Here is a 57,671-nt window from a genome sequence, read left to right on the forward strand (position 1 = left end):
GGAGTCGATGCGGAGCATCGACGACCGACGACAACGCGGCAAGGCGCGGTGCCAGGCGGCGCGGGCCCGGCCCTGATCCGCCGGACACCCCCTAGGCCCTGCGGGCCTGGGGAGGCCCCATGCACCGGACACCGCGACCCGGCAAACCTTTCCGGCCACAGCACTAGGGGGTGTCCGGCCATGATCCGCCGGACACCCCCTGGCCCGCGGCGCGGACGGCCGCCAGGGCCGCGGCCACGCTCGCCTCGATGTCCGTGATCGGGTAGAACACCTCGCGGACCACCCGCTCACGGTCCAGCACCAGTGTCAGCCGCTTGAGCCGGCTCAGCCCGCCCGCCCGCAGCGTCGGCAGCCGCAGCGCCGCCGTCAGGCCGAGCTCCGCGTCCGAGAGCAGCGGGAACCGCAGCCCCTCGTGCTCCGCGAACTCCCGCTGCTCGTCCGGCCGCTGGGTGGAGACGCCGTGCACGGTGGCGCCCGCCGCGGTGAACTCCGCGAGCTGGTCGCGGTACGTGCACGACTCGAACGTACAACCCTTCGCGCCCGGTACCCCGGCCCAGCCGGGCGGGTAGGACTCGGCGCGCGCGTACGCGCCCGGGAAGCAGTACAGGACCGTGAACGGGGTGTCCGCCACCGGGTCGCGCAGCTCGCCGAAACGGTCCGGCAGCAGCAGCTCCGGCACGCGCGTGCCGAGCAGCGCGTGGACCCGGCCCGCCTCCTTCGAGGCCTCCTGCGTCGTCGCCGTCATCTCTCCCTCTCCCAGGATCCAGGTGTCCCCCCAGTCCTGGAGGGCGACCAGGACCGGCAGGAGCCCCCGCCCGCGCGGGGTCAGCCGGTATTCGTGCCGTACCGGGCGTTCCTGGTACGGCTCGCGCGTCAGCACCCCGGCCTCGACCAGCAGCTTCAGCCGCTCCGCGAGGACCTTGCGGGACATCCCCAGCTCGCGCTGGAGCTCGTCGAAGCGGTGCAGGCCGCGCGCCGTGTCGCGCACGATCAGCAGCGTCCACCAGTCGCCCACGACGTCGAGGGCCTGGGCGATGGAGCACTCCGCGTCGCCGAGGTGCGTGCGCTGGGCCATGGGCACTCCTTTGTCCGTTGACCCCAGGCTGTCATGCTGACATAGTCCGTTCCCAAAAGAAACTTACTCATGGATCGAGGGGGGCACGGGTGTGCTGCAGGGGTTCAAGGACGTACCGCGGGTCGTGTGGCTGCTGGCTGCGGGGATCTTCGTCAACGCCGTCGTCAGCTTCACGTTCGTCTTCGTCTTCCTCTACCTGACCGGCCCGCGCGGCCTCGGGGCCGCCCAGGCGGGCCTGATCGTCGGCATCGGCGGCGTCGGCCTGGTCGCCGGGAACTTCACCGGCGGCTGGTACGGAGACCGCTTCGGCCACCGCCGGGTGCTGCTCACCGCCTCCGCGCTCGGCGGTGCCGCGCTCGTCGTCCTGTCGACGGTCCCCACCGCCCTGCTGGTGCTCGTACTGCCGCTCGCCCAGTACGCCTCCGGGGTGATCCGCGCCGCCAACTCCGCGCTGGTCGCCGTCACCGTCCCCGAGGGCGCCCGGCGCCAGGCCTTCGCCGTCACCCGCTGCCTGTCCAACGCCGGCTTCACGGTGGGCGCACCGCTCGGCGCCCTCGTCGCGACCGGGCTCTCCTACGACTGGCTCTTCGTCGCGGACGGCCTCGGCACCCTCTTCTTCGCCCTGTGGACCGCCCGCGTCGTCCCGGCCCGGGCGGGCACCGCCTCCTCCGCGGCCCCGGACGGGGGTCCGGGCCGCGGAGGGCTGTGGCGGGAGCTGCGCGCCCGGCCCCCGGTGCTCGTCCTGCTCGGCGCGATCGTCGTCATCGACGTCGTCTACCGGCAGCACTACACGACCTTCCCGGTCTTCCTCGCCGACCACGGCCTGGACACCCGCGCGTACGGACTGCTCATCGCGATCAACGGCGGAGTGATCATGCTCCTGGAGATCCCCGCGGCCCTCGCCCTGCGCCGGCGCTCCCCGCTGCACATCATCGGCACCGGGCTGGTGCTCGTGGGCGGCGGCTACGCGATGCTGCTGCTCGGGGTGGGCGCCGCGACCGCCGCAGCCATGATGGTGCTCCTCACCCTCGGCGAGATCCTCTACAAGACCACCGCCACCGCCTACGTCGCCGACGAATCGCCCGAGCACGCCATCGGCCGGTTCCAGAGCCTGTACGCGGGCGTGTCCGTCAGCGGCGTCGTCCTCGCCGGCCCCCTCGGCGGGGCCCTGTACACCGCCGCGCCCGGGCTGCTGTGGCCCCTGTGCGCGGTGCTCGGCACGGTCGCGGGGGGAACCGTGCTGGCCATGGGCGCGCGCGGGGTGCGGCGACGCGGGCGACCGGCACATGAGACCGGTTCGCCCAGGGCGGCCGTCGCCGGTTAGGTTTCGGACATGACTGCTACGCGTACCACCGGCGCCGTCGCCGCCGGACTTGCCACCATCACCGCCGACGGCACCGTCCTCGACACCTGGTTCCCCGCCCCCGAGCTGGTCGCCGAGCCCGGCCCGGCCGGCACCGAGCGCCTCACCGCCGAGCAGGCCGTGGAGCTCCTCGGCGCCGCCGCGGCCAAGGCGATCCGCCAGGACGCGGTCCGCGGGGTCGAGGTCGTAGCCGTCCGCACGGTCATCGCCTCCCTGGAGGACAAGCCGCTGGACGCGCACGACGCGTACCTGCGCCTGCACCTGCTCAGCCACCGCCTGGTCAAGCCGCACGGCCAGAACCTGGACGGCGTCTTCGGCCTGCTGACCAACGTCGCCTGGACCTCGCTGGGCCCGGTCGCCGTCGACCAGGTCGAGACCGTCCGCCTCAACGCGCGCGCCGAGGGCCTGCACCTCCAGGTCACCTCGATCGACAAGTTCCCGCGGATGACGGACTACGTCGCCCCCAAGGGCGTGCGCATCGCCGACGCCGACCGCGTCCGCCTCGGCGCGCACCTCGCCGAGGGCACCACCGTCATGCACGAGGGCTTCGTCAACTTCAACGCCGGCACCCTCGGCACCTCCATGGTCGAGGGCCGCATCTCCGCCGGCGTCGTGGTCGGCGACGGCTCCGACATCGGCGGCGGCGCCTCCACCATGGGCACCCTCTCGGGCGGCGGCAAGCAGATCATCTCGATCGGCGAGCGCACCCTGATCGGCGCCGAGGCGGGCATCGGCATCGCGCTGGGCAACGAGTGCGTCGTCGAGGCCGGCCTCTACGTCACGGCGGGCACCCGGGTGACCCTGCCGGACGGCCAGATCGTCAAGGCCCTGGAGCTCTCCGGCGCCGACAACATCCTCTTCCGCCGCAACTCGGTCACCGGCGCCGTCGAGGCCCGCCCGTACAAGGCGAACTGGGGCGGCCTGAACGAGGTCCTGCACAGCCACAACTGACGACCACGGGTCGTCTCACCGAGCGCCCTCCGGCCGCACCGCGGCCGGAGGGCGCTCGGTCGTGTGACGGGCCGCCGCGTACGCCCGCTCGATCTCGCCCAGGTACTGATCCAGGCGGAAGCGGACCTCCGCGATCACCCCGCCATCGGGGCCCGGGTACATCAGGTCCGACCAGATGACCGCCTCGCCCCGCAGCCGGACCCGCAGGGACAGTCTCGCCGGCCCCGGCTCGGGGCGTTCCTCGGCCGCGACGTCCACCGTGCGCGGCGAATCCGTCGGATAGAGCGGTCCGCCCGGGCGGAGGAGTCGCCCCGGACCGATGCCCGCCATCCTGCTGTCGCTGCGTGCCACTATGTCGAGGCCGTCGACGAAGAGGTAGGTGTGCACGGCGGTACACACGGGCGCCCCGGGGCACGTGTCGACGAGCAGCCTGCTCGCCGCACCGCTCTGCCCGCGGGGAACGGCGGCCCGCAGGCCGCGAGGGGATCTACGAGGCATCCGCCCGATGTGAGGTCATGGGCGGATCCTAGCGGCGACGCCCGGACGCAACGCGTCGCGCGAGGCGTCAGCGCAGCGGGATCCGGCGGACCAGGCCGGCGAAGGCCTCCTGTTCGGCCTCGGTCAGCTCCACGGCCTCCATCGGGTGCGCGGCGACGCCGCGCTGGGCCGGGATCACCGCCAGGCCCTCGAAGGCGCCTGGCTCGGGGTGGTGGAAACGGCTGTCCCACAGCATGTGGCCGAGGCCGACGAGCCAGACGAGCGCGGCCACGAGCAGGACGGCGAGGCCGATTTCCTGGGCGAGGGAGATGGAGGGGAACACGCGGTCCTCCAAAAACGAGGGTGCAAGATCGGGCGTGGGGACACTCAACACCACAAAAGGCCGATTCGGTAGCGATGTGGCGAGCGTCACGCCAGGGCCGAAAGGCCCTACTTCGGGACGCGTCAGTCCGCCAGCGGCAGCTTGAAGCCCTCGTGGCTGCGCGCGAAGCCCAGCCGCTCGTAGAACCGGTGCGCAGCCGTGCGCCGCTTGCCGCTGGTCAGCTGGACCAGGCCGCAGCCGCGCTCCCGGGCCCGCTCCACGGCCAGCCGCATGAGCTCCGCGCCGAGCCCTGCGCCACGGCGGTCCGCGCGGACCCGTACCGCCTCCACCAGCGCCCGCTCCCGGCCGTTCTGGCCCAGGCCCGGGATGTACGTCAGCTGGAGGCAGCCGAGGACGACCTCGTCCGAGTCCGAGGCGTCCGTCAGGACCAGCATCTCGTTGCGGGCGTCCGCCCCGATGGCGGCGAAGGCCCGCTCGCTCGCCTCGTCGACCACGACCGAAGCCGGCTCCACGACCCGCTCCTCATCGGCGAGCAGGGCGAGTACGGCGGGCAGGTCCTGGCGGGTGGCCTCACGGAAGTTCATGCCGGGATTGTGGCAGGGGGCCGGCCGGGACGGCGGCCGGACCCCTGCGGTTCCGGGGCTACGGGCGGAAGCGCAGCACCTGCGGGTCGTGGTCGCTGTTCTGGGCCGAGAACTCCGCGTTGATGTGCACGCTGTCGTAACTGAAGTTCCTGATCGACGGGCTGGTCAGGATCTGGTCCAGCACCTGCGCGTTGCCCTGGAAGACGTACGAGTACCGCTCCGACTTCGGCAGCGACTTGATCGCCGGGTACAGGGCCCCGCCGTCCGCCAGCGCCTCGGTGGTCGCCGAGAACTCGAAGTCGTTGATGTCACCGAGGACGACGACGTTCGCCTGCTTCTCGGCCGCCAGGATCTCCTTCACGAAGCCGTTCACGGCCTGCGCCTGGAGCAGCCGCTTCTCCTCCGACTTGCGCACCGGCGGCTGGTGGTGCGAGGTCAGGCCCTCGTCGCCGCCCTTGGAGCCGAAGTGGTTGGCGATCACGAAGACGGTCCGGCCGCGGAAGACGAACTCGCCGGCCAGCGGCTTGCGGCTGTCCGCCCACGCCGGGTTCGCCGGGTCGATCCGGCCGGGGGAGTGGGTGAGGGCCGCGTGGCCGTTCTCCCGCACCACGCCGTTCGCGGTCGTCGCGTCGCCGGCGGCACGGTCGGTGAAGGAGACCCGGGCGGGGTTGAAGAGGAACACCTGGCGGATGTTGCCGCCGGGCTCACCGCCGTCCTTCTTGTCCTCCGGGTTGATGGTGCGCCACTGGTACGCCGGGCCGCCCGCCGCGGCGATCGCCTCGGTGAACTTGGTCAGCGTCTGCTCCGCCGAGACGGTGCCGTCGTTCTTGGCGCCGTTGTCGTCCTGGATCTCCTCCAGGGCGAGGATGTCGGGGGAGGCGAGGTTCTCGACGACCGCCTTGGCGAGGTTGTCGAACTTCTCCTGCGGGTCGGTCGGGTCGAGGTTCTCGACGTTGTACGTCGCCACCGCGAGCTCGCCCGGGCTCTGCGCCTTGGTCTTCTCGGGGGCGAGGGTGCCCGCCTTGACGGTGCCGAGGGTGCGGGCCACCAGCGTGTAGCCGCCGAACTGGTTGAAGTCCAGCGGGCCTTCGGTGGTGCCGGTCAGCTTGTCGCCGACGTTGGCCACCGGGAAGGGCTGCTGCGCGAGCGGCGCGAGCTGCTGGATCTGGAGGCGGCCGGTGTTCTGGGACTCGTAGGAGCCGTAGACCGTGCCACCGCGCCGGGCGGCGTTCTCCCAGCCCTTCACCGTGACCCACAGCTCCGCGTACGGGTCGGTGGCGCCGACCACGCGGGAGGTGCCGATCGCCACGTTCATGCCCTCGAGGGCCTCGTAGAAGTCCAGGGCGTAGCGCCCGGGTTCCAGGGCCAGGCCGTTGATGCTGCCGCCGGCGGCCGGGTCGCCGGCCGGGGCGTACTCGGCGGGCACGGTGTACTCGTTGATCGCGGCGGCCGCGGGCAGTGCGTTGCCCGAGGAGACCACCTTGACGGTGGGCTTGGAGATCTGGGTCACGGACTGGTTGCCGGAGGCGACCCCGCCGGGGATGTACTCGCCGACCGTGCCGGAGACCGTGACCGCGTCGCCCACGGCGACGGTCGGGACCGAGCTGGTGAAGACGAACACGCCCTCGCTGGTGGCGTCGTTGTCGTCGGCGTCCGGGTCCTGGATCCAGAAACCGCGCGAGCCGTACGTGCGTACGCCCGTCACGATGCCCGCGACGTCGGCGACCTGCTTGCCGGCCAGCGGGGATATCCGGGTGGTGCCCTGGATGTCGTGGATGCGTATCGGATCGGCGGACACGGCGCCTTCGGCCGCGTCGGCGGAGCCCGCGAGCAGGCCGGTGGCCAGTGCGGTGGCGACGAGGGCCGCGACGGCGGCGGAACGGGGATGCGAAGAGCGCATGGGCGGGAACTCCGGTGTGGGATGAGGGAAATCGCAGAAGGGGGGTGTGCAGCGGGATCCGCGAGGGCTGCCGCCCCGGGTCCCCGACATGTCTACGCGCGTCAATTTCCTGTGTGACCAGCAAAGTTGTCAAGCCCTCCAGGGAGTACGCCGGTTGACTGTGGGATGAACCAAAGGTGATGGGTCGCCAGGCACGCCCGAAATGCGTCTACGCTGGGTCCGCGTGGCCGAACGGCCGACAGGCCGGGAGCTCCGGTCGCTGCGGTCACTCCGGCCCGCCCCACAGCGTTCGCTTCGCGAGGAGAACCGCCCCATGTCCGCAGAGCCGCACCCCACGCTGCCGCCGGTACGGCTGCCCGCCGATGCGGAACTGGCCCGCGACGCGCTCGCCGCCCCGCTGTTCGCCCGGGCCGTGCGGCTGGCCCGCTGGGCCGGACCGGACACCCGCGTCGAGATCGGCGGCGAACTCGTGGCCGGCCAGCTGCCCGAGGCCGCCCGGGCGCTCGGACTCGACGCCTCCGACGCGGACTCCGTCGTGTACGCGAGCCAGGCGTGGCGGGTGGCCGTGGACACCGGACTGGTCGACGTGACCGAGCCGGAAGAGGACGGGGAAGCCGGTGCGGAGCAGCACGGCGCCGCCGTGCCCGGCGAGGACCTCCCGCTGGTGACGGGCGGCGCGCCCGGCGACGTACTCGACCTGTGGCTGGCGGCCCTCGACACGGTCCTCGCCGACGCGGCCGTGCCCGACCTGGACGACCTCGTCGACGCGCTCGACGCGGGCGGCGAGATCGACTTCGACCAGCTGGACTGGAACCCGCGCCGCGAGGCGGACTTCCTCGACGGGGTCCTCGCCAACCTCTACCTGCTCAACGTCGCCGAGGGCGGAGCGGCAAACGGCCCGGTCCCGCTGCCCGTGCTCGCCGCGTCGATGGTCGTCCCCGACGGCATGGGCGAACCGACCGACGCGGTGCTGGAGCAGGTCTCGGACGCGATGATGCGGCTCGACGACCAGTTCCGGCAGCTGGAGCCGATCGGTCTGGTGGAGTACCAGCCCGTCGACGAGGCGCTGATGGCGGAGGCCGAAGGGGGCGACGAGGGCGGGTACGGCGGGGACGAGGAGGACGTGTCCCGTTACGGGATGGTCCGCCTGACCCCGCTCGGCCGGTACGGGATCCGCGCGCGGCTGCTGGAGGCCGGGGTCGAGGCCCCCGCCGTCGGCGACCTGGCCGACAAGGGTGCCGACGCGCTGCTCGACGGGGTCTCCCGCTATCCGGAGAGCGCCGCGCAGGCCGAGATCGAGCAGTGGCTGACCGGCCGCGCACTGCCCGCCGCCGTGGCCGAACTGCTGGCCGCGGCCCGCGGTGACGACGAGGGCGCGCCGCTGCGCCGGCTGCGCTGCCAGCAGGCCCTCGCACCCGCCGGGCCGGAGGCCGAGCCCGCGGTCCGCGCCGTGCTCGGCGACCCCGAGCTCGGCGGGCTCGCCCGGGTCTGGCTGGCCGAGCGCGGGGCGGCCGACGTGCCCGCGCCCGATGGGGCCATGGTGTTCTGGCTGACCGTCGACACGATCGCGGCGCAGCTCGCCGCCGACGGGGAGACGGAGGAGCTGCCGCTGCTGATGGAGACCCTGACCGCCCATCACGCGGGGTTCTTCGACCAGGTGTGGCGGGTGGAGCACCCGGCGACGGCGTACGTCCTGGAGGCCATGGGCCGGCTGCACCCGGACAAGAAGGCGGCCAAGGAGGCCCGGAAGGCGGCATTCAAGGCGCGCTCCCGGCACAACTGACCGGAGCGCGCGGAACGAGCCCTTCCTGGGGCGGAGTTGGCCATTCCGCCCAGTGGAAAGGGGTCGACTCCTCTTCGTGGGTAATTCAGCCGCCGTTCACGTGTGGGCGGGAGCGTGTGCGCCGACGACCGCACACAGGCGCACCACCTCCCCACCCCTGGAGACCCGATGCCGCTCAGCCGTAGAGACTTCACCGCCCGCACCGTGATCGCCGGTGCCGGAGTCGCCCTCACCGGGACCGTCGGCGCCCTTGCTACCGCCCCGGGCGCACTCGCGGCCGAGGACAGCACGCCCCGCGACGAGCACGGGCGGCCCTGTGAGCCCGGCTACGGCCCCCTCGTCCCCGACCCGGCCGGCATCCTCGCGCTCCCCGCCGGTTTCAAGTACCGCGTGATCACCCACAGCGGGGTCACCACGCTGGAGTCCGGCGAGACCACCCCGTCCAACCACGACGGCACCGCCGCCTTCGCGGGCCACCGCGGGGTCACCCTCCTCGTCAACAACCACGAGCTCAAGGGCCCCCGATCGAAGTGGGCCCGCCCCGTCCCGCTCACCGAGGGCCTGGTCTACGACCCGGCCGCGGCCGGCGGCTGCACGGTCGTCGAGGTCCGCCGCGGCGGCGAGGTCGCCGAATGGGTGGGCATCGCCGGTACGTCGACCAACTGCGCGGGCGGCTCCACCCCCTGGAACACCTGGCTGACCTGCGAGGAGAACTCCGACCTCGCGGGCAAGAACGGCATGACGAAGGACCACGGCTACGTCTTCGAGGTCGACCCGCACGACCGCCGCGCCAACCAGGACCCGCAGCCCGTCAAGGCGTTCGGGCGCTACGACCACGAGGCCGTCGTCATCGACCCGCGCACGGGTCACGCCTACCTGACCGAGGACGCCTCCGGCCCCAACGGGCTGCTCTACCGCTGGACCCCGCCCGCCGGCTTCCGGCACGGGCGCGGCAAGCTCCGTACGCTCGCCGCCGACGCGGGTGTGCTCCAGGCCGCCAAGTGCATCGACAGCTCCGGCCTGTTCGTCGACGACCTCTCGCGCGCCACGAAGATCGGCACCGTCTACGGGGTCGACTGGGTGGACGTCGCGGACCGCGACGCGCGGACCGTGCCGGTGCGCAAGCAGTTCGCGGACAGTGCCGTGACGCGCGCCCGCAAGCTGGAGGGCATGTGGTGGGCCGACGGCGGCGCGTACTTCGTCTCCTCCTACGCCCGTGAGGAGAGCCCGGGCGCGGCCCACGACGGCCAGGTGTGGTTCTACGACCCCAAGCGGCGGACCGTCCGGCTGACCGTGCTGATCGGGGTCAACGCGGACCCGTCGGCGGACGGCGGCTACGACGGCCCCGACAACATCACCGTGTCCCCGTACGGCGGCCTCGTCATCGCGGAGGACGGCTCGGGCCTGCAGCACCTGTTCGGCGCGACCGAAACGGGCCGCACGTACCCCCTCGCCCGCAACGAGCTGAACATCGGGACGGCCGAGGAGCCGGAGTACTCCGAGTTCACCGGTGTGTGCTTCGCACCGGACGGGCGCACCCTGTACGCCAACATCCAGGACCCGGGCATCATGCTGGCCATCACCGGCCCGTGGCGGCGCGCGCACTGACGCCCGGCAGTGCTACCGGGGGGTCACTGGGAGGCGGAAAGCTCCGCGCGGGAGGCCTCGGCCCACTCGGCGAGCAGGAACTCGTACGCCTCCGAGGGCCACTCGCCGTCCTCCCGCGTCTCTACGAGGTGCCGGATCGCCTCGTTCGCCTCGGCGGCGGACGGGCGGGCGGGCCCCGCGGGGGTGAGTGACTCCTTCATGCCTTCAAGGCTACGGGCGGGCACTGACAGCCACCTCCGAATTCAGGGTGGAATCGATCACCCGGAACGGCCTTTGGTGGCTCCATGTGCCCGCCCACCTGCTCAGAGTGCCTGTGCGGCGGGTTTGACCATGCCGCGCACTGTGCGCGACTTCACAAACTCGCCCATGGCCGTCATCTCCCACTCGCCGGAGAACTGGCGGATCAGCTTCGCCATCATCACCCCGGTCTGCGGCTCGGCACTGGTGAGGTCGAAGCGCACCAGTTCCTCGCCGCTGGACGCGTCGATCAGACGGCAGTAGGCCTTGGCGACGTCGGTGAACTTCTGGCCGGAGAAGGAGTTGACCGTGAAGACCAGGCCCGTGGCGTCGGCGGGGAGCCGGCCCAGGTCCACGACGATCACCTCGTCGTCGCCCGCGCCCTCGCCGGTGAGGTTGTCACCCGAGTGCTTGATGGCGCCGCCCAGGATGGACAGCTTGCCGAAGTAGCAGCTGTCGATGTGGTTGCGCTGCGGGCCGTACGCGATGACCGAGGCGTCGAGGTCGATGTTCCCGCCGCGGAAGGCGGGCTCCCAGCCGAGGCCCATCTTGACCTGGGTGAGCAGCGGGCGGCCGCCCTTGACCAGGGAGACCGTCTGGTTCTTCTGGAGGCTGACCCGACCCTTGTCCAGGTTGATCTTCCCGCCGGCGGGCGGGGCGGCCGCGGGGACCGGCGCGGGCGGCGCGGGTGGCGCGGCCGGCGGGGGCTGCGTGGCGCCGCCGAGCCAGGGGGAGGCCGGGTAGGACGCGGGCTGCGCCGGGGGTGCCGGGGGAGCGGGCGGGGCGGCGGCCGCGGCCGGAGCCGGCTCCTCCTCCACGGAGACCCCGAAGTCGGTGGCGATGCCGGCGAGGCCGTTCGCGTACCCCTGGCCGACCGCGCGCACCTTCCACGCGCCGCCGCGCTGGTAGACCTCGACGACGACGAGCGCGGTCTCCGTGCCCAGCTGCGGCGGGGTGAAGGTGGCGATCACCGTGCCGCCGACCGCATCGCGCACGGTGGCGGTGGGCTCGATGCCCCGGAAGGTCTGACCGGCCGCGTCGGGGCTGGCCGTGACCACGATCCGCTCGATGCCCGGGGGGAGCGCGCCGGTGTCCACCGTGACAGAGTCCGGAGCCGCACCGCCGCCGGAGCGGTAGCTGACACCGGGCCCGGTGGGCTGGTTGAAGAAGATGAAGTCGGCGTCGGAGCGCACCTTGCCGTCCGCCGAGAGGAGCAGGGCCGACACGTCGAGACGTACCGGCGCGGCCACGTCCACCGTCACGCGGACGGTGTTCAGCGGCAGGTTGGAACCTGGGGTCATAGCGGTCATGCCCGGAGAACGACCGGAGGTGCTTTGCCGTTCCCTTACCCTCGCGCGAGATTTCAGCGCCGGTTGCGGGGGTGGTTGCGGGCGGTGCGCTCGTTGCCGAACTTGTACGAGCCGGTCCAGCGGGCCATCACGAGCTGCGGGTCGCCCGACTCCACCTCGGCCAGGAACTTCCCGGCCCGGCTCCCGCGCAGGGTGGCCGCGGTGCGACCCCGGTGGGTGATGACGACGGAGTCGTCGCGGTGGCGTTCGTACGTGAACCCGTGCGGCTGAGGCATGCCCCGGAGCCTGCCCCGCCGGGGCGGGGCGGGCAACGGGTTTACGGGTGCACGGGCCTGCGGGGCTTGCGGGGCTTACAGGGCCTGCGGGTCAGGCCCCCGTCACCCGGCGCGGCAGGCCCAGCGGGTTGGCCTCGCGCAGCTCCGCCGGGAGGAGGGCGTCGGGGACCGACTGGTACGCCACCGGGCGCAGCCACCGCTCGATCGCGGTTCCGCCGACCGAGGTGGAGTGGGAGGTAGCCGCCGGGTACGGGCCGCCGTGGTGCTGGGCCGGGGCCACCGCGACCCCGGTCGGCCAGCCGTTGACCACGATCCGCCCCGCCAGGCCCGTGACCTGCTCGATCAGCTCCCCGGCCGGGCCCGGAGCCCCCTCGGTCTCGGCGGCCGACAACTGGAGGGTGGCGCTCAGGTTCCCGGGGAGCAGCCCGAGCACCGCGCCGGCCTCGCGCTGGTCGGCGTACCGTACGACCACGGTGACCGGGCCGAAGCACTCCTCCAGCAGGACCTCGTACGACCCGCCCTCGAGCAGGCGCCGCGCCGGCACGGTCAGGTATCCCGCCCCGACGGTGTGCTCCCCGCCCGAGCCCGGGGTGACGGGCGCGTCGACCCCGGACAGCGCGGTCCGCTCGCGCACCCCCGCGATGAAGTTCTCCCGCATCCGGTGGTCGAGCAGCACCCCCGGCTCGGTCTCCCCGAGCGCCTTGGTCAGCGCTCCGGTGAGCCGGTCGCCGGCCGCGCCCTCGGGGACCAGCACCAGGCCGGGCTTCACGCAGAACTGGCCGACCCCGAGGGTGACCGACCCCGCGAGCCCGCCGCCGATCTCCTCGGCGCGCTCGGCGGCCGCGGCCGGGGTGACCACGACGGGGTTGAGGGAGCCGAGTTCGCCGTGGAAGGGGATCGGCACGGGCCGCGCGGCGGCCGCGTCGAACAGGGCCCGCCCGCCCCGGATGGAGCCGGTGAACCCGGCGGCCGCCACCAGCGGGTGGCGGATCAGCGCCAGCCCGGCGTCGAACCCGTGGACCACGCCCACCACATCGGCCGGGAGCCCGGATTCGACCGCAGCCCGGCGCAGCAGCGAGGCGCACAGCTCGGAGGTGGCCGGGTGGTCGGGGTGCGCCTTGACGACCACCGGGCAGCCTGCGGCCAGGGCGCTCGCGGTGTCCCCGCCGGGCACGGAGAAGGCCAGCGGGAAGTTGGAGGCGGCGTACACGGCGACCACGCCGAGCGGCACCTTGTAGCGGCGCAGTTCGGGGCGGGGCGGGCTGAGGGAGGGGTCGGCGCGGTCGATGCGGATGTCGAGGTACGCCCCCTCGTCCACGGCGTCGGCGAAGGCGCGCAGCTGGCCGGTGGTGCGGGCGAGCTCTCCGGTGAGCCGGCCGGGGCCGAGCGCGGTCTCGGCGTCGGCGGCCTCGATGACGTGGGCGGCCGACTCGTCGAGCAGCGCGGCGGCGGCGCGCAGGAACGCGGCGCGGGCGGTGGCGTCGGCGAGGGCTGCACGGGCCGCGTGGGCGGCCCGTACGGATTCGTCCACCTCCTGGGGTGTGGCCTCCACCGCAACCTGCTCGCGCTGCTTCCCGGTGCGGGGGTCCACACTCCAGACTGGTGTCGTTGTCATGGCCCGCTGCCTCCTGGATCGTTCAGTATTCTGAACGCCGTTCCGGTGGATGAATGATCACATCTGCTGCGGACTCTATTTCCGCGTCCTGCGCGTGACAAGAGGCGACCAGGGGCGACCAGAAGCGACCAGAGGCGACAGAGGGGAAGCGCGCCCATGACGACGACCGAGGCGGGCCCGCCGGCCCAGGCGGCGGCGGTCAAATCCGCGGTCCGGACCGTCCTGCTCCTGGAGCACTTCGCGGCCCGGCCCGGACTGCACAGCCTGGCCGACATCCAGAACGACCTCTCCCTGCCCAAGTCCAGCCTGTACATGCTGCTGCGCACCCTGGTGAACCTGGGCTGGGTGGAGACGGACGCCACGGGCACGCGGTACGGCATCGGCGTGCGGGCCCTGCTCGTGGGCAGTTCGTACATCGACGGCGACGAGGTCGTCGCCGCCGCCCGGCCCGCCCTGGACCGGCTCTCCGACGACACGACGGAGACCATCCACCTGGCCCGGATGGACGGGACGAGCGTGGTGTACCTGGCCACCCGCCAGTCCCAGCACCACCTGCGGCCCTTCACCCGGGTCGGGCGGCGGCTGCCCGTGCACTCGACGGCGCTCGGCAAGGCGCTGCTGGCCACCTGCACGGACGAAGAGGTACGAGACCTGCTGCCGCGGCGGCTGGAGGCGGTCACCGAGCACACCATCACCGACCGGGAGCGGCTCATCGAGGAGCTGGAGCTGGTGCGCGAGCAGGGGTACGCGCTGGACCGGGAGGAGAACACGCTCGGGCTGCGCTGCTTCGGGGTGGCGGTTCCGTACCGGACCCCGGCGCGGGACGCGGTGAGCTGCTCGGTGCCGGTGGCCCGGCTGACGCCGGCGCACGAGCAGGTCATCAAGGCGGCGCTGTTCGAGGCGCGGGACCGGCTGTCGGTGGTGACGCGGCGCATGTGAGGTGGCGGAGGGGGCGGTTCCTCCCCCGCCCGGGGGAGGAGGTTCCCCTTGGCGGGGGAGGTGGCGGGGCGGCGCGCACGGGACCGTTGAGTCATGACCACACGAGCGGTTCACCCGACGCGCGCGGCGCAGCAGCCGCAGCAGCAGCCCGGCACGCGACAGCCCCCCGGCCCGGGGAGCGGGCAGCGGATCCTGCGGGCGGTGGCCCTGGCCGCCACCGTGCCCTACCTGGCGCTCAAGACCGCCTGGCTGGCGGGGAGTCGGATCGGGATACCGGACGGCAGCGTGCTGCTGGATCCGGAGCCCTTCCTCATGGCGGCGAACGCCGTCACGGTGGCCATGGACGCCTGCGTGATCCTGCTCGTGCTGCTGCTCACCCGGCCCTGGGGCATGCGGGTGCCGGCCTGGCTGCTGACCGTCCCGGTGTTCGTGGCGACCGGACTGCTGACCCCGATCGCCACCGGGTTCCCGGGCCAACTCCTCATACGCCTGCTCGGCTTCGGGGCGGACCCCGCAGTGAAGGCGGCGCGCGAGCCCTTCCTGGACCCCTGGGTGTTCAACGTCGTCTACACCGGGTTCGCGATCCAAGGACTCGCCCTGGCCGGGCTGTTCGTGCCCTATGCGCGGGAGCGCTGGGGGCGGCGCTGGCAGGGCGTGCTGGGAGCGCGGCTGCCGTCGTCCACGGGGGTGGTGGCGGCAGCCGCGGCAGCGGCCGGCCTGGTGGTGGCGGCCGTGTACTTCTACTGGGCCCTCGGGGGCACGGCCGGGCTGGGAGCCGAGCGGGCGGGCGCGTACTGGCCGGAGACGGCCGTGGTGTCCGCGGTGCACGGGATGTGCGCGCTCGCCGCCGCAGCGGGGGCGCTGCTCCTGGCCCGGGGCGGGGCGTTGCGGGCGCGGTGGCCGCTCGGCCTCACCTGGATCGGCGCGGGGGCGGCCCTCACCTGGGGCACGTGGATGCTGGCCGTCTCGGCGGGCCCGCAGCTGGACGGCGGTGAAGGGCCCACGGCGGCCGCCCTGTTGATCTACGCTGGCCAGATGATCACCGGATCGCTCGCCGCCGCTGTCCTCACCCGGTTCCTCATATCCCGCCGCGAGGGGTGATGCGCGAAGGCACGGCCAGGCTGCTGGGGGCGCGGGCCCGGCTGCGGTGGGTGCACCTGATCCTCGGCGGGGCCCTGCTGATGCCGTACTTCCTCCTCGCCCAGGTGGGGGTCGGCATGGCGGCCGGCGGGGGCAACGCCCTCAACTCCTTCCCGCTGGCCCTCGCCGCCTACGCGGCCGCCCTGCCGCTCGCCGCGGCCACCGCCGTTTTCGGGCTGGTGCGGCCGCTGTCGGTGACGGCTGTCAGGTCCATGTGCGGGGTGCCTGGGGACCGGCTGGCCGACGGGCCGGCCCGGTCCTGGGCCGCCCGGGGCCGGACCTCCGCCTGGTGGACCCTGCACCTGGGGGTCGGCGCCCTGATCAGCGGGGTGACCCTGGCGGTGCCGCCGATGGGGGTCGCGCTGATCGTGCAGCCGTTCGTGATCGGGCTGCGGGACGCCCGGCTCGGGCTCGGCTGGTTCGCCACGGACATGGACCCGTACGTGGCACCGCTGCTCGGGATCGGCCTGCTGGCCGGGGTCGTCCTGTGCGCCGCGGGTGCCGGGGCGCTGCTCGCCCGGCTGGCGCCGGTGCTGCTCGGGCCGACCGCGGCGGACCGGTTGGCGGCGGCCGAGGAGCGGGCGTCGGACCTGGCCGTGCGCAACCGGCTGGCCCGGGAGCTGCACGACGCGGTCGGGCACGCGCTGAGCGCCGTCACCCTCCAGGCGGTCGCCGCCCGGCGGGTGCTGGACCGGGACCCCGACTTCGTCCGGGAGGCGCTGGCCGCCATCGAGGACACCACCCGGCGGACGGTGGGGGAGCTGGACGCCGTACTGGGCCTGCTGCGCGACGGGGACCCGGCCCGGCCGGACGCCGCGCCCGCGCCGACCCTGGCCTCGGACCTCGACGGGCTGCTGGCCCGCACCCGGGCGGGCGGGACGACCGTCACCGCCCACGAGGACCCCGGGCCCGCCCGGGAGTGGGCGCAGCTCCCGGCGATCGCCTCCCGCGAGGCGTACCGGATCGTCCAGGAGGGCCTCAGCAACGCAATGCGCCACGGCGCGGACCCGGTGGAGCTGTCGATCCGTGTACAGGCGGGCGGGCGACGGCCGGGACAGGAAGGCGTACACCGTGAACTGGAGATCACCATGACCAATCCGATAGCCGCCCCCGACGGCCGGGAGCCCCGCACGACCGGGGGCCGGGGCCTGCGCGGCGCGGCCGAACGGGCCGCGCTGCTCGGCGGCCGCATCGAGTCGGGCCTGCACGAGGGCGGCTGGCGGCTGGCGGCCGTCCTGCCGCTGGGGGAGGAGCCCCGATGAGCACGCCCAGCCGGCCCCCGCTGCGCATCGTGCTCTGCGACGACGAGCGGATGGTCCGCACCGCCCTGCGCGTCATCCTCGAAGCCGAGCCCGACCTGGAGGTCGTCGGCGAGGCGGCCACCGGGGCCGAGGCCGTCCCGCTGGTCCGCTCGCTGGCACCGGACGTGGTGCTCATGGACGTCCGGATGCCCGAGATAGACGGCATCCGGGCCACCGAGAAGATCCTCGCCACCATGCCCGAGCCGCCCCGGATCGTGGTCGTCACCACCTTCGAGAACGACGCCTACGTCTATGACGCGCTGCGGGCGGGCGCCTCCGGGTTCCTCCTCAAGCGGGCCGACCCCGACGAGCTGGTCGGCGCGGTCCGCCTGGTGGCCCGCGGCGACTCGCTGCTCTTCCCCGCCGCCGTCCGCTCCCTCGCCGCTGCCCACTCCGCCGGAGCCCCGCCCGGCGCCGCGCCCTGGGTGTCCCGGCTCACCGAGCGGGAGGCCGACGTACTGCGCCTGATGGCCACCGGACTGTCCAACCACGAGATGAGCGAGCGCCTCGGGGTCGGTCCGCAGACGGTCAAGACCCACGTCGCGGCGGTCCTCACCAAGACGGGTTCCCGCGACCGCACGCAGGCGGTCATCGCGGCCTACGAGGGGGGCTTCATCATGAAGAAAAGCTGAGAACCCGGCCACAATCGGGGCAGAGCGGAACGGCCGGGGCGGCTGGGACGTCCTTCTGGGGGATGAACAAGACGATCAGGCGTGCGTCGGTCTTCTGCCTGCTCCTGGTGCTGGCCCTGCTGGTCCGCGTCACCTGGGTGCAGGCATACCAAGGCCAGGCCCTCGCAGACGACAAGAACAACCGGCGGAACCTCATCGGGCAGTACGAGAACCCGCTGGGCAACATCATCGTGGGAGGGGAGGCGATCACCGGCTCGACGAAGACGGGCGGCAAGGACTTCGGGTACAAGCGGACCTACACCGACGGCCCCCTCTACGCGCCGATCACCGGCTACAGCTCCCAGGCCTACGGCACGAGCATGCTGGAGGGCATCTACAAGAACGTCCTCAACGGCTCCGACAACCGGCTGAAGACGATGATGGACACGCTCACCAACAAGCGTGCCGCCCCCGGCAACGTCCTGACCACCATCGACAAGGACGTGCAGAAGACCGCCTACGACGCGCTCCAGGGCAAGCAGGGCGCCGCCGTGGCCATCGTCCCGGCGACGGGCGAGATCCTCGCCGTGGTCAACAACCCCTCCTTCGACCCCGGCCTCATCACCGGAGCCAATGACCAGAAGGCCTGGGATGAGCTCTCCGCCGACAAGGGCAAGGCCATGGAGAACGTGGCGCTGCGCAAGCCGCAGGCACCCGGCTCCACCTTCAAGCTGGTCACCCTCGCGGCGGCGATCGAGAACGGCCTCGTCACCAACCTGGACCAGCCGACCGGCATCCCCGACCCGTACACGATCCCGGGCACCCGCACCCTGCTGCCCAGCGAGGCGGGCTCCGCGGCGTGCAACAACGTCTCGGCGCGCACCGCGCTGCGGCTGTCGTGCAACAACGTGTTCGCGGAGCTCGCGCACAAGCTCGGCCAGGACAAGATGCGCGCCATGGCCGAGAAGCTCGGCTTCAACATGCAGATCGACACGCCGGTCCGCACCAACCCGCCGAGCAAGTACCCGTCGAAGAAGATGTCCGTCGACCAGGTCGCGCAGACCGGTATCGGCCAGTTCGACGTGCAGGCCACCCCGCTGCAGATGGCGATGGTGACGGCCGCGATCGAGAACGGCGGCAAGCTCGTCGCCCCGCACATGGTCTCCGAGGTCACCGACGCCGGCGGCAACGTGCTGGAGAGCTTCAAGGACCCCAAGTCCCAGCAGGTCATGAGCGAGAAGACCGCCTCGATGATCCGTGACGCCATGAGGACGGTCGCCACCGAGGGCGGTGGCAAGCCGGCCCAGGTGCCGGGCGCCGAGGTGGGCGGCAAGACGGGTACCGCCCAGCGCGGTGTCAACAACAGCCTGGCCCCGCTCGCCTGGTTCACCTCGTACGGCAAGGCCGGCGGCAAGCAGATCGCCGTGGCCGTCGTGATCGAGAACTCGGACACCGACCGCTCCGAGATCGGCGGCGGCAAGCTGGCCGCGCCCATCGCCCAGAAGATGATGGCGGCCTGGCTGAAGAAGTAGCCGTCCGCGCCGCACGCGCCGTCCGCGCCGCACGCGCCGGGAACCGAGACGGTTCCCGGCGCGTTTCCCTTCCCATGATCAGGACCGCGCGACCCGCAGACCTCGACGCCATCGCCGCCCTGCACACCAGGGCCCGGGCCACCTACTACCAGGGCCACATCCCGGAGCAGGCCTACGCCGGCGACGCCGAGATCGCGCGGACCCGCGAGGGCTGGTCCCGGGCCGTCGCCCGCCCCGCCGCCGTCGGCAGGGTGCTCTGCGCGGAGCAGGACGGGCAGGTCACCGGGGTCGCCGCCTACCTCACCGCGGACGGCGGGACCACCCTCACCCAGCTCCACGTCGACCCGGTCCACTGGCGCCGGGGCACCGGCGCCGCCCTGCACGCCGCCTGCCTCGACGCCTGGCGCAGCGCCGGAATCAGCCGGGTCCGCCTGGAGGTCTACGAACACAACCTCCGCGCCCAGGCCTTCTACGCCCGCCACGGCTGGCTCCCGGACCCGGCCGCCGTCCGGTCCGGCTCCCACCGCACCCTCTGGCTGCACGTGGGCCCGCCGTCCGGGGAATGAGACGCCCCGACGGATGGTTGAAGCAGAAACCGATTGAGTCCGTATCCCCGAACCCGGAGAGAAGAAGGAACATGCGCGTCGAGATCTGGAGCGACATCGCCTGCCCGTGGTGCTACATCGGCAAGGCCCGGTTCGCCGAGGGGCTGGCCGGCTTCGCCCACCGCGACCAGGTGGAGGTCGTCTTCCGCTCGTTCGAGCTGGACCCCTCCGGTGCCAAGGGGGTCACCGCCCCCGTCGTGGAGATGCTCGCCAAGAAGTACGGCCGCACCCTGGACGAGGCGCGCGGCATGGAGGAGCACGTCGCGGCCACCGCGCGCTCCGAGGGGCTGGAGTACCGGACCGACGGCCGCGACCACGGCAACACCTTCGACATCCACCGCCTGCTGCACCTGGCCGCCGCGCGCGGCCGCCAGGAGGAACTGCTCGACCTCGCCTTCCGGGCCAACTTCGCCGAGGAGCGTTCCGTCTTCGACCCCGAGGTGCTGATCTCCCTCGCCGTCGAGGCCGGGCTGGACGGGGCCGAGGCCCGCGCCGTCCTCGCCGACGAATCCGCCTACGCGGACGAGGTCCGTGCCGATGAGCGCGAGGCGGCCGAACTGGGCGCGAACGCCGTGCCGTTCTTCGTGCTCGACCGCCGTTACGGGATCTCCGGCGGCCAGCCGGCCGAGGTGTTCACGCGCGCCCTGGAGCAGGCGTGGGCCGGGCGCGAGGTCGAGGAGCCGGTCGCCGCCGCCGAGGCGTGCGAGCCCGACGGGGCCTGCGCGGTCCCCCAGGTATAAGGACTGCTTGGAGTGGGCGCGTAAAACTCGGCAATGGACTTTGGGTCGGTCCTGTCGCAGAGTTGAAGGCATGGATCTTTCGATCGCCGAAGCGACCCGTGCCGAGTTCGCCCACTCCACCACCTACCTCAACACCGCCAGCTGCGGGGTGCTCCCGCGTTCCGCCGTCGCGGCCGTACGGGAGCTGGCCGAGGCGGCGGGGGCCGGAATCCCCGCCGGATTCGGCGACTTCGACCGCGTCGACCGGGTCCGGGCCGCCTTCGCCCGGCTGGTCGGGGTGGACGTCGGGCGCGTCGCGCTCGGCTCGGCCGTCTCCACCCACGGCGGCCTCGTCGCGGCCTCGCTCCCGCCGGGCGCCGAAGTCCTCTGCGCGGAGGGCGACTTCGCCTCCGTGATCAACCCCTTCGTGGTCCGGGGCGACCTCAAGGTGCGCTTCGCGCCCCTCGAAGCCCTCGCCGAGGCCGTCGGCCCGGACACCGCCCTGGTCTCGGTCAGCGCCGTACAGTCCGCGGACGGGCGGATGGCCGACCTGGCCGCCGTGCGGGCGGCGACGACGGCGCACGGCGCCCGGATGCTCGTGGACGCGACCCAGGCGGCCGGCTGGCTCCCCTTCGACGCGTCGCCGTACGAGTACACGGTCACCGGCGGCTACAAATGGCTGCTCGGCGGCCGCGGGGCCTCGTACCTCACCGTGTCGGAGGAGGCCCAGCACACCCTGACCCCGATCAACGCGGGCTGGGTGGCGGCGGAATCCATGTGGGACGCCATCTACGGCCCCATGCCGCAACTGGCCGAAGGGGCCCGCCGGTTCGACGAGACCCCGGCCTTCCTCGCCTACCACGCGGCCGAGCCCTCGCTGGCCCTGCTGGAGCGGATCGGCATCGAGGCCGTGCACGCCCACGACACCGCGCTGGCCGCCCGCTACCGGGCCGGCCTCGCCCGCCTCGGCCACGAGCCCGTGCCCGGCGAGGCCGCCATCGTCTCGGTGCCGGGCCTCGGCGACCGCCAGCCCGCCCTGCTGGCGGCCGGCATCGCCACTTCCGCCCGCGCGGGCTCCCTGCGGGCCTCGTTCCACCTCTACGCCACCGAGGCGGACGTGGACCGGCTCCTCGACGCCCTGTCCTGACCGCTACCGGGCCCCTCCCGCCTCCCAGGCCGACTCCGCCGCGGCCAGCGCCGCCTCGGGCGGGGCGCCCAGGGCGGCCGCCAGCGCCGTCAGGGAGGCCCTCACCACCGGTAGCGAAGCCGCCGGACCGTAGTGGTTGACCCGGATCATCTCCCGCGCGAGCGCCCCGCCGCCCGCGGCGAGCGGAGCCGCCGGGTCAGCCGCGAGGGCCTTGGCCACCACCAGCGACGCCTCCTCGGCCCGCAGGGTGGTGGCCACCGGCGCGGCCTCCGCCGCCCGGCCCACGTAGGGGGCCAGGCCCAGGGCGACCGCGCCCGCACGGGTCGCCGCCGCGGCCGCCGCGTGCCGGGCCGTCACCGAGGGCAGGCCCTCCTCCGCGATCCGGTCCAGGCAGGCCTCCAGCGCCAGCATCTCCAACTGCGCCGGCGCGTGCGGCAGCGCCGCCCGACCGGCGTCGATCCAGCGCTCCTTCCAGTCCAGGAGGGAGAGGTAGGAGCGGCGCGGAGCCGCCGGGTTCCCGGCGAACCGGGCCCACGCGCGGTCCGAGACCGACACCGCCGACACGCCGGCCGGCCCGCCCATCGCCTTCTGCGCGCCGATCACGCACAGGTCCACGCCCCACGCGTCCACGAGGAGGGGTTCCGCGCCGACCGAGGCCACCGCGTCCAGCATGAACAGCGCTCCGTGCTCCCGTACGGCCTCGCCGATCTCCGCGACCGGGTTCGTGTTCCCGGTCGCCGCCTCCGCGTGGACCAGCGAGACGAAGTCGATCTCCGGGTGCGCGGCCAGCGTCCCCGCGACCCGCTCCGCCGTCACCGCGGTGTCGAACGGGACCTCCAGGTCCACCACGCTCGCCCCGCAGTCGCGCAGCCAGTTGCCGAACGTGGTCCCGTACGGCCCGGTGACGACGTTCAGCGCAGTCGATCCCGGCCGTGCGCCCGACCGGATGCACGCCTCCAGCGGCAGCAGCGCCTCGCCCTGGGTGATCACCACGTCCTGCCGGGTGGAGAGCAGCTCCGCGACCCCCCGTTCGATCGACGCGAAACGCCCGGCGGTCAGCGGCGGGAGGTCCAGGAGGGGGTGGGGCACGGGGATGCTTCTCTCTTCGTCCGGGGTCGTCCGGATACGTCCGGGGTTGCCTCCAGAGCCTACCGAGCTCGCCGTTACAGTGCCGCCATGAGCGATGTGCTGCACGTGAAGGGGCGGGTGCTCGTCGGTCCCGACGAGGTCCGCGACGAGCTCTGGGTGGTCGGCGGGAAGGTCTCGTACGAGCGCCCGCGCGCGGCCCGCGAGGTCACCACCGTGACCGGCTGGGTCCTGCCCGGGCTGGTCGACGCGCACTGCCACGTGGGGCTCGACTCCCACGGCGCGGTGGACGCCGAGACCGCCGAGCGCCAGGCCCTCACCGACCGCGATGCCGGAACCCTCCTCATCCGGGACGCCGGATCGCCCTCCGACACCCGCTGGGTCGACGAGCGCGAGGACCTGCCGAAGATCATCCGGGCCGGCCGGCACATCGCCCGCACCCGCCGCTACATCCGCAACTACGCGCACGAGATCGAGCCGGCCGACCTCGTCGAGTACGTCGGCCGCGAGGCGCGGCGCGGCGACGGGTGGGTGAAGCTGGTCGGCGACTGGATCGACCGCGAGGCCGGGGACCTGACGGCCTGCTGGCCGCGCGCGGAGGTCGAGGCGGCCATCGCCGAGGCGCACCGGCTGGGCGCCCGGGTCACGGCGCACTGCTTCGCCGAGGACTCGCTGCGCGACCTCGTCGAGGCGGGCATCGACTGCATCGAACACGCCACCGGCCTCACCGAGGACACCATCCCGCTGTTCGCGGAGCGCGGGGTGGCGATCGTCCCGACGCTCGTGAACATCGCGACCTTCCCGAAGATGGCCGCGGGCGGCGAGGCCAAGTTCCCGCGCTGGTCGGCGCACATGCGGCGGCTGCACGAGCGGCGCTACGACACCGTCCGCGCGGCCTACGACGCGGGCATCGAGGTGTACGTGGGCACGGACGCGGGCGGTTCCCTGCCGCACGGCCTGGTCGCGGCCGAGGTGGCGGAGCTGGTGAAGGCCGGGATCCCGGCCCTGGACGCCCTCTCGGCGACGGCCTGGGCCGCGCGCGAGTGGCTCGGCAGGCCGGGTCTGACCGAGGGCGCCCCGGCCGACCTCGTGGTCTACGGCAGCGACCCGCGTGAGGACGTGCGGGCGCTCGCCGAGCCGCTGCGCGTGGTGGTGAACGGCAAGGCCAGGGCCTGAGCGTCCCGTTGACGGCGGGCGTGACATCCGCACGCAGCGGTCGTTGAACTCGCCCTCGCCTGGGGCAGGAGGGAACCCCTGTTCCGCACGAGGCGCAAAGAATCGAATGCACACCCGGAAGCCACCCTTTGGGGTGAAGTGACGCCAGGTGGCTACCCGTTCACCCACAGTGCGTAAAGATTCCGAGGGTAGAGGCCGTCGGCGCGCGCAATGTCCCCCATTGGCGGCGCGACGGCACCCATCTCCCCGGGGGTTCCACCACCTTGAACAGCAACACCTTCCGCATGCCCGCGGCCGTCCTGCTCGCCACGGGAGCGGTTGCCCTGCTCACCGCTCCGCCCGCCTCCGCCACGGGAGGCGGCGGCGCCGGAACCGAGGGCAAGGCGGGCGCCGTCGTCCTGCGCGCCGGACTGGACGTGGGCCTGCTCAACAAGACCGTGCACATCCCGCTGAAGACCACACTCAACGAGGTGAGCGCCCCGGCGACGGCCGAGAAGACGGCGCTCTCCGTCACCCTGGACGGCGTCGAGGGCGGCGCGCCGGTCAGCGTGCTCCGGGCCGACGTGGCCACCTCCAAGGCGACCGCCGACAAGAACAAGGCCGAGGCGGAGGCCAACCTGGCCAAGGCCAGGGTGCACGTGCCGGGCCTGCCCGCGCTCTCCCTCATCGAGGTGGAGAAGGTCACCTCCAAGGCGGTCTGCGAGGCGGGCAAGCAGCCGGTGGCCACCTCGAACGTGCTCGGGACGGTGACCGCGCTCGGCAAGAAGACCACCGTGACCGCGGGCGGCCCCCCGACCAAGGTCGAGGTCCCCGGGGTGGGCCTGGTCAGCCTGGAGCTGTCCGGTACGCAGACCACCTCCGCGACGGCGGCCGCCACCGCGGTCCGCCTGAAGGTCTCGGTCAACCCGCTGAAGCTGAACGTGGCGGAGGTGGAGGGGGAGATCGTGCTCGCCGAGGCGCGCTGCGAGTCCCCGGTCGGCCCCGCGCCGACCCCGTCCGCCACGCCGGACGTCAAGCCCCAGACCTCCGGTACGGGACCGGCCGTCACCACCCACGCCAACCTCGCCGAGACGGGCGGCGGTTCACCGACCCCGTACGTCGCGGGCGGCGCGCTGATCCTGCTCGGCATCGGCGCGGGGGCGCTGGTCGTGAGCCGCCGGGGCAGCAGGGCCTCGTAAGACCCGGGGCGGCGGCGCCCGCGCGAGCACACGGAGGGGAGTGCTCAGCGGGTGGCGTGCTCCAGGCCCTGGGCTGCGGCGCCCCGGGACAGCACGGCCCCGGTGACCTGCTCGTCGATCCGCGCGTATTCGCTCCGCTTCCCGGCCGGGAGCGCGGCGTCGGACGCGGCGCAGGAGGTGCAGACGACGCGGAACGGCGGCCCCATGTCCGAGTACTGCGTGAGGTATTCGGCCTTCACCACCTCCCAGCGGCCCGGACGGTCCGCCGAGGGGGCGAACGTGAAGCGGGGCAGTGAGGACTGGTTGCCGCGCAGCTTGTCGGCCGGTACGAAGCTGGCGACCTGGTCGCCCATGCCGAAGACCACCCAGGTGCCGTTGATCTTCTCGTAGGGCTGCGGCACGTGATTGTGCGTGCCGATGATCAGATCGATGTCGGGGAGGCCGTCGGCCGAGCGGGAGGCGGTCAGGGCCTGCGCCAGTTGCTGCTGCTGGTCGTCGGGGGCCGTCTGCCACTCGGTTCCCCAGTGGACGCTGAGCACCACCACGTTCGCGCCGCCCGCCCGGGCGGCGCGGGCGTCGGCGATGATCCGGTCCTTGTCGATGAGGTTCACGGCCCACGGCTTGTCCTGGGGGAGCGGTATCCCGTTGGTGCCGTAGGTGTAGGAGAGCTGGGCGACCTTCGCGCCGCCGGCCGAGAGCAGCGCCGGGGCCCTGGCCTCCTCCGCGCTCCGGGCCGAGCCGACGTGCGGGATGCCGACCCGGTCGAGGTGTTCGAGGGTGCGGGCGAGGCCCTCGTAGCCGTCGTCCAGGGTGTGGTTCGACGCGGTGGAACAGCTGTCGTAGCCGGTGTCCTTGAGGGCGTCGGCCAGTTGGTGCGGGGCCTTGAAGGTGGGATAGCCGGTGTAGGGGCCGCCGGGCCGCCCGTACGGTATCTCGTGGTGGCATATCGCCAGGTCGGCGGCGGATACCAGGGGTTTGACCCCGGCGAGTATCTTCCGGAAGTCGTACTCCCCGGCCTTGCCCGCGTCCTCCGCGGACCGCTGGATGATCGAGGGGTACGGGATGATGTCGCCCGTCGCCACCAGCGTGAAGGGCCGTCCGGCGGCCGGGCCGCTCGCCGACGGCGCGGGCCTCCCGCCGAGCCGCTGCTCCGCGCCGGCCGGACGGCGGCCGCCGTCCCCGTCGAGCAGCCGCGGCACGGCGTAGATGCCGCCGCCCACGACGACCAGCCCGGCCAGCGCCGCGCCGATCTTGACCGATGCCTTCATCCCCGCCCCCCGTGACGTTCACTGCGGGAATCCCCGTGCGGCCCGCCCCCGGGCCATCGTAGGCGGCCGACCCGCGGAAAGACGGAAGCCGCCTCCCGGCCCCGGGCGTGTGCCCGGGGCCGGGAGGCGGCCGTTGTCGGTTCCGTCAGTCCGCTTGCAGGGTTCAGACGGTGCTGGTGGTCAGCCAGCGCTGGCCGTTGCCGCCGTTGCAGTCCCAGAGGTGCAGCTGGTTGCCGTTGTCGATCCGGCCGAAGGGCAGGTCGAGGCAGCGGCCCGAGGTGGGGTTGTAGAACCCGCTGGTGGCGGTGGGCAGCCACTGCTGGTTCCACGCGCCCGGGGCGCACGGCCACAGGATCAACGGGGTGCCGTTGGCCATGTTGCCGCCGGAGATGTCGACGCACTTGCCGGCGACGCGGAGTTCGCCCGCCGCGGTGATGTCGAACTTCTGGGCCGCGCCGCCCGCCGCGTCGTTGCAGTCCCAGATCTGGATGCGGTTGCCGTCCTGGTCGCTGCCCGCGTGGTTGTCCGCGCACTTGCCGGAGTTCACGGCGGAGACCAGCTTGGTGCCGCCGGCGGTGGGGACGGTGGAGTGGGGGTAGACCGCGATGTTGCTTACGCGTCCGGCGAAGTAGCTGATCGGAGCGCCCTGGTAGCGGTAGTTGCCGACGGTCAGCGGGCCGGTGGCGTTCCACGCGTTGGCCTTGGCGTGGTAGCCGGTGCCGGCGAGGGTGCCGTTGACGTAGAGGCCGATGAAACCGGTCGCGGCGTCATAGGTGGCCGTCAGCTGGGTCCAGGTCTTGAGCCGCACCTTGGCGGCCTCGTTCATGGTGGCGGTCTGGTCGTAGCTCCAGGAGTCGTCGTCCTTCTGGGACATCGCGAACCGCCAGGTGCCGTCGGCGTCCGGCCACATGATGAACCCGCTGGAGCGGGTGCCGGCCTGGCTGAGGGCCACTCCGCCGAGCGCGTCGGCCTTGACCCACGTCGACACCGTGAAGCTGCGGGTCGTGTCGACGGCCGGGCCGCCCGAGACCGCCGCGCCGGTGGTGCCGGGGTTCGTGTGCGTGCCGGCGGTGGAGACGCCGTTGTCGCTGTTCAGCTCCAGGACCTTGCCCGGGGTGCCGGCGACGGTGTCGTCGGCCCACTTGATCCCGCTCGCGGAGAGCGTGAGCGGGCTGCCGCCGCGCAGGTCGGCGGCGGTGGTGCCGGCGCCCTCGTCCAGCTTCCACTGGGCGGTGGAGATCCGGGCGTCACCCATGACGTTGCGGGTGGTGAAGGTGGTGACCTTGCCGCCCGTGGCGACGCCGTTCCAGGTGAGCAGTCGGTTGCGGCTGTCCAGCGACCACAGGTCCGGGACACCGTCGGCGTTGGTGTCGCCGGACGAGCCCACGACGGGGTACTCGGCAAGGGTGACGCCGCTGCCGATCGTGGTGCGCTTGGTGTGGTCGCCCAGGGCGCCGGGGTTGCCCGGCTCGTTGGCGTACTGGAAGATCTCGCCGGTGTTCTTGTCCCGGGCCCACAGGTCGGGCAGACCGTCGCCGGTCGCGTCACCGGGGGCGATCAGGGTGAGGTTGTCCCAGCCGGAGTTGCTGAGCACGAGCACGATCGGGTCGGCAAGGGTGCCGGTGGCACCGGTGCCCTGGAACAGCAGCAGGCGGTGGCCGCCGGCCCCGTCGGACTCGATGGTCAGCAGGTCGTTGAACGGGGTCACGCCGTCCTCGGGCCGGACGTCGCCGACCGCCAGGATCTGCTTGACCCGGCCCCAGTTGGTGGCGTACTCGGCGCCGCACTGGTCACCGGTCGTCACGACCGTGCAGGTGAACAGCGGCGGCCGCTTGACGACCACTGCCTTGGCGGCGTTGTAGTACAGGCCGCCGTTGGCCGCGAGACCGCCCTGGGTGAGGGAGTTGCGGTACAGCTTCAGCTGACCGTCGCGCCAGGTCCACAGGTCGTCGATGCGGATGCCGTTGCCACCGCGGTGGGTGGTCAGCGTGCCGTCGCCCCAGCCCGCTCCACCGGGGCTGTTGGCCTTGTTGGAGGCGATCACACCGCCGGCCGACGGGTCGACGGCGGTCGGGTAGACCACCAGGTCGCCGCCGGCGGTCGGCGCGATGAAGTCGACCCGCTCGTCACCGGTGATGTCGCCGAGGGTCGTCTTGGCGTTCGGGTTGTCCGGGACGTAGAAGACGTACGTCTGCTGCTGCGAGCGGTTGCCCGCCTTGTCCACGGACTGCACCCGCAGGACGTTCGTGCCCCAGGTGGTGGGCGTCAGGTTGATCGAGGCGCTGCCGTCCGGGCCGGCGGCCACGGTGTTGGCGCCGCCCACCGGGATGGAGGAGTTGAACGCCCACTCGTAGGAGACGACACCGCTGTGGGCGTCGGTCGACCGCAGCGTGAAGGCGCCCTGCTGCCCGATGGACTTCGTGGAGCCCGGCAGCGTGCCCGAGGGCGGGTAGGCGTCCGAGGTGACGACCGGGACGGACGGCGGCTGGGTGTCGATGCTGAACTTGCAGTCGGACGTGGCCCAGGCGGAGATCATGTCGCCGTCGCCGCCCTGGGCCTTCCAGTAGTAGCTGTGCCCGTCGGAGAGGTTGCCCGGCCACGCCCACACCCAGTGGGTGCCGTTGGCCGCGCCGATCCAGCCGCTGTCGTAGACGAGGGCGTCGCCGTTCGCGTCGTGGACGTAGAAGTGGACGTCGTTGGCCGTGTTCTCCGGGTCGCCGATCCAGGCGCCGATGCCCATGCCCGGGTAGCCGGTGGCGCCGATCCACCCGCAGTGGCCGGCGCCGGACGGGTTCTGCGGCGCGGGCGTGGTCGTCAGGCTCCACGGGGTGTACGGGGCGCGGTTGTACTCGATGTAGAAGAACGGCAGCTTGCTCTTGTCGCGCGTGAAGCGCTTGAAGGAGTTGTTGCTGGTGGTCTTCGACTCGTTCGACGCGAAGAGGGCGTAGGTGACGCTGCCCCGCCAGGCGTTGCCCGCCAGGTGGTCGCGCACGTCCCACTCGCCACGGGTGGTCGAGCCGGAGCAGCCCGCACCGCCCGCGCTGTTCATCGCCGTCGTGCGCAGGACCTCCCAGTCCCGCGGCTGCCGGTTCCAACTGATGTCCGACAGCAGGGGCTCGGTGGAGTGCAGCGCCACGTTGTACGTGTTGGAGCAGGTGTTGTCGGCCGCGTAGGACTGGGTCGCGTTGAACGACGCCTTCTTGATGCTCTTGTCACCGAGGTCACCGGTGTCGAGCTGGACGTAGTAGCGCTCCAGGCCGGTGCGGGACTGCCAGCGCTGGTAGCCGACACCCGGGTCGTAGGAGTCGGCGTAGTCGTCGTAGTTGACGGTGTCCGGGTACGCCTCCTGCACCCATGCCCAGTGCTGGGTGCCGCGGCTGGTCGGCTGCCAGGCGGGGTCGATGTAGACCGGGTAGGCCGTCGACGCCTCGGCGAGGAAGGACTGATCGGGGGTCAGGGCGAGGGAGCCGTTGCCGAGTTCCGTCCGCAGCTTGGACACCTTGGCGTGCGCGCCGGGCCCTTCGCTGTCGGAGGCCGGCTTCGCCTTGGCGTCCGCGTCGGCCGCCTGCTGCGACGCCGCGGAGTGGGCCAGCTGGGAGAACTTCGGCGTGCCGGCCGGCTTCGGTGCCGGAACGGCGGCCGCCGCGCCGGAGTCCCACATCGTGGGGACCGGGGCGTGGAACACCGTACGGCCGGAGGAGTCGGCGGCCTTGAGGTTGCCGTCGGCGTCGGCGCTCACGTTCACGCCGTCGCCCTTGAGGCCCATCGTGAGCTTCGCGAGCTTGGGGTGCTTGGCGGCCTCGGCCGACTTCACCACCAGGATCTGGGAGATACCGCCCGAGGCGTCGGCCGTCACCTTCAGGTCGGTGCCCGGAGCGACCTCCGGGTAGGTGGCGCTCGCCCCGTCGAGCACGGGCTTCGGGAGCGCCTCGGGCCAGGTCAGCTGGAGCTTCTTGCCGTCCTGGTCGAGCGTGGCCAGGGGCGCGGAGCCGCCGCCGGAGAGCGTCAGGCCGCTCGTGGTGGCCTTGGGGCGCAGCTGCCCGTCGGGCGAGGCGGTGAGCGTGGCGTCCAGATCGGTCCAGGTGCCGCCCTGCTTGGTGCGTACCGGAGCCACGCTCCGGGTGAGCGCGAGGCTCCCGTCGGGATTGGCGACGACGGTGTCGGTCTCGGTCGTCGCCGGCGCCACGGACACCGGCTTGCCGGTGCGCTTGGCCTCGGCCAGGGCCGCGTCCTCGGCCTTCTCCCGCTCGCTGCGCGGCCGCTGGGGCGGCGTCGACGGCGTCGGGGCGGCGGGCCCGGCTTTGCCCGAAGCACCCGAGGACTGCGGTGCCGGCGTGCTCGGCAAGTTCTTGCTGCCCGAAGCGCCCGGGAGCTTGCTCGGGCTGCCCGTCGGGCTCGGAGCGCTGGGGCTCGGAGTGCCCGGCGCCGCGTACGCGGGCACTGCGCCGATCGAGCCGATGGACAAAACCAGGCCGATGAGACCTGCGAGCGCGGCCGGTCGGCCTCTGCTCCTCATTTTCGCTCTACCCCCCATGGTGGACCCCCACTTGGTGCGGTGACTCACGTCTGCCTGCTGGCAGAAAACGCTCCAGCTAGCTCCATAAGGTCCGTGTCCGTCAAGCCAGTTGGGCCGAAAGTGAGTGCGATCACTTTGCGCCAGGAGATGTCACTCATTCGGCGTAAAATTCGCGCGCCGAGATCGAAGGATCTTCGTGTCGACAATTCACTTATGGGGGGCGTGCCGTGACGGCACCGTCTGAATTGCGCGCATGGGGGAAACGTTCCGCCATCGCGCGCCGAACAGCTGTGGGCGTAGGCGTCGCGCTGTCACTGATCCTGGGCTCCGGCCCGGCTCAGGCAGCGGACTGGAAGCCGCAGGACACCCGGCGCTGGGCGCCGGAGAAGCTCAAGAAGACCGCATCGGTCACGGGGAAGAACGCCGCCAAGCCGGCCGCTTCCGGGGCCTCCAAGGAGCAGGGGGACCGCTCCGGGACCTGGCAGCCGCGCGACGTCGCCTGGCCGGCGGCCGGCCGCGCCGAGGTGGACCTGAACGCGGCGCCGCCCCCGGCGCCGCTCGGCGCGCGCTTCCTGTCCGGCGCCGCGGCGGCTCCGGCCGCGCCGGTCGCCGAGCCGAGCCGGGCCGGCGACGCACCCGTCTGGGTCGCGGCGGCAGACCGGGCCCGCTCCGGCAACGGCGGCCCGCGCACCGGCAAGGCCGCTGTCACCCTGGCCGACCGGAAGGCCGCCGAGAAGGCGGGCGTCCAGGGCCTGTTGCTGGCGGTCAAGCCCGGCCAGGGCACCGAGCAGGGTGCGCCGCTCAAGGTCTCGGTCGACGTCTCGCACATCGCCGGCGCCTTCGGCGGTGACTGGCTCTCCCGGGCCCGGCTCGTCGAGCTGCCCGAGTGCGCGCTCGTCACGCCCGACCGTGCCGAGTGCCAGAAGCAGACCCCGGTCGCCACGGCCAAGGACGGCGACCGCCCGGGCCTGCTGAGCACCGAGATCACCGTCAAGGCCAACGGCCCCGCCGCGGACGGCACCCGCCTCAACAGCGCCACGGGCGGCGCGACCGTACTCGCCGCCTCCGCCGCTCCGGGCGGCAGCGCGGGCACCTACGGCGCCACCAGCCTCGCCCCCTCCGGTACGTGGAGCCAGGGCGGCAACACGGGTGGCTTCTCCTGGTCGTACCCGATCGACCTGCCGGACGGCCTCGGCGGCGCCAAGCCGAGCGTCGCGCTGTCCTACAGCTCGCAGGCGGTCGACGGCCGTACGGCCGCCACGAACAACCAGGCGTCCTGGATCGGCGAAGGCTGGGACTACCACCCCGGTTTCGTCGAGCGGACCTTCAAGCCGTGCTCCAAGGACGGCCAGGCCAACTCAGGCGAGCAGTGCCTGTCCGGGCACAACGCCACCATCTCCCTGAACGGCAAGTCCTCCACCCTGGTGCGGGACGACACGTCGGGTGCCTGGCGCCTCGAAGGCGATGACGCCTCGAAGGTCGAGAAGCTGACCGGCGCCAACAACGGGGACAACAACGGCGAGTACTGGAAGGTCACCACGACCGACGGCACCCAGTACTACTTCGGCGTCGGCCGCAAGCCCGGCAGCACGACCGCTCCGGCCACCAACTCGGCCTGGACCACGCCCGTCTACGGCAACAACGCGGGCGAGGAGTGCAACAAGCCGACCTTCGACGCCTCCTGGTGCCAGCAGGCCTACCGCTGGAACCTGGACTTCGTGGTCGACCCGCGCGGCGGGATGATCACGCACTGGTACGACACCGCGACCAACCACTACAAGCGCGGCGTGTCCGAGGCCACCCCCACGGGGACGCTCACCTCGTACATCCGCGGCGGCAACCTGGCCAAGAGCACGTACGGCTCGAAGCTGACGGACGCCGACACGGTCAAGCCCACCGCGCAGGTCGTCTTCACCACCGGCGAGCGCTGCCTGCCCGACGCGGGCTTCGACTGCGCCCCGGCCAAGCTGACCAAGGACAACGCCGCGAAGTGGCCGGACGTGCCGTTCGACCAGAACTGCGCCTCCTCCGGCACCTGCGAGAACTACTCGGCCACGTTCTGGACCACCAAGCGCCTCACCAAGATCACCACCCAGGTGCTCAACGGCGCCGGCTCCGGCTACGACGACGTGGACTCGTACGACTTCACGCACGAGTTCCCGAACCCGCAGGACCAGACCGCCCCGGCCCTCTGGCTCGCCTCGATCAAGCGCACCGGCCACGACGGCTCGACCAAGCTCGAAACCCCGGCGATCACCTTCACCGGCCGGCTGATGAACAACCGCGTCGACTCCAGCGGTGACAACAAGCCCGCCCTGAACCGGCGCCGCATCGTCTCCGTCACCGCCGAGACCGGCCACGTCACGGACATCGGCTACGCCGACCCGGACTGCGCCCCCGGCACGGGCCTGCCCTCCTCCCAGGACGGCAACACCACCCGCTGCTACCCGGTCTACTGGAACCCGGACCCCAAGAGCCCGAACGACCCGACGCTGGACTGGTTCCACAAGTACGTGGTCAACCGGGTCACCGAGATCGACCCGTTCGGCGGCTCGCGCCCGCAGGAGGTCCGCTACGAGTACGTCGGCGGCGCCGCCTGGCACCGCGACGACGAGGAGACCACCGAGGACAAGCAGCGGACCTGGAACCAGTTCCGCGGCTACGAGCAGGTCATCACCCGCGCGGGCACCGCGCCGGACGTGGTGTCCAAGAGCGCCTCGTTCTACCTGCGCGGCATGGACGGCGACACCAAGGCCGACGGCTCCAAGCGGACCGCCACCTTCACCGGCATCGCGGGCAACACGCTCAAGGACAGCAACCCGCTGGCCGGCACCGTCCGTGAAACCCAGACCTTCGCCTCCGACGGCGGCGAACTGGTCGCCGTGTCCCAGTCCGAGCCCTGGCTCTCGCCGGTGACGGCGACCCACAGCCGCGGCACCAAGCTGCCGGCGCTGACGGCGCAGATGCTGCGGGGCGGCTCCGCCAAGGACAAGGCGCTGCGCGCCGACAAGACCTGGCAGAGCACGTCGAAGACGGCGGTGTTCGACAACACCTACGGCATGCCGGTGTCGGTCCTGGACCGCGCCGACGGCCTGCCGGACATCTGCACGACCACCTCCTACGCCCGCAACACCGCGGCGTGGATGCTCGACCGCGTGTCGGAGACCGTCCAGGTCCAGGGCGACTGCGCCGCCACGGCGTCGGAGTCCAACACCCTGGGCCGCAACCGCACGTACTACGACGGCCAGGCCCACGGGGTCCTGACCGGCGCGGGCCAGGTCACGAGCACGGAGGAGCTGGACCGCTTCGAGGGCGGGCAGCCGAAGTTCTCGGTCAACACTACGGTCACCTACGACGCCTACGGCCGAGTCACGAGCGCCATCGACGCGGCGGGCGCGAAGACGACGACGGAGTACACGCCGGCGGCGTTGTTCGCACCGACGAGCATCAAGGTCACCAACGCCAAGGGCTGGACCACGACGTCGACCTACCACCCGCTCCGGGAAGTCCCGGTGAAGGTGGAGGACCACACCGGTCGCACCAGCGAGCAGGCGATCGACGCGCTGGGCCGCATCACCGCGATGTGGAAGCCCGGTCGTGCCCGCAGTGACTCTGCCAGTCAGGTCATGGAGTACGACCTGACCAACACCGGCACCAGCTCGGTCACCACCAAGTCCCTGCGCGCGGACGAGTCCTACGCCGTCAGCATCGAGATCCTCGACGCCTTCGGCCAGACCGTGCAGAGGCAGGGCGTCACCGCCAACGGCGGTACCGGGCGCGTGATCAGCGACACCTTCTACGACAGTCTCGGCCGGCCCGTCAGGTCCAATTCGCCGTACTTCAACAACACGGCCTCCGGTCCGAACAAGACGCGCTTCATCGCGAACGACAACACCGTCCCGGGTCAGAACACGATCAGCTACGACGGTCTGGGCCGCCCGGTCGCCGAGATCTTCTCCTCGAAGGCGATCGAGCAGTGGCGCGGCACCACGTCCTACCCGGGCGTGGACCGCACCGACTCCGCCCCGCCCAAGGGCGGGATCGCCACCAGCACCCACACCGACGCACGCGGCCGTACGGTCGAGCAGCGTCAGTACAAGACCGGCGGCCCCACGGGCGAGTACGACGCGACGCGCTACGCGCACAGCACCGATGGCCAGCTGATCCAGGTCACGGACGTGGCTGGCAACGTCTGGAAGTACGGCTACGACCTGCACGGCCGCCAGACGCGCGCGGAGGACCCGGACAAGGGCACGACCGTCACGTCGTTCGACGCCGCCGACCGCCCGGTCTCCGAGACCGACGGCCGTGGCGTCACCACCTTCACCAGCTACGACATCCTGGGCCGCCAGACCTCGCGCAACCTCGGCGCGGTCGACGGCACCAAGATCGCCACGTACGACTACGACACACTGGTTCCCGGTCTGCCGACCGCCACCACCAGCTGGGTCGACGGCAAGCCGTGGCGCCAGGAGATCACGGGCTACGACGACGGCTACCGCCCGACCGGTACCAAACTCACGGTGCCGCCGGGTGAAGGCGCCCTCAGCGCCAGCTACACCACCTCGGTGTCGTACGACGCGATCACCGGTGAGGCCGACTTCATGGCGCTGCCGGCTGTCGCCGGGCTCCCCAAGGAGTCCCTGTTCATCGGCCGCAACGTCAACGGGATGCCCGTCTCCCTGGGCAGTTCCACCGTCGACTACGTCAACTTCACCGACTACGACGAGCTGGGCAAGGTCCAGCGCACCACGCTGGGCGACGTGCCCAAGCAGGTGCTGGTGACCAACACCCACGACCCGGCCACCGGCCGGCTGCTGCGCGCCCAGCTCGACAAGGAGGACGCGGCCGGCTCGGTCGACATCACCGACTACACCTACACCCCGGCAGGCGACGTCACCTCCGTCTCCAGCCAGCAGGGTGGCGCGCGTGACACACAGTGCTTCACGTACGACCACCTGCGGCGGATGACCCGTGCGTGGACCGACACCGGCACCACCACGACCCAGCCCGGCCCCTCGGTCCCCGGCATCGGCGGCTGCACCAACACCGCGCCGCAGGCCGGCCAGGTCGGCGGTCCGGCCCCGTACCACCAGTCGTTCACCTATGACGTCACCGGCAACCGGACCTCGGTCACGGACCACGACCCGGCCGGCGACGCCGCCAAGTCCACGACGACCACGACGACCTTCCCGGCACCGGGCCAGCCGCGCCCGCACGCCCCGACCTCCACGAAGAAGCAGACCGGCACGGGTCCGGTCGTCACCACCAACTCCACCTACGACGAGACCGGCAACACGCTCACGCGTCCCGACGCCGCGGGCAACAGCCAGACGTTCACGTGGTCTCCGGACGGCAACCTGGCCTCCGCCAAGACGACCGCGGGCACGTCGACGTACATCTACGACGCGGACGGCAACCGTCTGGCGCGCAAGGATCCGGGCAAGACCACCCTCTACCTGGGGATGAGCGAGGTCACGCTCGACACCTCGACCAACACGACGGCGGGCATCCGCTCCTACGGTCTGCCGGGCAGCGGCCTGAGCATCGTCCGCTCCTCGTCCGGGAAGCTCTCCTACGTCGCGGCCGACCACCACAACACGGCCACCACGGCGATCGACGCCGCGACCCTTCAGGTACAGCGTCAGGCGACCAAGCCGTTCGGTGAGGACCGCGGCGCGCAGCCGTCGTCCTGGCCGAACGAACGCGGCTTCGTCGGCGGTACGGAGGACAAGGCCACGGGCCTCACCCATCTGGGTGCCCGTGAGTACGACACGAGCACGGGCACGTTCCTCTCGGTCGACCCGATCATCGACCCGACCGATCCGCAGCAGCTCCAGGGCTACCTCTACGCGAACAACAGCCCGATGACCTTCTCGGACCCGGACGGCCTGTTCTGGGGCGCGATCAAGAAGGCCGCCAAGAAGGTCGGCGGCGCGATCAACAAGTACGGTCACACCGCACTGGACGTGGCCGGCATGATCCCGGTCATCGGCGAGGCCGCGGACCTGGTCAACGGCGCCTGGTACGCGGCCCAGGGCGACTGGAAGAACGCGGCGATCTCCTTCGCCTCGATGATTCCCGTCGCGGGCGCGGCCATCGCCGGTACGCGACTCGGCGTGAAGGCCGTCAAGTACGCCAGCAAGTACACGAGCAAGGTCAGCAAGGCCTCCCCGGTCCGCAAGGTGAGCGGCTGGACCTCCCGGTCCGGGGCGCGCGCCGGGGCCACCAAGGCAGGCGGAGCCAAGAGCAGTGCGGGTACGACCCGGACGAACGGCGGCTGGTCCAAGCGCACGTCACGCAAGGACGCCAACAATCAGCCGACGCTGGTGAAGGGGCGGGACCAGCGGAACGTCGGTGTACCGAAGAAGGGCCCTGAGTCCGTGACGACCGGACGGCGCGCGGATGGTGCGACCGTCTTCGCCGGACACGGTTCGTTCGGCCCGAACACCGGGCAGATGATGGTGCCGCAGGGCACGACCCTGCACTTCTACGTTCCCCACACGAAGCTGCTGGATGACACTCCGGGTAAGGCTGTGGAGCTCGGAAAGAATGCTCCCGAGCCCTTCGAGTCGTTCGGGCCCGGATCGATCATTCCGGATTACATCCTCGGTTCCCCGACGAACCTCAACATTGCCAGCGGCAGCTGGACGGTGACCCGAGACGTCAACATCAGCAAGCTGATCACTCAAGGAATGGGGGATGTTCACATGGCGATGTGCCGGGAGTTCAACCCCTTCCAGATGCTCTAGTGCGAACGGGTCCCGGTGGAGAGCCGGGACCCGTCCCGCAGGGCTGCGACACACCCCCAGGTACGATGGCATCGACTGTCGTCGTATCGCCTGAAGAAATGACCCCATGGTTTATTACCCCGATCTGGCCACCTACGACTACAACTTCTACGAGCCGCCCGGAGGCCTCACGATTGGCTGGCTGGAAGGAGGCAGAGAATTCCCGGTCGGTGAATCGAGTGATGAATTCATGGCCGACCTTCTGGACCTCGGGGCGTTCCTGGACCACAAGTCGCGCGGGTTTCACAACTGCAGACTCTGCCCGGTCAAAACGGATCCCATTGTCACTTCCCCTCGCACGGGGAAGAGGTATCCGCTGGGGCATGCCGAGATTCGTGCCACCGGACCTGACGGATCGCTCTATGTGGCCCCCAACCTGATCATTCATTACGTTCAGGAGCACGGCTACCTGCCGCCTGCGGCATTCGTCGAAGCCGTGGCCGCCGAAGTGGCCCGCCGATACCCCGCCGGGTAGCGAAGCGGTTCAGGCTGCCGGTATCAGCGACCGGACGCGAGACAGGGGGCCGGCTGCGCAAGCAGCCGGCCCCCTGTCGTCACATCGCCCGCGGCCGGCCCCGCGGCCGTCAGCGGCCCGTCAGGGTCAGGGCGTGGTCCAGGGCCTGGAGGAGGCGGCCCGTCGTCGGGCGGTCGCGGACCGCCAGGCGGAGCCAGGAGGGGTCGAGGCCCGGGAAGGTGTCCCCGCGGCGGACCGCGAAGCCCAGGGCGCGCAGGCGGGTGCGGACCTCCGCGGCCTCCGGGATCCGGATCAGGACGAACGGGCCCTCCGCGACCCCCGCCACCGTCACCTCGTCGAACTCCGCCAGCCCGGCCAGCAGGTGCGCCCGGTCCACCGCGATCCGCCGCGCCGCCTCCTCCGCCTCGGCCAGGGCCGCGGGGGACACGCAGGCCTCCGCCGCCACCAGGGCGGGCGTCGAGACCGGCCACAGCGGCTGCGCGGCCGCCAGCTTCGCGATCACCTCGGGCTCGGCCAGTACGTAGCCGATCCGGAGCCCCGCCAGGCCCCAGGTCTTCGTCAGGCTGCGCAGCACCACCAGCCCCGGCAGGTCCATCCGCCCGGCGAGGGCCTCCCGTTCGCCCGGGACCGCGTCCATGAACGCCTCGTCCACCACCAGGATCCGGCCCGGCCGGGTCAGCGCGGCCAGGGTCGCCGCCGGGTGCAGGACGGACGTCGGGTTGGTGGGGTTGCCGACCACCACCAGGTCCGCCTCCTCCGGCACCGCCGCCGGGTCCAGCCGGAATCCGTCCGAGGCCTTCAGCAGCACCCGCTCCACCCGGTGCCCCGCGTCCCGCAGGGCCGCCTCCGGCTCGGTGAACTGCGGATGCACCACCACCGGCCGTACGGCGCCCAGCGCCCGCGCGATCAGGACGAACGCCTCCGCCGCCCCGGCCGTCAGCAGCACCCGCTCGACCGGCAGCCCGTGCCGCGCCGCCACCGCCGCGCGCGCGGACCGGCCGTCGGGGTACGCGGCGAGGTCCCCGAGGGAGGCGGCGATCCGCTGCTTGAGCCACTCCGGGGGCGTGTCCGACCGTACGTTGACCGCCAGGTCCACCAGCCCCGACCCGGCGTCGATGACCTCCGCGTCCCCGTGGTGCCGCAGGTCGTGCGCGTGCGCCGTCGCGACCGCGCACGTCGCCGCCACCGACCGGCGCTTCGGTACGAGGAGCTCTCCGCCCCCCGCGAGCGCCGCGGCCTCCGCCACCGACGGGGTGCCGGTCGCCGAGCGCGCCGCGTCCGAGGGGTGCGGCACGGCAAGCGCGGCCAACTGCTCGGCGGGGTAGCCGAGCAGGGGCACGCCGAAACGTTCCGCCGCGCCCGCGATCCCCGCCTCGGCCGTCTTCGACTCCACCGTGGCCAGCGCCGTCACCGCCTCAGAGGGCAGCCCCGCCCCCCGCAGCGTCTCCTCCACCAGGGCGCAGACCTCCGCGACGGAAACCCCCGCCCGGCCGCCCACCCCGACCACCAGCTGCTGCGTCACGTACTCGCCCACCGGCGATCCTCCTCCGTAGTCAACAGTCCGCCGCCCGCCACCCGCGCGCGGACGTGCGCGCGGGGCGGGGAGTCGGTATTCAGGGGCGCATGGCCGTGATCGTGGCGTTGGGCGCGTTCCTGATGACCCTGGCGGGCGGATGGACGGCGCAGCGCGTCACCGACCGCCGCCACGTCGTGCTGGGCCTGGCCGGCGGGCTCATGCTCGGCGTGGTCGGCCTCGACCTGCTCCCGGAGGCCCTGCACGCGGCCGGGGACGATTTCCTCGGCGTCCCGCTCGCCCTGCTGCTGTTCGTGGCCGGCTTCCTCGTCGCGCACGTCGTCGAACGGGTCCTCGCCGTACGCCAGGCCGCGCACGGCGCCGAGAACGGTCAGCGGGTCCCGCAGGTGGGGCTCACCGCGGCCGCGGCCATGGTGGGCCACAGCCTGGCCGACGGCGTCGCGCTCGGCGCGGCCTTCCAGGTCGGCGGTGGGATGGGGGTGGCCGTGGCGCTGGCCGTCATCACCCACGACTTCGCCGACGGGTTCAACACGTACACGCTGACCGACCTCTACGGGAACGACCGCCGCAAGGCCCTGATGATGCTCTTCGCGGACGCCGTCGCCCCCGTCGTGGGCGCGGCGTCCACTCTGCTGTTCACGCTTCCGGAGGAACCCCTCGGCGCGTACCTCGGCTTCTTCGGCGGGGTCCTGCTGTACCTGGCGGCCGCCGAGATCCTGCCCGAGGCCCACCACAAGCACCCCGCCCTGTCCACGCTGATGTGCACGGTGGGCGGGGTGGCCGGGATCTGGCTGGTGGTCGGCCTCGCGGAGTGATCTCGGCGCCGTCACGGCCGGGCCGCCGCCGCTTCGACGAAGCGCAGCGCGACGGACGGCTCCGCCGCCCAGTGCGTGTGCAGGTAGCTGGCGTGCACACCCTGCTGTACGAAGCCCTCGACGCGGCGCTCCGGATGCGTGAACCCCCACGCGGGGGCCGCCCCGGCGCCCGGCTCGATCACCGTGCGGTGGAACTCGTGCCCGCGCAGCCGGGTCCCGGCGGGCGCGAGCGCGCTGTCGGACACCGCCACGGCCTCCCGGTAGCCCAGGGTGAGGCGCTCAGACATCCGCGCGTCGGCGTCGAGCACCCCGCACATGGGCTTCCCGTCCAGGGACCGCGCGAGGTACAGCAGGCCGGCGCACTCCGCCGCCACCGGGCCGCCGGCCGCGGCGAACGCGGCGACGGCCGCGCGCAGCGGCTCGTTCGCGGACAGCTCGGGCGCGTACACCTCCGGGAACCCGCCGCCGATCACCAGACCGGCGGTGCCGTCGGGGAGCGCCTCGTCCCGCAGCGGGTCGAAGGTGACGACCTCCGCCCCGGCGGCGGTGAGCAGCTCCGCGTGCTCGGCGTACGAGAACGTGAACGCGGCCCCGCCTGCGACGGCTACGACGGGACGTCGGTCCGGCGCGGCGCCGGCGCCGGGGGCTCCGCCCCCGGACCACCGCGCCTCAAACGCCGGCGGGGCTGGAATTGCCCCCCGGGCGATCCAGCCCGCCGGGCGGACAGCATCAGCCACATCCAGCCCCTCCGGCGTTTGAGGAGCGGGGTCCGGGGCAGCGCCCCAGCTGCGCGCCAGCGCAGTCGAGGGAGACCAGGCTTCGCAGGACAAGGCCGGGGCCGTACGGGCCAGTGCCATCAGGGCGTCGAGGTCGCAGCCGGCCCGCACCTGGTCCGCCAGCGCCGAAACCGCGGCGAGCGCGTCGGCCCGCCGCTCGGCCACCGGGACCAGACCCAGGTGCCGGGACGGCGCGGCCACCTGCGGAGCCCGCCGCAGGACGCCGAGCACCGGCATCCCCGCTTCCTCCAGCGCCTCCCGCAGCATCGCCTCGTGCCGGTCCGAGCCGACCTTGTTCAGGATCACGCCCCCCAGCCGCACCTGCGGGTCGAAGGACGCGAAGCCGTGCACCAGCGCCGCCACCGACCGCGACTGCGAAGAGGCGTCGACCACCAGCACCACCGGCGCCCGCAGCAGCTTCGCCACCTGCGCCGTCGACGCCAGCTCACCCCGGCCCGCAGCCCCGTCGTAGAGCCCCATCACGCCCTCGACCAAGGCGAGATCGCACCCGGCCGCCCCGTGCGCGAACAGCGGGGCGACCAGCTCCGGCCCGCACATGAAGGCGTCCAGATTGCGCCCCGGGCGGCCGGTGGCGAGCGCGTGGTAGCCGGGGTCGATGTAGTCGGGCCCGGCCTTGTGCGGGGACACGGCGAGGCCGCGCTCCGAGAAGGCCGCCATCAGACCCGTGGCGACGGTGGTCTTGCCGCTGCCGGAGGACGGCGCGGCGATCACCAGACGGGGCACGTTGAACGAGGTCACCACTCGATGCCCTTCTGGCCCTTCTGGCCGGCGTCCATCGGGTGCTTGACCTTGGTCATCTCGGTGACCAGGTCCGCGAACTCCACCAGCTTCTCCGGCGCGTTGCGGCCGGTGATCACCACGTGCTGCGTGCCGGGACGGTTCCGCAGCACCTCGATGACCTCGTCGACGTCGATCCAGCCCCAGTGCATCGGGTACGCGAACTCGTCGAGCACGTACAGCCGGTGCGTCTCGGCGGCCAGATCGCGCTTGACCTGCTCCCAGCCCTCCTTCGCCGCCTGCTCGTTGTCGAGCTGCGCGTCCCGCTGGACCCAGGACCAGCCCTCGCCCATCTTGTGCCACACGACCGAGCCGCCCTCGCCGGAGGCGCCGAGCACCTTCAGCGCGTTCTCCTCGCCGACCTTCCACTTCGCCGACTTGACGAACTGGAACACCCCGATCGGCCAGCCCTGGTTCCAGGCGCGCAGCGCCAGCCCGAAGGCCGCCGTGGACTTGCCCTTGCCGGGGCCGGTGTGGACGAAGACGAGCGGACGGTTGCGGCGCTGGCGCGTCGTGAGACCGTCGTCCGGAACGACGGTCGGCTGTCCCTGCGGCATTAGGCGGCCCTCCTGGAGGTTTCGGATGTCACTGCGGTACGTACGTTCTTCACGAGCCCGGCGAGCGAGTCGGCCCGCAGCCCGTCGAGGGTGACGGCGGGTGCGCCGAGGTCGGCGGCCAGCACCCCGGCCAGGCCCAGCCGGACCGGCCCGGACTCGCAGTCCACGACCACCGACGCGACACCTTCCGCGGCCAGCAGCCGGGCGCTGCGCCCCGACAGCTCGCGCGGGTCGCCGCCCACGGTCCCGGCCGACGTGGCCCGGCCGTCGGTGACGACCACCAGCAGCGGGCGGCGCGAGGGGTCCCGCAGCCGCTCGATCCGCAGCACCTCATGGGCCTTCAGCAGTCCGGCGGCGAGCGGGGTGCGGCCGCCGGTCGGCAGCTGCTCCAGCCGGGCCGCCGCCGCGTCCACCGAGGAGGTGGGCGGCAGCGCCAGCTCGGCGCCGGAACCGCGGAACGTGATCAGGCCGACCTTGTCGCGGCGCTGGTAGGCGTCCAGCAGCAGCGAGAGCACGGCCCCCTTGACCGCGCTCATGCGCTGCCGGGCCGCCATCGAACCCGAGGCGTCGACGCAGAACAGCACGAGGTTGCCCTCGCGGCCCTCCCGCGTCGCCTGCCGCAGATCGTCCTTGCGGATGACCAGCCCGCGCCCGGCCCGGCCGCGGGCCTTCTGGTGCGGGGCCGCCGCGTGCACGGTCGCCGCCAGGTGCAGCTTCGTCAGCTGGCCCCGGGGCCGCTGGGCGCCGGTGGTGCGGCCGTGGGCGGTACGGGCGCGCGAACGCCGTCCCGCCGCGCCCTCGCCGAGCCCCGGCACGCTCAGCATCTTGGTCCGGAACGGCTCGGAGGCCCGTACGGCGGCCTGTTCGGGAGCCGCGCCGCCTCCCTGGGCGGAGGGCTGCGGGGCCTCGGACTGCTGCTCGGACTGCGGATCGGGCGCCTCCGAGGGGGGCTCGGCGCCCTCGGACGGTCCGCCCTCGGGGCCGCCCTGCGGGGGTACGCCGCCCCCGCCGTCGGGGCCGCCCCCGTTGTCGTCCGGGCCCTCGGGCTCCGGCTCGGGCTCCGGCTCCTCGTCGGGGAACCGGTCCAGGATCTCGTCCAGCTTGTCCTCGTCCAGCCCCGGCGCGTCGAAGGGGTTGCGGCGCCGCCGGTGGGGGAGCGCCAGCAGCGCCGCCTGCCGGACGTCCTCCTTGCGCACCTCGGTCCGCCCCGCCCAGGCGGCCAGCGCGGTCGCGGTCCGGGCCATCACGATGTCGGCCCGCATGCCGTCGACCTCGAAGCCGGCGCAGGTCGCGGCGATCTGGAGGAGTGCGGTGTCGCCGAGCGAGACCTTCGGGAGCAGCGCGCGAGCGGCCACCACCCGGGCGCGGACCTCGTGTTCGTCCCCCGCCCAGCGGGTCGCGAAGCCCGCCGGATCGTCCTCGTACGCCAGCCTGCGGCGCACCACCTCCACCCGCTGGGCGGGCTCGCGGGAGGCGGCGACCTCGACGGTCAGCCCGAACCGGTCGAGGAGCTGCGGGCGCAGCTCGCCCTCCTCCGGGTTCATCGTGCCGACGAGGAGGAAGCGGGCGGCGTGGCGCACCGAGACGCCCTCGCGCTCCACGTACGAGGCGCCCATGGCGGCGGCGTCGAGGAGGAGGTCGATCAGGTGGTCGTGGAGGAGGTTGACCTCGTCGACGTACAGGATCCCGCGGTGGGCGTCGGCGAGCAGCCCGGGCTCGAAGGCCTTCACGCCCTCGGAGAGGGCCCGTTCGATGTCGAGGGCGCCGACGAGGCGGTCCTCGGAGGCGCCGACGGGCAGCTCCACCATGCGGGCGGGGCGGGCGTCGCCGGGTCCGGGCTCGTGGGGGCCGTCGGGGCAGGCCGGGTCCGGCGCGGTGGGCGCGCAGCTGAACCGGCACCCCGGCACGACGTCGACCTGCGGCAGCAGGGCGGAGAGGGCGCGCACGGCGGTGGACTTGGCGGTGCCCTTCTCACCGCGCACGAGTACGCCGCCGACTGCCGGGCTCACGGCGTTGAGCAGGAGCGCCAGCCGCAGGTCGGTCTGGCCGACCACTGCGGTGAACGGGTAGGGCGTGCTCATGCGGCTCCTTCTTGGCGGGTACGGGTATGCGTGCGCGGGCTGTTGCGGGCGAGCGGGGCGGCCGCGGGCCGGGTGCGGGGGCTTGCGGTGCGCGCGGGGCGGCGGGGGGCGCGGGTGCCGCTGCGCGGAGCCGGGTCCCCTACCCGCCCTTCCACCGTTCCCCGGGGCTGCGCCCCGGACCCCCGCGCCTCAAGCGCCGGCGGGGCTGGATCATCCAGCCCGTCCGGCGTTTGAGGACCGGGGTCTGGGGCGGAGCCCCAGTTTCGGGAAGGGGCGGGGTGGGGGAGAGCCGCCCGCAGGGCCCGGCCCGTCACGGCGCGCCCGGGGGGAGGAACGGGAGGCCCGAGGGGGCCCCGCCCTCGATGAGCCGCAGCAGCGCCGCGGTATCGGCGTGTTCCTCGATCAGGTCACCCAGCAGGTCCAGCTGCTCCTCCCGCAGGGAGGAGAACGACGTGTCCGGGGCCGGCACGAACCGGCGCCCGGCAGCCGAAGCCACCTCGCGGAGGAACGCCCGGCGGAAGCCGTCCGACTCCAGCGAGCCGTGCCAGTGGGTGCCCCACACCGACCCGACCCGGCAGCCGTCCAGGAACGACTCGCCGCCCAGGACCTCGGCCACCCCGTGGTGGATCTCGTACCCCGAGACGTCCTCGCCCAGCGCCGAGCCGACCGGCCGCGCGAGGGTCTTCTCCACGGCGAACCGCACCCGCACCGGCAGCAGCCCGAGGCCCTGCACCTCACCGGCCCGGGACTCGACCTCGTCCGAGATCCACTCGCCCAGCAACTGGAACCCGCCGCAGATGCCCAGCACCGGCCGCCCCTCGGCGGCCCGCTGCGCGAGGGCGTCCGCGAGGCCCCGCTCGCGCAGCCACTCCAGGGCCTTCACCGTGCCCCGGGTGCCCGGTACGACGACCAGGTCCGCGTCCGCCAGCTCCTCGGCCCGGTCCACGAACCGCACCACGACCCCCGGCTCCGCCGCGAGCGCGTCGACGTCCGTGAAGTTCGACATCAGCGGCACCGCGCACACCGCGACCCGCAGCACGTCCTCGCCGACCGGCGGGGCCACCACGGATTCCCGTACGGCACCCCGCAGGGAGACCCGCAGGCCGTCCTCCTCGTCGATGCCGAGCCCGTGCTTGAAGGGCAGCACTCCGTACGTGCCGCGGCCGGTCAGACCCCGCAGCATCTCCATGCCGGGCTCCAGCAGCGAGACGTCGCCCCGGAACTTGTTCACCATGTAGCCGGCGATCAGCGACTGGTCCTCGGGCGACAGCAGTGCCGTCGTGCCGAAGAAGGACGCGAAGACCCCGCCCCGGTCGATGTCCCCGACCACGACCACCGGGAACCGCGCGGCCCGCGCGATCCCCATGTTCACGATGTCGGTCCGGCGCAGGTTGATCTCGGCCGGACTGCCCGCCCCCTCGCAGATCACGGCGTCATACGTGCCCCGCAGCTGCTCCAGGCAGTCCGTGACGATGCCGAGCAGCTGCTCCTGCCGGCCCCCGTGGTAGCCACGGGCGCTCATCTCGCCCACCGGCTTGCCCAGCAGCACCACCTGGCTGCTGCGGTCGCTGCCCGGCTTGAGCAGCACGGGGTTCATCAGCGCGGTCGGCTCCACGCGGGCCGCCTGGGCCTGCATGGCCTGGGCCCGGCCGATCTCGGCGCCCTCGCGGGTCACGAAGGAGTTCAGCGACATGTTCTGCGCCTTGAAGGGCGCCACCTTCACGCCCTGGCGGGCCAGCCAGCGGCAGATGCCCGCCGTGACCACGCTCTTGCCCGCGTCGGACGTGGTGCCCGCGACCAGCAGTCCGCCGCCGCGCTTCGCGCCGCTCATGCGCGTCCCCTCCGTGCTCGTGATGTACGTGCCACCAGCGTCCGTGCCACCAGCGTCCGGGCCGCCACGCAGGCGCCCAGTGCCAGCCAGGTCACCTGGCGTGAGAGCCGTACCGCCCGTTCGATGTCGGCGACCTCGACCGGCCGCCCCGTCCCTCCGTTGAGGACGGCCCGGTGCTCGACCCGGCCCCCGTACGCCAGGGTCCCGCCGAGGCGTACGCCGAGGGCCCCCGCGAAGGAGGCCTCGACCGGGCCGGCGTTGGGGCTCGGGTGCGCGGCCGCGTCCGCGCGCCAGGCCCGGACCGCCCCCCGACGGTCCGGTCCTGCCGCCACCGCGGCGAGCGCCGTGAGCCGGGCCCCCGGCCAGCCCGCCAGGTCGTCGAGCCGGGCGGAGGCCCAGCCGTAGCGCAGGTAGCGGGGGGACTTGTGGCCGACCATCGCATCAAGGGTGTTCACGGCGCGGAAGGCCAGCAGCCCCGGGACCCCGGCCACGGCTCCCCACACCAGCGCCCCGACCACGGCGTCGGAAGTGTTCTCCGCGACCGACTCCACGACGGCGCGGGCCATCTGCTGCTCGTCCAGGGCCTGCGGGTCGCGCCCGCACAGGTGCGGCAGCCGCTCCCGGGCCACTTCGGCGTCCCCGGCGGCGAGCGCGCCGCCGATGGCGCGGGCCTCCCGGCCCAGCGAGGTGCCGCCGACGACGGCCCAGGTGGCAGCGGCGGTCAGAGCGATACGGGCGGCCGCGGGCCGGGAGCGCACGGCGCGGGCGCCGAGCGCGCCGACGGCGGCAGCGCCCCCGGCGCACACCAGGGTGTGCAGCAGGCCCCGGGCGCGGTCGTCGCTCCACAGGGCGCGCTCGACTGCGGCGGCGGTTCGTCCGAAGGCGGCCACGGGGTGCCCTCGGCGCGGATCACCGAGGATCCGGTCGCCGATCAGGCCCGCCGTGGCGCCGTACGCGAAGACGCGATCGGCACGCATGGTGGCAGGTATGTCCTCACTCAGGGTCCGCGCCCTGGTTCGACGTGTCCGGCGGCGAGAGTTCCTGGCTCCCGGGACGCACGCGGCCGATGCCGAGTGCCCCGGTGACAGTGGCGGGACCGCGCCGGATTCGCACCGGACTTCCTCTCCATGCCGCCGTATTGGCTCGGGCAGTCCACCACGCACCGCGAAGGCCCGTCAACTCGCCGTTGACCTGGGGGAACGAGGGGCGGGTGGGTACGCGAAAGCTCCCCCCGGGCGGAAACCCGGAGGGAGCCTTCATCCGACGTGCGTCAGGCGATGATCAGGTAGATCCCGTACGCCACGGCCGCCGTGACGAGCGCGAAGCAGGCGTAGGCGCCGCTGCGGGCCAGGGTGGCGGTGCCGCCCTGCTCGGTGGCGGCCTCGTGCTTGGACAGGCCCACCAGGCCCAGGGTGAACAGGGCCACGAGTGCGACGGTCGCGAAGAGGCTGACCCCGAACACGGAGCCGAGCGCTTCCCAGTCGATCTTCATCTTGCCGTTCCTCTGTGTCTCGGTCAGACCGCGGCGGCCGGAGCGGCCGGGGTCGTCGTCGCGGCCGGGATGGTGGCCTTGAGGTCCTCGTCGGTCACGGCGGCGGTGGTGCCGGCGGCCGCGGTCGGCGGGACGGTGACGGCGGCCATGGCCGTGGTGACGACACCAGGCTCCTCGGAGGCGGCCGGCTCCACGTCGTTGACGTTGTGGTGGTCGACGACCTGGCGGCGCGAGATGAGCCAGATGGCGACGCAGGAGGCGGCCAGGAAGACCGCGACGGCGGCGACGCCGACGTCACCCGTGCGCATGACCAGCTCGGCACCGGCCGAGACCAGCGCGGCGGCCGGCAGGGTCAGGCCCCAGGCGATGAACATGCGGGTCGCGGTGGACCAGCGGACCACGCCGCCCTTGCGGCCCAGGCCGGCACCCATGACCGCACCGGAGCACGAGTGGGTGGTGGAGAGCGAGAAGCCCAGGTTGGACGAGGCCAGGATGACCGTCGCGGCCGAGGTCTGGGCGGCGAAGCCCTGCTGCGGCTGCAGGTCGGTCAGGCCCTTGCCCATGGTGCGGATGATGCGCCAGCCGCCCAGGTAGGTGCCCATGGCGATGGCCAGACCGGCGGAGACGATGACCCAGACCGGCGGGTTGGCGCTGGCCGGAAGGGCGCCGCCGGCGATGAGCGCCAGGGTGATGATGCCCATGGTCTTCTGCGCGTCGTTGGTGCCGTGCGCGAGGGAGACGAGACCGGCGGAGGCGATCTGGCCGGCCCGGTAGCCCTTGGCGGAGGTCTTGTCGCCGACCTTGCCGCCGAGCTTGTACGTGACCTTCGTGGCCAGCATCGCGGCCAGACCGGCCACGAGCGGGGCGGCGATCGCCGGGATGAGCACCTTGGTGACGAGCGTGCCGCCGTTGACGGCGCCGAGGCCCGCGGAGGCGACCGCGGCGCCGATCAGGCCGCCCATCAGGGCGTGCGAGGAGCTGGACGGCAGTCCGACCAGCCAGGTGACCAGGTTCCAGAGGATCGCGCCGACGAGCGCGGCGAAGATCACCTCTGGCTGGATGCCCTCCTCGTTGACCAGTCCCTTGGAGATCGTCTTGGCGACCTCCACGGACATGAACGCTCCGACGAGGTTGAGCACGGCGGACATTGCCACCGCCGTCTTGGGCTTGAGGGCGCCGGTCGAGATGGTGGTCGCCATCGCGTTGGCTGTGTCGTGGAAACCGTTCGTGAAGTCGAACACGAGAGCGGTGATGATCACGATCCCGAGGAGAAGCGTTATGTGCTCCATTTACCCAGGCTTCTGTTTGACGTCAGTGGCTCGCCGACCGTAGGCAACCTGGGTGAACGGAAGATGAACTGACATCGGCGGTGCGGTGTACTGCCCCGGCGCGCGATCGGCGGCTTCGTCCCGATTCTGGGGTAGATCTATCGATTAATGCACGTCAAAGCCGGGTGAACGGACCCTTCCGCACGGGCCCGGCGGCGTATACGACCGTACGGCCGGGGCCCCGAAAGAGACCTAGATCACGCCGCCCGCGCCGCCCGCGGAGCGATTCCCTCCGGTGGCCCGGCGCGGCCCGCGCCCCGACACTGGAGCGGTGCGTACCGCCACAGCGACGGCAGCGGCCGTCACCACGACCCTCCTGGGAGCCGGCGCCGCCGCGGTCGCGGCCGGCCGGTACGCCGCCGACGCGGCCCTGCGGCCCGAGCCCGGCCGCCCGCTGCCCGGCGGAGCGCGGCTCAGCGTCCACTCCACCGCGGCCGGCCGGGTCGCGCTGACCCGCACCCTCGCCTCGCTGCGCCCCGGCACCTACGGCCTGGACGCGCCGGGAGTCCACGCCGTCGTCGGGCCCGTCCTCACCGAGGCCGAACACGAACCCGACACCGTCGTACGGCGGCTCCTCGCCGTCACCCACGGCAGCCTCGACCCCGGCACCCGGGTCACCCTCACCCCCCAGGTCCACCTCGGCAACCCGCGTTCCGCCCTCGGGCTCGACCACGCCGACGTCGACGTCCCCGGGGAGCTCGGCGGGCTCCCCGCCTGGTTCGTCCCGGCGGCCCGCGACACCTGGGTGATCACCGTGCACGGCCTCGGCACCAGCCGGGAGCACCCGATGGTGGTCATGCCCTTCCTGCACCGCCAGCGGATGCCCGTCCTCGACCTGGCCTACCGAGGCGACCTCGGCGCCCCCGCCTCCCCGGACGGCCTCGGCCACCTCGGCGAATCGGAGTGGCGCGACGTCGACGCCGCCATCCGCTACGCCCTGCGCTACGGCGCCCGGCGGGTGATCCTGCACGGCTGGTCCACCGGGGCCGCCATGGCCCTGCACGCCGCCGAGCGCTCCGCGCTGGCCGACCGGATCTCCGGGCTGGTGCTCGACTCGCCCGTACTCGACTGGCACGAGACGCTGCGCCGGCTCGCCGCGGCCCGGCACACCCCGGCCCTGGTGCTCCCGCTCGCCGTCAGGGCCGCCGAGGGTCGCGCGGGGCTGCGCGCCGACCGCCGCCCGCCCGGCGCCGACCCGGGCGCGCTGCGCGTCCCCGTCCTGATCTTCCACGGCCCCGACGACGAGCTCGCCCCCTGGGAGCCCTCCCGCCGGCTCGCCGCCGCCCGCCCCGACCTGGTCCACCTGCACCCCGTGCGCGAGGCCGGCCACGGCGCCATGTGGAACGCGGATCCCGCGGCCTACGAGGAAGCCCTGCGCCGCTTCCTCACCCCCCTCATGTGAAGGCCCTGTGGCGGAGGAGCGCCTGAGGGTGGGATGTCCCGGTCTGTAACCCCGGTGAGCAGTGGTAATGGCCGGTTCCGTTTGGGCTTTCGGCCAGTGACGGGCGAGACTGCTTCCGTGACGTCCCGAAAGCCTGATGAGCAGTTGGCTCGCGACTCCAGACTCCGACTCGTCTCCCCGCGCTCCGTCGCCGCGGCCCGCAAGGCGGTGACCGACCGACGCACCAGAACCGCCCCGCGGCCCCCGGCCGGCACGCCCGCCACGGCCGACCTCGCGAACCGCGCCCGGGCCTCGCTCACCGACGCCGTACGGCTGACCCGCTGGGCCGAACTCAACCTCGGCGCGGGAGACGGCGGAAGGCCGGCCCCCGCGGGAGCCCTGCCCGCCGTCGATGTCGAACGCGCCGCCGAGGAACTGGGCCTGACGCACGGCCAGATCCGGGTCGGCTGGGACCGCGCCCGGCTCGCCGGCCTGGTCGAGGTGCACGGCGGCCACGCCCGGCCCGGCTGGCGGCTGCGCGCCTGGGACCGCGACGACACCGCCGTCCTGCGCGGCTGGGTCGCCCTCTTCGACGCCTGGTCCCTGGTCCACCCCGCCCCCGCCGACATCGCCCCCGAGGCCGTCGCCGAGGTCGTCGAGGCCATGCCCCAGCTCCTCTCCCTGCTCCAGCTGTCGGCCGGCCCCGTGACCGTCCCCGACCTGCTCGACCTGCTGGGACAGCGGGTGGCCGAACTGCGCGAGGAGCGCTGCGAGGTCCCCTACGAGACCGAGCCGGCCGCCGCCGCCCGCGCCGGCCGGGCCCCCGTACCGCTCGCCCGGCTGCTGCGCTGGGCGCTGGGCGGACTCGCCGCCGTGGACGCCGTCACCCTCGGCCCCGCGCGGGCCGCGCTCACCCCGCTCGGCAGCTGGGCGGTCTGGGTCAAGCTGGAGCAGATCTGCGTCGCCGCGCAGAGCCCGGCCGGCAACATCGAGCAGTCCGCCGCCGCCATGCTGCACGGCTGCGCCCGGCTCACCCCGGGACCGGCCCGTGCCGAGTACCAGGCCTGGCTCGCCGCCCGGCCCGTCGGCCACGCCGTCAGCGAGCTGCTGCACGCCGCCCGCGGCGAGGACGCGCTGCTGCGCGGGCTCGCCTTCGAGGCGCTGCGCGTGGTCGGCGCGCCCGCCGAGCCCGAGGTGCGCGCCGCGGTGCGCGAGCCCGCGCTGAGGCCCTACGCCCTGCTCTGGCTCGCCGAGCACGACGGGGTCGACCCCGACGAGGCGCAGGACGTCCTCACCGCCGAGGAGTCGACCTGGCTCTGGGTGGACACGGCGGCGGCCATCGCCGACCACGGGGAGGCCGAGCTGCTCGCCCGCCACCTGGACTCGGCGGTGCGCACCACCGTGCCGCGGCTGCTGGACGAGGTCCGGGCGGTCGGCCACCCGCGCACCGTGCAGGTACTGGTCGCACTGGCCGCGGCCCACCCCGACCCGGCCCTCGCGAAGGCGGTCCGCCGGGCGGCCTTCCAAGTCCACACAGGCGGCGCCTGACCCCTCCGGCCCGGTGCGCGTGTCGGGGTGCGCCCGTCACCCCTGCGGCGCTCCGCGCCCGCGCCTCAAACGCCGGCGGGGCTGGATTCGGCTGATGTCGGCCCTCAAGCGCCGGCATGTGCGCTGGTCTGGGGCGGAGCCCCGGGTCTTTCCGGCCGCCCCGCCCCGGCGGGGCGGGCTCAGACCTGGGGGGCGTACGTGCCGAAGCTCCAGATGTTGCCCTCGGCGTCCTTGGCCATGTAGTCGCGGGAGCCGTAGTCCTGGTCGGTGGGTTCCATCAGGATCTCCACCCCGTGCTCGGCGGACCGGCGGTGGTGGGCGTCCACGTCGTCGACCACGACGTAGACGCCCGCGGGGCCGGCGCTCTCCATGGCCTTGTCGAACGCCCCGCCGGTGCCCTTGCTGCCCAGCATCACGATGCCGTTGCCGTACGCCAGTTCCGCGTGCATCACGGAGCCGTCCTCACCCTCGTACACCGCGACCTGGGTGAAGCCGAACGCCTCGGTGAGCTGTTGGATCGCTGCCTTCGCGTCGTTGTAGACCAGCGTGGGACAGATGGACGGAACGCCTGCCATGACGACCACTCCCTCTCGTGACGGTGACCCGCGTCACACCAGCATGGCAGGCGCCGCCGACAGTCAGCGGAAGGTGTTGCACTGGGCCATGTCGCCCGTGCGGTAGCCCTGGTAGAACCACTGCTGGCGCTGCTCGGCCGAGCCGTGGGTCCACGACTCCGGGGTCACCCGGCCCTGGAACTTCTCCTGGATCCGGTCGTCGCCGACCGCGGCCGCCGCGTCCAGCCCGTCCCTGATGTCCTGGTCGGTCAGGCTGGTGATCAGCGGCCGCCCGGTGGACTCGTCCGGGGTCTTCGTCGCGTTGTGCGCCCACACCCCGGCGTAGCAGTCGGCCTGGAGCTCCACCTTGACCGCGTTGCTGTTCGCGCCCTGCCGCCCGTCCTGGGCCCGCTGGAGCGTGCCGGTCAGGTTCTGGATGTGGTGCCCGTACTCGTGGGCGACGACGTAGGCCTGCGCGAAGGGGCCGCCGCTCGCGCCGAACTTCGTCCGCAGTTCGTTGAAGAAGCCCAGGTCCAGGTAGACCTGCCGGTCCGCGGGGCAGTAGAACGGGCCGACCGCCGAGGTGGCCGCGCCGCAGGCGGTGTTCACCCTGCCGGTGAAGAAGACGGTGGAGGCGGGCGCGTACTGGCCGCCGCGCTTGGTGAACTCCTGCTTCCAGAAGTCCTGGGTGCTGTTGACCACCGCGACCAGCCGGCAGTCCTCGCGCGCGTTCGCGTCCTGGCCGGTCTTGCAGGACTGCTGGACCTGGTTGACCGAGGACGAGGCCGGCGCGGGCTCCTGGTCCCCGGAGGACAGCCCCAGCTGCTCCGGGCCCACGCCGAAGAACAGTCCCAGGAGCAGCGCGATGAAGCCGACGATGCCGCCGCCGACCGTGGCCCGCCCGCCCGGGATGCGGCTGCCGCGCACGTCCTTGACCTCGGAAGTGTCCAGATTGGCGTTGTCGTCGAACTGCATCCCGCACCGCCCTTGCGATCGCGTGGCCGCCTCGTGGTGAGTCTTCAGCCCGTTCATCCTCATACGCGTACCGGCCCACTGGTGTGATCGCTGGGCCGAACGGGGGACGGGGCGGGCCCGGAAAGTAGTTGCGCACCCCCGGTAGAATGCCTGTCATGGCAAATCTCCTCGCGGATTAGCGGCGTCGAAGCTTCGCGTCCTGCCCCCCTTCCGCCGTCCCGACCCGCCCTGGAGTATTTCCGTGATCACCGCCACCGGCATCGAGCTGCGCGCCGGCGCCCGCGTCCTCATCGAGTCCGCTTCCTTCCGCATCGCCAAGGGCGACCGCATCGGCCTCGTCGGCCGCAACGGAGCGGGCAAGACCACCCTCACCAAGTGCCTCGCGGGCGAGGGCCAGCCCGCCGCCGGCTCCATCGCCCGCTCGGGTGAGGTCGGCTACCTCCCGCAGGACCCGCGCACCGGCGACCTCGACGTCCTGGCCCGCGACCGGATCCTGTCCGCGCGCGGCCTCGACGTGCTGATCAAGAAGATGCGGGCCAACGAGGAGCGCATCGCCACCGGCTCCGGCGCCACCCGCGACAAGGCGATGAAGCAGTACGAGCGCCAGGAGACCGAGTTCCTGACCAAGGGCGGGTACGCCGCCGAGGCGGAGGCGTCCACCATCGCGGCGGCCCTCAGCCTGCCCGACCGGGTCCTCGGCCAGCCGCTGCACACGCTCTCCGGCGGTCAGCGCCGCCGCGTCGAGCTCGCCCGGATCCTCTTCTCGGACGCCGACACCCTGCTCCTCGACGAGCCGACGAACCACCTCGACGCCGACTCGATCGTCTGGCTGCGCGACTACCTCAAGACCTACCGCGGCGGCTTCGTCGTCATCTCCCACGACGTCGACCTGGTCGAGACCGTCGTCAACAAGGTCTTCTACCTGGACGCCAACCGGTCCCAGATCGACGTCTACAACATGGGCTGGAAGCTCTACCAGCAGCAGCGCGAGGCCGACGAGAAGCGCCGCAAGCGCGAGCGCCAGAACGCCGAGAAGAAGGCCGCGGCGCTGAACTCGCAGGCCGACAAGATGCGCGCCAAGGCGACCAAGACCGTCGCCGCGCAGAACATGGCCAAGCGCGCCGAGCGGCTGCTGTCCGGCCTGGAGGCCGTGCGCGTCTCCGACAAGGTCGCCAAGCTGCGCTTCCCGGACCCGGCGCCCTGCGGCAAGACCCCGCTGACCGCCGAGGGCCTGTCGAAGTCGTACGGCTCGCTGGAGATCTTCACCGACGTCGACCTGGCCATCGACAAGGGCTCCCGCGTGGTCATCCTCGGCCTCAACGGCGCCGGCAAGACCACCCTGCTGCGCCTGCTGTCGGGCACCGAGAAGCCGGACACGGGCGTCGTGACCCCCGGCCACGGCCTCAAGCTCGGCTACTACGCCCAGGAGCACGAGACCCTGGACCCGGAGCGCACGGTCCTGGAGAACATGCGCTCCTCCGCGCCCGACCTGGACCTGGTCGCCGTCCGCAAGACGCTCGGCTCCTTCCTCTTCTCCGGGGACGACGTGGACAAGCCGGCCGGTGTGCTGTCCGGCGGTGAGAAGACCCGTCTGGCCCTGGCCACGCTGGTCGTCTCCTCGGCGAACGTGCTGCTGCTCGACGAGCCCACCAACAACCTCGACCCGGCCAGCCGCGAGGAGATCCTGGGCGCGCTGCGCACGTACAAGGGCGCGGTCATCCTCGTCACGCACGACGAGGGCGCGGTCGAGGCGCTGGAGCCGGAGCGGATCATCCTGCTCCCGGACGGCGTCGAGGACCTGTGGGGCCCGGACTACCGCGACCTGGTGTCCCTCGCCTGATCCTGATCCAGTTCCTTATGGATCATTCGGCTCAGGGGTGATCCATCATCTGAGTGAGACGGTCTGGTACCGCCCTACGTCGCACGACGGCCCCGGCCGCACCCGAGCAGGTGCGCGACCGGGGCCTTCGGTTTTCCGGCGCCGCGCCCCTGACCTGGAGATTCCTCGCGAGGGCCGAGAAGTGTGACGGAAGTCATGCGGCGGAAGCGCAGATTCCGTTCTGCTCGTGCGTCCACGCCTCGGGGAATGCCGCCGTACCGACCTTGCGGAATGGGTGGCCAGGAACGCGGGGAGGGGTGATCATGAGAAGTCCAGAGCGCACTTCCCACGAGGAGGCACGGGTGGCCGAGACTCTGAAGAAGGGCAGCCGGGTAACCGGCGCCGCGCGCGACAAGCTCGCGGCAGACCTGAAGAAGAAGTACGACTCCGGTGCGAGTATCCGGGCGCTGGCCGAAGAGACCGGCCGGTCCTACGGATTCGTCCACCGGATGCTCAGTGAGTCCGGGGTTTCGCTGCGTGGTCGCGGTGGCGCGACGCGCGGTAAGAAGGCGGCTACGGCCTGACCCCGGTCCCATCGGTTCCAACGGTCCGGATGTACCTTCGGTGACCCCCGGTCGGCCTTTCGGTCGACTGGGTGGTTACTGTGCAGTCACTTAGGCCGAGAACGCGGCCGACCGCACACCGGAGGCATTCGGATGGCTCTGCTCGACAAGGACGGCGTACGACTCACCGTCGACGACACGCTCGCCACGGTGACACTGACCAATCCGGCCAAGCGAAATGCCCAATCCCCCGCGCTCTGGCGGGCTTTGGCGGAGGCCGGAAGGTTGTTGCCGGGCACCGTCCGGGTCGTCGTGCTGCGCGGCGAGGGCAAGTCCTTCTCCGCGGGACTCGACCGGCAGGCGTTCACCCCCGAGGGTTTCGAGGGCGAGCCGTCCTTCCTCGATCTGGCACGTGGTTCGGACGAGCTGCTCGACTCCACCATCGCCGAATACCAGGAGGCGTTCACCTGGTGGCGCCGCAATGACATCGTCTCCGTCGCCGCCGTACAGGGGCACGCGATCGGCGCCGGCTTCCAGCTCGCGCTCGCGTGCGACCTGCGCGTGGTCGCGGACGACGTGCAGTTCGCCATGCGCGAGACCAGCCTGGGCCTGGTCCCCGACCTCGCCGGCACCCAGCCGCTGACCTCCCTGGTCGGCTATGCCCGTGCGCTCGAAATCTGCGCCACGGGCCGCTTCGTGCACGCCGAGGAGGCGGAGCGGGTCGGCCTCGCCAACCTGGTGGTCCCGGCGGACGAGCTCGACGCGGCCGTCCAGGACCTCGCCACGGCCCTGCTCGCGCCGCCGCGGGACGCCGTGATCGAGACCAAGGCGCTGCTGCGGGACGCGCAGTCGCGCCCGTACGACGACCAGCGCAGGGCCGAGCGCGCCGCCCAGGCCCGCCGGCTGCGCGACCTGGCGGGCCTCTCGGACTGAGCCGCGGGGTTTGAGCCGGGCGGCCCCGGTCCTGGGGCGCCGTGCGGGTCGCGCGCTTACCGTGGTGCGGAGTGAGTCCGAGTCCGCACGCGCGAAAGGGCACGCCATGACCGAATCCGCAGCAGCCGGCGGCTCCGCCAAAGAGCCCGGCGACCGGGGGCGCACGAGCATCTCCGACGGTGTGGTCGAGAAGATCGCCGGTCTGGCCGCCCGCGAGGTGGTCGGCGTGCACGCCATGGGCAGCGGCAGCGGCCTCTCGCGCACCTTCGGCGCCGTCCGGGACCGCGTCCCGGGCGGCGGCAAGGCCGCCGTCAGCCGCGGCGTCAAAGCGGAGGTCGGCGAGCTCCAGACCGCCCTCGACCTGGAGATCGTCGTCGACTACGGCGTGTCCATCCGGGCCGTCGCCCGGGCGGTCCGTGAGAACGTCATCTCGGCGGTCGAGCGGATGACGGGCCTGGAGGTCGTCGAGGTCAACATCGCCGTCACCGACGTCAAGCTGCCCGACGAGCCCGACGAGGAGCCGGAGACCCGTCTCCAGTAGCCGAGAGGAGCCAGCAATGAGCATGGCGGTCGCCGGCATGTTCGCCGGGATGGCCCTGGCGTTCGCCGGGTATTTCGGCGGTTTCGGAGCCTTCCTGCTGGTGGCGGCCCTGGGCGCGATCGGGTTCGTCGCCGGGCGCT

46 protein-coding genes and 1 riboswitch (1 of these 47 running past the window's edge) are annotated in these 57,671 nt (G+C 72.8%); of the genes, 24 read left to right on the top strand and 22 right to left on the bottom strand.

Annotated features, from left to right (window positions below):
• Window positions 1–163: 163 nt before the first annotated feature.
• Window positions 164–1,075 (bottom strand): winged helix-turn-helix transcriptional regulator, encoded by a 912-nt coding sequence (locus tag AB0O21_RS23730; protein ID WP_365173558.1) that lies wholly within the window; start codon window positions 1,073–1,075, stop codon window positions 164–166.
• Window positions 1,076–1,169: 94 nt separating this feature from the next.
• Here AB0O21_RS23730 and AB0O21_RS23735 point away from each other — a divergent pair, with 94 nt between their 5' ends.
• Both AB0O21_RS23735 and dapD read left to right on the top strand, forming a co-directional pair.
• On the top strand, window positions 1,170–2,399 hold the full coding sequence (locus AB0O21_RS23735) for an MFS transporter (RefSeq protein ID WP_365173781.1): 1,230 nt from the start codon (window positions 1,170–1,172) through the stop codon (window positions 2,397–2,399).
• Window positions 2,400–2,408: 9 nt separating this feature from the next.
• A complete protein-coding gene (dapD, locus tag AB0O21_RS23740) occupies window positions 2,409–3,389 on the top strand; it encodes a 2,3,4,5-tetrahydropyridine-2,6-dicarboxylate N-succinyltransferase (protein WP_365173561.1) in 981 nt (326 codons plus the stop codon).
• A gap of 15 nt (window positions 3,390–3,404) precedes the next feature.
• Here the strand turns inward: dapD and AB0O21_RS23745 are convergent, their stop codons facing one another.
• From AB0O21_RS23745 to AB0O21_RS23760, 4 genes are all read right to left on the bottom strand, one after another.
• The gene (locus AB0O21_RS23745) at window positions 3,405–3,887 is read right to left on the bottom strand and encodes a hypothetical protein (RefSeq protein ID WP_365173564.1); all 483 of its coding nucleotides are present in this window, start codon (window positions 3,885–3,887) and stop codon (window positions 3,405–3,407) included.
• Window positions 3,888–3,954: 67 nt separating this feature from the next.
• Complete coding sequence (locus AB0O21_RS23750; protein ID WP_365173567.1) at window positions 3,955–4,209, bottom strand: hypothetical protein; 255 nt, start codon at window positions 4,207–4,209, stop codon at window positions 3,955–3,957.
• Between the two features lie 122 nt (window positions 4,210–4,331).
• Entirely contained in the window at window positions 4,332–4,793 is a 462-nt protein-coding gene (locus AB0O21_RS23755) for a GNAT family N-acetyltransferase (RefSeq protein WP_365173569.1), read from the bottom strand.
• A 58-nt stretch (window positions 4,794–4,851) separates the two neighbouring features.
• Window positions 4,852–6,693: an endonuclease/exonuclease/phosphatase family protein gene (locus AB0O21_RS23760; RefSeq protein ID WP_365173572.1), complete on the bottom strand. Its 1,842-nt coding sequence runs from the start codon at window positions 6,691–6,693 to the stop codon at window positions 4,852–4,854.
• A 313-nt stretch (window positions 6,694–7,006) separates the two neighbouring features.
• On the opposite strand from AB0O21_RS23760, the gene AB0O21_RS23765 reads away from it, so the two are divergent.
• Complete coding sequence (locus AB0O21_RS23765) at window positions 7,007–8,476, top strand: hypothetical protein (protein WP_365173574.1); 1,470 nt, start codon at window positions 7,007–7,009, stop codon at window positions 8,474–8,476.
• Between the two features lie 168 nt (window positions 8,477–8,644).
• A complete protein-coding gene (locus tag AB0O21_RS23770; protein ID WP_365173576.1) occupies window positions 8,645–10,084 on the top strand; it encodes an alkaline phosphatase PhoX in 1,440 nt (479 codons plus the stop codon).
• A gap of 23 nt (window positions 10,085–10,107) precedes the next feature.
• On the opposite strand, the gene AB0O21_RS23775 is transcribed toward AB0O21_RS23770, so the two are convergent.
• The 4 genes from AB0O21_RS23775 to AB0O21_RS23790 all read right to left on the bottom strand — a co-directional run bounded on the left by AB0O21_RS23775 (window position 10,108) and on the right by AB0O21_RS23790 (window position 13,521).
• Window positions 10,108–10,284 carry a hypothetical protein gene (locus tag AB0O21_RS23775; protein ID WP_365173578.1) on the bottom strand — a complete coding sequence of 59 codons (177 nt, stop codon included), beginning with the start codon at window positions 10,282–10,284 and terminating at the stop codon, window positions 10,108–10,110.
• 102 nt (window positions 10,285–10,386) lie between these two features.
• On the bottom strand, window positions 10,387–11,622 hold the full coding sequence (locus AB0O21_RS23780; protein ID WP_365173580.1) for a TerD family protein: 1,236 nt from the start codon (window positions 11,620–11,622) through the stop codon (window positions 10,387–10,389).
• Between the two features lie 62 nt (window positions 11,623–11,684).
• A complete protein-coding gene (locus AB0O21_RS23785) occupies window positions 11,685–11,906 on the bottom strand; it encodes a hypothetical protein (RefSeq protein WP_365173582.1) in 222 nt (73 codons plus the stop codon).
• A gap of 91 nt (window positions 11,907–11,997) precedes the next feature.
• Window positions 11,998–13,521, bottom strand: a complete 1,524-nt coding sequence (locus tag AB0O21_RS23790) for an aldehyde dehydrogenase (NADP(+)) (protein ID WP_365173584.1) — start codon at window positions 13,519–13,521, stop codon at window positions 11,998–12,000.
• A gap of 156 nt (window positions 13,522–13,677) precedes the next feature.
• Between AB0O21_RS23790 and AB0O21_RS23795 the strand changes: the two genes are divergently transcribed.
• From AB0O21_RS23795 to AB0O21_RS23830, 8 genes are all read left to right on the top strand, one after another.
• The gene (locus AB0O21_RS23795) at window positions 13,678–14,460 is read left to right on the top strand and encodes an IclR family transcriptional regulator (RefSeq protein WP_365173587.1); all 783 of its coding nucleotides are present in this window, start codon (window positions 13,678–13,680) and stop codon (window positions 14,458–14,460) included.
• Between the two features lie 93 nt (window positions 14,461–14,553).
• Window positions 14,554–15,561 carry a hypothetical protein gene (locus tag AB0O21_RS23800; protein ID WP_365173589.1) on the top strand — a complete coding sequence of 336 codons (1,008 nt, stop codon included), beginning with the start codon at window positions 14,554–14,556 and terminating at the stop codon, window positions 15,559–15,561.
• Window positions 15,561–16,862 (top strand): histidine kinase, encoded by a 1,302-nt coding sequence (locus tag AB0O21_RS23805; RefSeq protein WP_365173592.1) that lies wholly within the window; start codon window positions 15,561–15,563, stop codon window positions 16,860–16,862. Before AB0O21_RS23800 ends, AB0O21_RS23805 begins: the two co-directional genes overlap by 1 nt.
• Window positions 16,859–17,533 (top strand): response regulator transcription factor, encoded by a 675-nt coding sequence (locus AB0O21_RS23810; RefSeq protein WP_365173594.1) that lies wholly within the window; start codon window positions 16,859–16,861, stop codon window positions 17,531–17,533. Before AB0O21_RS23805 ends, AB0O21_RS23810 begins: the two co-directional genes overlap by 4 nt.
• Window positions 17,534–17,595: 62 nt before the next feature.
• On the top strand, window positions 17,596–19,044 hold the full coding sequence (locus tag AB0O21_RS23815) for a penicillin-binding protein 2 (RefSeq protein WP_365173597.1): 1,449 nt from the start codon (window positions 17,596–17,598) through the stop codon (window positions 19,042–19,044).
• 74 nt (window positions 19,045–19,118) lie between these two features.
• Window positions 19,119–19,610: a GNAT family N-acetyltransferase gene (locus AB0O21_RS23820; protein ID WP_365173599.1), complete on the top strand. Its 492-nt coding sequence runs from the start codon at window positions 19,119–19,121 to the stop codon at window positions 19,608–19,610.
• A 71-nt stretch (window positions 19,611–19,681) separates the two neighbouring features.
• The gene (locus AB0O21_RS23825) at window positions 19,682–20,389 is read left to right on the top strand and encodes a DsbA family oxidoreductase (RefSeq protein WP_365173601.1); all 708 of its coding nucleotides are present in this window, start codon (window positions 19,682–19,684) and stop codon (window positions 20,387–20,389) included.
• A 70-nt stretch (window positions 20,390–20,459) separates the two neighbouring features.
• A complete protein-coding gene (locus tag AB0O21_RS23830) occupies window positions 20,460–21,515 on the top strand; it encodes an aminotransferase class V-fold PLP-dependent enzyme (RefSeq protein WP_365173603.1) in 1,056 nt (351 codons plus the stop codon).
• A 3-nt stretch (window positions 21,516–21,518) separates the two neighbouring features.
• On the opposite strand, the gene AB0O21_RS23835 is transcribed toward AB0O21_RS23830, so the two are convergent.
• Complete coding sequence (locus AB0O21_RS23835; protein ID WP_365173606.1) at window positions 21,519–22,604, bottom strand: aminotransferase class V-fold PLP-dependent enzyme; 1,086 nt, start codon at window positions 22,602–22,604, stop codon at window positions 21,519–21,521.
• Window positions 22,605–22,691: 87 nt separating this feature from the next.
• On the opposite strand from AB0O21_RS23835, the gene AB0O21_RS23840 reads away from it, so the two are divergent.
• Window positions 22,692–23,777: an amidohydrolase family protein gene (locus tag AB0O21_RS23840; protein ID WP_365173609.1), complete on the top strand. Its 1,086-nt coding sequence runs from the start codon at window positions 22,692–22,694 to the stop codon at window positions 23,775–23,777.
• Window positions 23,778–24,040: 263 nt separating this feature from the next.
• Window positions 24,041–24,955, top strand: a complete 915-nt coding sequence (locus tag AB0O21_RS23845) for an SCO1860 family LAETG-anchored protein (RefSeq protein WP_365173612.1) — start codon at window positions 24,041–24,043, stop codon at window positions 24,953–24,955.
• Between the two features lie 44 nt (window positions 24,956–24,999).
• Here AB0O21_RS23845 and AB0O21_RS23850 read toward each other — a convergent pair whose 3' ends face one another.
• Complete coding sequence (locus tag AB0O21_RS23850) at window positions 25,000–26,223, bottom strand: CapA family protein (RefSeq protein ID WP_365173615.1); 1,224 nt, start codon at window positions 26,221–26,223, stop codon at window positions 25,000–25,002.
• A gap of 163 nt (window positions 26,224–26,386) precedes the next feature.
• Window positions 26,387–30,568, bottom strand: a complete 4,182-nt coding sequence (locus tag AB0O21_RS23855) for a ricin-type beta-trefoil lectin domain protein (protein WP_365173618.1) — start codon at window positions 30,566–30,568, stop codon at window positions 26,387–26,389.
• A gap of 461 nt (window positions 30,569–31,029) precedes the next feature.
• Between AB0O21_RS23855 and AB0O21_RS23860 the strand changes: the two genes are divergently transcribed.
• Together AB0O21_RS23860 and AB0O21_RS23865 are read left to right on the top strand one after the other, a co-directional pair.
• Window positions 31,030–37,491 (top strand): putative adhesin, encoded by a 6,462-nt coding sequence (locus tag AB0O21_RS23860; RefSeq protein ID WP_365173620.1) that lies wholly within the window; start codon window positions 31,030–31,032, stop codon window positions 37,489–37,491.
• A gap of 106 nt (window positions 37,492–37,597) precedes the next feature.
• Window positions 37,598–38,005: a hypothetical protein gene (locus AB0O21_RS23865; protein ID WP_365173622.1), complete on the top strand. Its 408-nt coding sequence runs from the start codon at window positions 37,598–37,600 to the stop codon at window positions 38,003–38,005.
• A gap of 109 nt (window positions 38,006–38,114) precedes the next feature.
• Here AB0O21_RS23865 and cobC read toward each other — a convergent pair whose 3' ends face one another.
• On the bottom strand, window positions 38,115–39,539 hold the full coding sequence (gene cobC / locus AB0O21_RS23870) for an Rv2231c family pyridoxal phosphate-dependent protein CobC (RefSeq protein WP_365173624.1): 1,425 nt from the start codon (window positions 39,537–39,539) through the stop codon (window positions 38,115–38,117).
• Between the two features lie 89 nt (window positions 39,540–39,628).
• Between cobC and AB0O21_RS23875 the strand changes: the two genes are divergently transcribed.
• Complete coding sequence (locus tag AB0O21_RS23875; RefSeq protein ID WP_365173627.1) at window positions 39,629–40,354, top strand: ZIP family metal transporter; 726 nt, start codon at window positions 39,629–39,631, stop codon at window positions 40,352–40,354.
• Window positions 40,355–40,365: 11 nt separating this feature from the next.
• Here the strand turns inward: AB0O21_RS23875 and AB0O21_RS23880 are convergent, their stop codons facing one another.
• From AB0O21_RS23880 to AB0O21_RS23910, 7 genes are all read right to left on the bottom strand, one after another.
• On the bottom strand, window positions 40,366–41,892 hold the full coding sequence (locus tag AB0O21_RS23880; protein WP_365173629.1) for a cobyrinate a,c-diamide synthase: 1,527 nt from the start codon (window positions 41,890–41,892) through the stop codon (window positions 40,366–40,368).
• The gene (cobO, locus tag AB0O21_RS23885; protein WP_352212342.1) at window positions 41,886–42,485 is read right to left on the bottom strand and encodes a cob(I)yrinic acid a,c-diamide adenosyltransferase; all 600 of its coding nucleotides are present in this window, start codon (window positions 42,483–42,485) and stop codon (window positions 41,886–41,888) included. Before cobO ends, AB0O21_RS23880 begins: the two co-directional genes overlap by 7 nt.
• Entirely contained in the window at window positions 42,485–44,566 is a 2,082-nt protein-coding gene (locus tag AB0O21_RS23890; protein WP_365173631.1) for a putative cobaltochelatase, read from the bottom strand. The genes cobO and AB0O21_RS23890 overlap by 1 nt, the downstream gene beginning before the upstream one ends.
• Before the next feature lie 310 nt (window positions 44,567–44,876).
• Complete coding sequence (locus tag AB0O21_RS23895) at window positions 44,877–46,397, bottom strand: cobyric acid synthase (protein WP_365173633.1); 1,521 nt, start codon at window positions 46,395–46,397, stop codon at window positions 44,877–44,879.
• A complete protein-coding gene (locus AB0O21_RS23900; protein ID WP_365173635.1) occupies window positions 46,394–47,374 on the bottom strand; it encodes a cobalamin biosynthesis protein in 981 nt (326 codons plus the stop codon). Before AB0O21_RS23900 ends, AB0O21_RS23895 begins: the two co-directional genes overlap by 4 nt.
• Before the next feature lie 58 nt (window positions 47,375–47,432).
• Window positions 47,433–47,522: riboswitch (cobalamin riboswitch) on the bottom strand.
• Between the two features lie 145 nt (window positions 47,523–47,667).
• Entirely contained in the window at window positions 47,668–47,889 is a 222-nt protein-coding gene (locus tag AB0O21_RS23905; protein ID WP_365173638.1) for a hypothetical protein, read from the bottom strand.
• Window positions 47,890–47,912: 23 nt separating this feature from the next.
• Window positions 47,913–49,178 (bottom strand): inorganic phosphate transporter, encoded by a 1,266-nt coding sequence (locus tag AB0O21_RS23910; RefSeq protein WP_365173640.1) that lies wholly within the window; start codon window positions 49,176–49,178, stop codon window positions 47,913–47,915.
• 310 nt (window positions 49,179–49,488) lie between these two features.
• On the opposite strand from AB0O21_RS23910, the gene AB0O21_RS23915 reads away from it, so the two are divergent.
• Window positions 49,489–50,619, top strand: coding sequence for an alpha/beta fold hydrolase (locus tag AB0O21_RS23915; protein WP_365173643.1), 1,131 nt, complete (start codon window positions 49,489–49,491; stop codon window positions 50,617–50,619).
• Between the two features lie 207 nt (window positions 50,620–50,826).
• Window positions 50,827–52,146, top strand: a complete 1,320-nt coding sequence (locus AB0O21_RS23920; RefSeq protein WP_365173783.1) for a hypothetical protein — start codon at window positions 50,827–50,829, stop codon at window positions 52,144–52,146.
• A 179-nt stretch (window positions 52,147–52,325) separates the two neighbouring features.
• Here the strand turns inward: AB0O21_RS23920 and AB0O21_RS23925 are convergent, their stop codons facing one another.
• Window positions 52,326–52,721 carry a VOC family protein gene (locus tag AB0O21_RS23925; protein ID WP_365173645.1) on the bottom strand — a complete coding sequence of 132 codons (396 nt, stop codon included), beginning with the start codon at window positions 52,719–52,721 and terminating at the stop codon, window positions 52,326–52,328.
• Between the two features lie 63 nt (window positions 52,722–52,784).
• Entirely contained in the window at window positions 52,785–53,675 is an 891-nt protein-coding gene (locus tag AB0O21_RS23930) for a neutral zinc metallopeptidase (protein WP_365173647.1), read from the bottom strand.
• A gap of 241 nt (window positions 53,676–53,916) precedes the next feature.
• Here AB0O21_RS23930 and AB0O21_RS23935 point away from each other — a divergent pair, with 241 nt between their 5' ends.
• The 5 genes from AB0O21_RS23935 to AB0O21_RS23955 all read left to right on the top strand — a co-directional run.
• On the top strand, window positions 53,917–55,515 hold the full coding sequence (locus AB0O21_RS23935; RefSeq protein WP_365173649.1) for an ABC-F family ATP-binding cassette domain-containing protein: 1,599 nt from the start codon (window positions 53,917–53,919) through the stop codon (window positions 55,513–55,515).
• A gap of 341 nt (window positions 55,516–55,856) precedes the next feature.
• Entirely contained in the window at window positions 55,857–56,078 is a 222-nt protein-coding gene (locus AB0O21_RS23940) for a helix-turn-helix domain-containing protein (RefSeq protein ID WP_030010789.1), read from the top strand.
• 132 nt (window positions 56,079–56,210) lie between these two features.
• Window positions 56,211–56,990 carry an enoyl-CoA hydratase/isomerase family protein gene (locus AB0O21_RS23945; protein ID WP_365173652.1) on the top strand — a complete coding sequence of 260 codons (780 nt, stop codon included), beginning with the start codon at window positions 56,211–56,213 and terminating at the stop codon, window positions 56,988–56,990.
• Between the two features lie 106 nt (window positions 56,991–57,096).
• A complete protein-coding gene (locus AB0O21_RS23950; RefSeq protein WP_365173654.1) occupies window positions 57,097–57,531 on the top strand; it encodes an Asp23/Gls24 family envelope stress response protein in 435 nt (144 codons plus the stop codon).
• Window positions 57,532–57,547: 16 nt separating this feature from the next.
• A protein-coding gene (locus AB0O21_RS23955; RefSeq protein ID WP_215139865.1) for a hypothetical protein crosses the window boundary here: on the top strand, window positions 57,548–57,671 show its 5' portion. The gene runs 62 nt beyond the window's last position; only the first 124 of its 186 coding nucleotides appear in the window; its start codon is at window positions 57,548–57,550; its stop codon lies beyond the right edge, outside the window.

It is taken from the genome of Streptomyces sp. NPDC091371, assembly GCF_040684275.1.
In the GTDB taxonomy this organism is placed as follows: Bacteria; Actinomycetota; Actinomycetes; order Streptomycetales; family Streptomycetaceae; genus Streptomyces.

Bases quoted from the DNA above. Each gene is read 5' to 3' on its own strand.
- AB0O21_RS23800 (WP_365173589.1), top strand. From the start codon at position 14,554: ATGACCACACGAGCGGTTCACCCGACGCGCGCGGCGCAGCAGCCGCAG.
- AB0O21_RS23830 (WP_365173603.1), top strand. From the start codon at position 20,460: ATGGATCTTTCGATCGCCGAAGCGACCCGTGCCGAGTTCGCCCACTCC.
- AB0O21_RS23840 (WP_365173609.1), top strand. From the start codon at position 22,692: ATGAGCGATGTGCTGCACGTGAAGGGGCGGGTGCTCGTCGGTCCCGAC.
- cobO (WP_352212342.1), bottom strand. From the start codon at position 42,485: ATGCCGCAGGGACAGCCGACCGTCGTTCCGGACGACGGTCTCACGACG.
- AB0O21_RS23790 (WP_365173584.1), bottom strand. From the start codon at position 13,521: ATGACAACGACACCAGTCTGGAGTGTGGACCCCCGCACCGGGAAGCAG.
- AB0O21_RS23805 (WP_365173592.1), top strand. From the start codon at position 15,561: ATGCGCGAAGGCACGGCCAGGCTGCTGGGGGCGCGGGCCCGGCTGCGG.
- AB0O21_RS23930 (WP_365173647.1), bottom strand. From the start codon at position 53,675: ATGCAGTTCGACGACAACGCCAATCTGGACACTTCCGAGGTCAAGGAC.
- AB0O21_RS23730 (WP_365173558.1), bottom strand. From the start codon at position 1,075: ATGGCCCAGCGCACGCACCTCGGCGACGCGGAGTGCTCCATCGCCCAG.
- AB0O21_RS23875 (WP_365173627.1), top strand. From the start codon at position 39,629: ATGGCCGTGATCGTGGCGTTGGGCGCGTTCCTGATGACCCTGGCGGGC.
- AB0O21_RS23895 (WP_365173633.1), bottom strand. From the start codon at position 46,397: ATGAGCGGCGCGAAGCGCGGCGGCGGACTGCTGGTCGCGGGCACCACG.
- AB0O21_RS23910 (WP_365173640.1), bottom strand. From the start codon at position 49,178: ATGGAGCACATAACGCTTCTCCTCGGGATCGTGATCATCACCGCTCTC.
- AB0O21_RS23820 (WP_365173599.1), top strand. From the start codon at position 19,119: ATGATCAGGACCGCGCGACCCGCAGACCTCGACGCCATCGCCGCCCTG.
- AB0O21_RS23795 (WP_365173587.1), top strand. From the start codon at position 13,678: ATGACGACGACCGAGGCGGGCCCGCCGGCCCAGGCGGCGGCGGTCAAA.
- AB0O21_RS23925 (WP_365173645.1), bottom strand. From the start codon at position 52,721: ATGGCAGGCGTTCCGTCCATCTGTCCCACGCTGGTCTACAACGACGCG.
- AB0O21_RS23775 (WP_365173578.1), bottom strand. From the start codon at position 10,284: ATGAAGGAGTCACTCACCCCCGCGGGGCCCGCCCGCCCGTCCGCCGCC.
- AB0O21_RS23890 (WP_365173631.1), bottom strand. From the start codon at position 44,566: ATGAGCACGCCCTACCCGTTCACCGCAGTGGTCGGCCAGACCGACCTG.
- AB0O21_RS23780 (WP_365173580.1), bottom strand. From the start codon at position 11,622: ATGACCCCAGGTTCCAACCTGCCGCTGAACACCGTCCGCGTGACGGTG.
- AB0O21_RS23850 (WP_365173615.1), bottom strand. From the start codon at position 26,223: ATGAAGGCATCGGTCAAGATCGGCGCGGCGCTGGCCGGGCTGGTCGTC.
- AB0O21_RS23865 (WP_365173622.1), top strand. From the start codon at position 37,598: ATGGTTTATTACCCCGATCTGGCCACCTACGACTACAACTTCTACGAG.
- AB0O21_RS23765 (WP_365173574.1), top strand. From the start codon at position 7,007: ATGTCCGCAGAGCCGCACCCCACGCTGCCGCCGGTACGGCTGCCCGCC.
- AB0O21_RS23950 (WP_365173654.1), top strand. From the start codon at position 57,097: ATGACCGAATCCGCAGCAGCCGGCGGCTCCGCCAAAGAGCCCGGCGAC.
- AB0O21_RS23815 (WP_365173597.1), top strand. From the start codon at position 17,596: ATGAACAAGACGATCAGGCGTGCGTCGGTCTTCTGCCTGCTCCTGGTG.
- AB0O21_RS23770 (WP_365173576.1), top strand. From the start codon at position 8,645: ATGCCGCTCAGCCGTAGAGACTTCACCGCCCGCACCGTGATCGCCGGT.
- AB0O21_RS23810 (WP_365173594.1), top strand. From the start codon at position 16,859: ATGAGCACGCCCAGCCGGCCCCCGCTGCGCATCGTGCTCTGCGACGAC.
- AB0O21_RS23905 (WP_365173638.1), bottom strand. From the start codon at position 47,889: ATGAAGATCGACTGGGAAGCGCTCGGCTCCGTGTTCGGGGTCAGCCTC.
- AB0O21_RS23785 (WP_365173582.1), bottom strand. From the start codon at position 11,906: ATGCCTCAGCCGCACGGGTTCACGTACGAACGCCACCGCGACGACTCC.
- AB0O21_RS23755 (WP_365173569.1), bottom strand. From the start codon at position 4,793: ATGAACTTCCGTGAGGCCACCCGCCAGGACCTGCCCGCCGTACTCGCC.
- AB0O21_RS23760 (WP_365173572.1), bottom strand. From the start codon at position 6,693: ATGCGCTCTTCGCATCCCCGTTCCGCCGCCGTCGCGGCCCTCGTCGCC.
- AB0O21_RS23900 (WP_365173635.1), bottom strand. From the start codon at position 47,374: ATGCGTGCCGATCGCGTCTTCGCGTACGGCGCCACGGCGGGCCTGATC.
- AB0O21_RS23745 (WP_365173564.1), bottom strand. From the start codon at position 3,887: ATGCCTCGTAGATCCCCTCGCGGCCTGCGGGCCGCCGTTCCCCGCGGG.
- AB0O21_RS23945 (WP_365173652.1), top strand. From the start codon at position 56,211: ATGGCTCTGCTCGACAAGGACGGCGTACGACTCACCGTCGACGACACG.
- dapD (WP_365173561.1), top strand. From the start codon at position 2,409: ATGACTGCTACGCGTACCACCGGCGCCGTCGCCGCCGGACTTGCCACC.
- AB0O21_RS23825 (WP_365173601.1), top strand. From the start codon at position 19,682: ATGCGCGTCGAGATCTGGAGCGACATCGCCTGCCCGTGGTGCTACATC.